We start from the raw sequence: 57,671 nt of genomic DNA on the forward strand, positions 1-57,671 counted from the left end.
TTCGCTTACCGTACCAAACGCAATTTCTTCCAGGTCTCTGATTTTATTGCTCCATTAATCCCGTTTGGCTTGGGCGCAGGCCGCCTTGGCAACTTTATCAACGGTGAACTGTGGGGCCGTGTTGATCCAAATCTACCGTGGGCAATGCTGTTCCCAGGCTCACGCAGCGAAGATATCGCTCTGACCGCAACCCATCCTGAATGGCAGTCGCTGTTGTCGACCTACGGGGTATTACCGCGCCATCCTTCGCAGCTCTACGAGCTGATCCTTGAAGGCATCGTGCTGTTTATCATCCTTAACGTATTTATTCGTAAATCTCGCCCGATGGGCGCGGTGTCCGGGCTGTTCCTGATTGGTTACGGCGCGTTTCGTATTATTGTTGAATTCTTCCGTCAGCCTGATCAGCAGCTTGGCCTGTTCGGCGGCATCAGTATGGGGCAGATCCTCTCTGTGCCGATGATTGTGGCTGGCGTGATTATGATGATTTGGGCATACCGTCGTCGCCCGCAGCCACAGCTTCGTGAGGAAAAATGAAACAGTATCTGGCGTTAATGCAGCACGTGCTCGAACAGGGCACACCGAAAAACGATCGTACCGGCACCGGCACGCTGTCGATTTTTGGTCATCAGATGCGTTTCAATCTGCAAGAGGGTTTCCCTCTGGTCACCACAAAAAAGTGCCATCTGCGTTCGATTATTCATGAGCTCCTGTGGTTCCTTAACGGTGATACCAACATCGCGTATTTGAAAGAAAATAAGGTGTCGATCTGGGACGAGTGGGCTGATGAAAACGGCGATCTCGGTCCGGTCTACGGTAAACAGTGGCGCAGCTGGGGTGCACCAAATGGCGAGCAGATCGACCAGCTGACAAAAGTGGTTGAGCAGTTGAAAAGCGATCCCGATTCGCGTCGCATTATTGTCTCCGCCTGGAACGTTGGTGAACTGGATCAGATGGCGCTGGCTCCATGCCATGCGTTTTTCCAGTTCTATGTGGCTGATGGTAAGCTCTCCTGCCAGTTGTATCAGCGCTCATGCGATATCTTCCTTGGTCTGCCATTCAATATCGCCAGTTACGCGCTGCTGGTGCATATGATGGCGCAGCAATGTGACCTCGAAGTCGGTGACTTTGTCTGGACGGGGGGCGATACCCATCTGTACAGCAACCACCTTGAGCAGACGCGTTTGCAGTTAACGCGTGAACCGCGTGCGCTGCCGAAGCTGGTGATCAAACGTAAACCTGCCTCCCTGTTTGACTACCGTTTCGACGATTTTGAAATTGAAGGCTACGATCCGCATCCGGCAATTAAAGCTCCGGTAGCGATCTAAAACGTTACGCCCTCCACCGGGGCGTAGCAGCTACATACCCGGGCAGCAGCGCATCGCTCGCTGCCTTTGGTAGACCACTATAACCTCCTCTCACTATTCCGCACCCTCCACTTCCCCCTTCTGGAACCTGCCTCCAGAGCTTAATGATCGCCGATGAAAATTAGCATTTACTCTGGAAGACGCCTCGCAAAAAGCTGATATGCGGCTGGCATGACTGGCAGAAAAAGGCAGACTGCCGGCATGAAAATTAAACACCCTGGCGGATTTACTCTGCTGGAAATGATGGTGGTGATCACTATTATCAGCCTGCTGAGTCTGGGCGGATGGAGCGGCTGGCAGCGCTGGCAGCGCTGGCAGCAGTACCAGCAGCTTGATGACAGCGCGCAGCAGATCCAGCGTCTGCTGCAGCGGCTGCGCAGCGATGCCAACTGGCACAATCGGGCGCACCTGCTGTGGCTGAAACCTGGCGACCGCTGGTGCCTGGGAGCGGGTGCAGCGGATGAGTGTCTGAGAGCCTCGCGCCATACGCTGCCGGCTCCTCATACTGGCGTAGTCGTGCGCGCACTGACCAGCGACTTAGGGTTTTACGGTAAAAAAAACACCGCTCATCCCGGCAGTATTCTTATTGCCAGCGCAGCCGGTGAGCGCCGCATTATTGTCTCATCCCGCGGCCGGGTTCGTATCTGTGCATCTTCAGAGGAAAACTGTCGGTGAAGGCGCAGGGTTTTACACTGCTTGAAATGTTAATAGCGCTGGCGATTGGCAGCCTGCTGCTGGTGGGCGCGGTGCGAACGTTGCCGCAGCTGCAAGCGCAGAACCTGCGCTTAATTATGCAGGCGCAGCTGCATGAGGATTTGCAGCAGATAATGCATACGCTTGAAAAGGCCGTGCGACGTGCGGGTTATTGCCACGGTAGCTGCCGTGATAGCACACAGCGCGGCATGCATATCGGGGCTGGGTGTCTGCTGGTGCGCTGGGATGAAAACAGTAACGGTCGCTGGGAAGCGGCGGGGCGTGATAACAGTGAAGTCTATGGTTACCGCCTGCGTGATAACAGTCTGGAAATGCAGCGTGGGGTGAGCGACTGTCGCGGAAGTGGCTGGGAGAGACTTAACGATCCGCGCCGGATCGGCATCAGAGCTTTTAAAGTGGAAAATAGCGGACGTCAGGTGAAGCTTTATCTCAGCGGTTATCTGCTGCGCTGGCCTGATATTGCACTCGATCTTGAACAGTGGCTGACGGCGGAGAACCTCTGATGCAATTGGCGTCACAGCGCGGCAGCGGCTCATTAATAATGGTGATTATGATTTTGCTGATGGGGACGCTGATGCTGAACGCCACCCGGCGGCAGCTGGAAGATTCAATGAGCCTGGTGGCAGATGAACGTCACTATTTTGAACAGCTTACAGCCGCAACATCATCCCTGCGTTGGGGGGAGCGTCTGCGCTGGCTAACGGCGGACGAATGGCAGTGCCAGCACCATGCTGAGTTTAACTGGCGAGCCTGTTTGCAGCCCGTACAACGGCTACTGCGTGCTGACAGCGGGCCGGATACCCTGACACTGTATCGCTGGGTAAACCTGCTGCCGCACGGCGCATTAAAACCTCAGCCTCATGGCTGGCTTGATTTTTGTCCGCTGAATGGAGGAGGCATCTGCGATGTTGAATAAGCGCGTACCACAGCAAGGGTTTAGCTTGGTGGAAATCTTGTTTTCCCTGCTGCTTTTCAGCCTGAGCTATACGGCATTGCTGCATTACCAGCAGGCGCTGGGGCAGGGGTTCCACTGGCAGTGGCAGCAGCGTGAAGCCTGGCGCCAGGCGTGGCAGCGCTTACAGGGGCAAGAGCGTTCAGGCTGGCAGGTTCAGCAGCGGGTACGCAGCGGCCCGATGGGCTGTAAGCTGGTCACGGCACAGGTTGTCAGCCCTGCCGCGCGGCGTGCTGAACTGACACAGCTGCAATGCCAGGTAAGCCCCTGATAGCGCGGTGACATTTTCACGCTGTGATAAACGGGTTACAGTAGTCGTCCGGCAGCGTGTGCCCGGCAGGCATAGCTGCAACATCAAGTATGACGAGTATAAGGACAGGGTATTTATGTTTACCGTTTACCACTCTAATCAGTTGGATTTGTTAAAAACACTGGCGTGCTGGCAGATAGAAAACCAGCCGCTGGGCGATCCGCTGCGTTCTGAAGTGGTGCTGGTGCAAAGCCCTGGGATGGCGCAGTGGCTACAAATGTCGCTGGCGGAGGAATTTGGTATTGCTGCGAATATCGACTTCCCGCTGCCAGCCAGCTTTATCTGGGACATGTTTGTCCGCGTGCTGCCTGAGATACCGAAGGAGAGTGCTTTTAATAAATCCAGCATGAGCTGGAAGCTGATGGCGCTTCTGCCCGGGATGCTGCCCGGCGAAGAGTTTGAGATGCTGCGCCATTATCTTAGCGATGACGATGACCGGCGTAAGCTGTTTCAGCTTTCCTCTCGCGTGGCGGATCTCTTCGACCAGTATCTGGTTTATCGTCCGCACTGGTTGAACAGCTGGGAAAAGGGACAGCTGATTGAAGACCTGGGCGACTCCCAGCGCTGGCAGGCACCGCTATGGGCCGCGCTGGTGGAATACACCCATCAACTTGGCCAGCCCGAGTGGCACCGTGCCAACCTTTATCAGCGCTTTATTCGCAGGCTGGAAAATAGCCGCGAATGCCCGGCTAACCTTCCTGATCGCGTGTTTATCTGCGGCATTTCAGCGCTGCCACCAGTCTATCTGCAAGCGCTACAGGCGCTGGGTAAACACATTGATATCCATCTGCTGTTTACCAATCCCTGCCGTCACTACTGGGGGGATATTCAGGATTATGCTTTTCTGGCAAAACTCCAAAGCCGCCATCGCCGCCATTATCAGGATAACCGTGAGATCCCGCAGTTCCGCGACAGCGATGCTGCCCCCGGCTTGTTTAACGACGGCGGAGAGCAGCAGCTAAGTAACCCGCTGCTCGCCTCATGGGGCAAGCTGGGGCGCGATAACCTCTATCTGCTGGCGCAAATGGAGCCGAATGAGGTCTTTGCTTTCGTCGATATTGAGCCAACAACGCTGCTGAATACCCTGAAACGTGATCTGCTTGAGCTGGAAGATCATGCGGCTATCGGTATGAAGCAGAGCGAATGGGAAAACAGCCGTAGCAAGCGAGTGCTGGCTCCGGATGACCGCTCGGTAGCGATCCACCTGTGCCATAGTCCGCAGCGAGAAGTTGAAGTGTTGCAGGATCGTCTGCTGGCGATGATGGCTGACGATCCGCAGCTGACCCCACGCGATATTATTGTGATGGTCGCAGACATTGACGCCTATACGCCGTTTATTCAGGCGGTGTTTGGTAATGCTCCGCCGGAGCGTGCGCTGCCTTTTGCCATTTCAGACCGCCGTGCCAGCCAGGCTCATCCGGCTTTACAGGCGTTTATTTCCCTGCTCAGTCTGCCGGAAAGCCGTTTCACCGCCGAGGACGTACTGGCGCTGCTGGAAGTGCCTGCGGTGGCCAGTCGCTTTGCGGTAGATGAAGAGGGGTTACGCCTGCTGCGCCACTGGGTTTCGGAGTCTGGCATTCGCTGGGGGCTGGATGATGACAGCGTACGTGAGTTGGATCTACCCGCTACGGGCCAGCATACCTGGCACTTTGGTTTAACCCGAATGCTGCTGGGCTATGCCATGAACAGTGAGGCCGGAGACTGGCAGGGGATTCTGCCTTACGATGAATCCAGCGGGCTGATTGCCGAGCTGGCAGGGAACCTTGCCGAACTGCTGATGCAGCTAAATCGCTGGCGGCAGTGGCTGAGTGAACCTCGTGAACTCAGCCAATGGCTGCCGTTGTGTCGTCAGATGCTCGATGATTTCTTTACCAGTGATTCGGAAACTGAAGCTGCACTGGTGCTGATTGAAGAGCAGTGGCAGCAGGCGATTAACTACGGTCTGGAGGCGGGTTATCAGCAAACGGTGCCGCTGACGCTACTGCGTGATGAGCTGTCGTCGCGCCTTGATCAACAGCGCATCAGCCAGCGCTTCCTCGCCGGGCCGGTCAACTTCTGTACTCTGATGCCGATGCGCTCCATTCCATTCAAGGTGGTCTGCCTGCTGGGCATGAATGACGGTGTGTATCCGCGTACGCTGCCGCCGCTGGGCTTTGACTTAATGAGCCAGCAACCACAAAAGGGTGACCGCAGCCGCCGTGATGATGACCGCTACCTGTTCCTTGAAGCGATGAACTCGGCGCAGCAGCAGCTCTATATCAGCTATATTGGCCGTTCGATTCAGGACAATACCGAGCGATATCCATCGGTGCTGGTCAGTGAGTTAGTAGAGTACATCAGCCAGAGTTTCTGTCTGGAGCAGGATCGGGAACTGGATGTCGACAGCAGTGCAAAAGCAGTGCTGGATCACCTGCATCATCTGCACAGCCGAATGCCGTTTGCAGCTGAAAACTTTAGCCCCGGGTCTGAGTTCCGCAGTTTTGCCGCTGAATGGCTGCCCGCCGCCAGCGCCCAGGGGACGGCACACCCACCGTTTATGCAGGCGCTGCCGGAGGAAGCCAGCGATACGCTCAGTTTCGACAAACTGGTGCGTTTCTGGCGTCACCCGGTGCGGGCCTTTTTCAGCCTGCGGCTGGGCGTCAGCTTCCATCTTGAAGAGACCGGGCTGCCCGATGCTGAACCCTTCTCCTTACAGGGACTGAGCCGTTATCAGGTTAACACGCAGCTGCTTAACAGCCTGATTGAAGGCAGTGAAAGCGAGCGTTTATATATCCGCCAGCGTGCCGCAGGTGCTCTGCCTTACGGTGCCTTTGGCGAACTGTTCTGGCAGGAGCAGGAGCAGGAGATGAGCGAACTGGCAGGACGCGTACGCGAGCAGCGGGCAGAAGCCGAGAGCTGGGAGATTGCGCTGGAGGCGGGCGGTATAGCACTGAGCGGCTGGCTGCCCCAGGTACAGGACAGCGGATTACTGCGCTGGCGTCCGGGGATTCTCAACTTTAATGACGGTCTGGCGCTGTGGCTGGAGCATCTGGTCTATTGCACCATGGGAGGTACTGGCAGCAGTACAATGCTGGGGCGCAAAGAGAGTGCCTGGTGTTTCCCACCGCTGGCCCCTGACGCAGCCAGACAGCAGCTTGCGCACTATGTTGACGGCTACCGTCAGGGAATGTGCGCGCCGTTGCTGCTGACGGCTTCCGGCGGTGCCTGGCTGAGGGTGTGCTTTGATGAGAAAGCAGGCGTGTTGTTGCGCGATGAGGCGACGCTGAAAAAAGCCCGTGGCAAACTGCTGTTGAGCTGGCAGGGGAATTATCAGGTTGAAGGTGAGGGCACGGATCCTTACCTGCAACGTTTGCTGCGTACGCTGGACAGCAACAGCGAACATGAAATGACCGTACAGGCAGAACGATGGTTGTTGCCGCTGCTGAAAGCCAACGTTCAGTAAACTGGAATAAGGAAAGAGAGCCAACGCTCCTGCAGCTTGAAGTATGACGGGTATAGTGTTTTTATTAGGTTAGCGTATGTAATGCTGAAATTTAAAAGCCAATAATGATCCGGCAGGATGCCGGAGAAAAACAGCCAGTTGAGGAGTTTGAATGCGTCGTTATGCAGTTTGGTTAGCTTGTTTTGTTTCCGTCATACTGTTTAGTCCACTGACATATGCTCAGGCAGGCTGGCAGCCTCTCACTGAAACTATCCGCAAAAGTGAGAAAGACCCACGTCAGTATCAGGCAATTAAGCTGGATAACGGTATGACCGTGCTGCTGGTGTCCGACGCACAGGCAACAAAATCACTGGCGGCGTTGACGCTTCCGGTTGGCTCGCTGGAAAACCCAACCGATCAGCTTGGCCTGGCGCACTATCTTGAACATATGGTGCTGATGGGATCAAAGCGCTATCCACAGCCTGATAACCTCGCTGAATATCTCAAAAAGCACGGGGGCAGCCATAATGCCAGCACTGCCTCTTATCGCACCGCGTTCTACCTGGAAGTGGAAAACGATGCGCTGCAACCTGCCGTCGATCGTATGGCTGACGCTATTGCAGAACCACTGCTCGATCCAATCAATGCCGATCGTGAACGCCATGCGGTGAATGCAGAGTTGACGATGGCGCGTTCGCGTGATGGCCTGCGAATGGCGCAGGTTGGCGCTGAAACGCTTAACCCGCAGCATCCGAGTTCACGCTTCTCTGGTGGTAATCTCGAAACCCTGCGTGATAAGCCGGGCAGTAAACTGCATGATGCTCTGAAGGCATTTTATCAGCGTTATTATTCAGCTAATTTAATGAAGGCGGTGATCTACGGTAATCAGCCGATGTCTGAGCTGGAAAAAATTGCCGCAGCTACCTTTGGGCGGATTGAAAATCGTAATGCCACGGTACCGGAGATTAACGTTCCGGTAGTTACCGATCAGCAAAAGGGCGTGATTATTCACTATGTGCCTGCCCAGCCGCGCAAACAGCTGAAAATCGAATTCCGTATCGACAATAACAGCGATAAATTCCGTAGTAAAACCGACACACTGATCGGCTATCTGATTGGTAACCGTAGTAAAAACACGCTGTCAGACTGGCTGCAAAATCAGGGGCTGGCAGACTCCATTAATGCTGGCGCTGACCCGATGATCGACCGTAACGGCGGGGTATTCTCGATTGCTATTTCGCTGACGGACAAAGGCCAGGCTAATCGGGATGAAGTGATCGCCGCGGTGTTCAGCTATCTGAAAACCCTGCGCACTCAGGGCATTGATAAGCGCTATTTCGATGAAGTATCGCACGTGCTGGATCTCGACTTCCGCTACCCTTCGATCACCCGCGATATGGACTACATTGAGTGGCTGGTGGACACGATGCTGCGTGTGCCGGTAGCGGATACGCTGGTTGCTCCTTATATTGCCGATCGGTTCGATCCTCAGGCGGTTAACGCCCGGCTGGATGGCATGACGCCGCAGAATGCACGCATCTGGTTTATCAGCCCGAAAGAGCCGCACAACAAAACCGCCTACTTTGTCGATGCACCTTACCAGGTGGATCGGATTACGAAACAGCGCTTTAACGACTGGCAGGCCGCCAGCGATAAAATCAGCCTGTCGCTGCCGGTACTGAACCCTTATATTCCGGATGATTTCAGCCTGATAAAGGCTGATAAAAAGTATCAGCGGCCTGAAGAACTTGTGAATCAGAAAGGGCTGCGGGTGTTCTATATGCCAAGCCAGTACTACGCCGATGAACCTAAAGCCAATATCACGCTGGCACTGCGTAATAAGGCATCAATGAGCACGGCGCAAAATCAGGTGCTGTTTGCGCTGAATGACTATCTGGCCGGTGTGGCACTGGATGAGCTAAGTTCACAGGCTTCTGTTGGCGGCATCAGTTTCTCTACCAGTGAAAATGACGGCGTTTCGTTTAGCGCCAGCGGTTTCACTCAGCGTCTGCCGAAGCTGATGGGCGAACTGCTGGACGGTTATGCCAGCTTTACACCAACCCAGCAGCAGCTGGAGCAGGCAAAATCCTGGTATCTTGAACGTCTGGACGCCGCCGAAAAAGGCAAAGCATTTGAAATGGCCATCCAGCCTGCGCAACTGTTGTCACAGCTGCCTTACACCCAGCGCAGTGAACGCCGTAAGCTCCTGCCCGGTATCACGCTGCAACAGTTACTCGACTACCGGAAAATGCTGCTGGAGCAATCCACTCCTGAGCTGTTAGTGGTCGGTAATATGACGCCGGATGCAGTACGTAAGCTGGCGGCTGACGTGAAGAGTCAGCTTAACTGCGAGGGCAGCGACTGGTGGCATAGCCAGCACGTGACGGTGGATAAAAAAGTGCTGGCTAATTTACAACAGCCTGGCAGCAGCACGGACTCCGCGCTGGCAGCGGTCTATATTCCGCTGGGGATCCCGGAATATCAGAGCATGGCCAGCAGTGCGATGTTGAGCCAGATTATTCAGCCATGGTTTTATAATCAGCTTCGTACAGAAGAGCAGCTCGGCTACGCGGTATTCTCCTTCCAGATGCCGGTTGGCCGTCAGTGGGGCATCGGTTTCCTGCTGCAAAGTAACGTGAAACAACCTGCCTATTTACTCAGCCGTTTTAACGCATTTTACCCAACGGCAGAAAAGCGCCTGCGTGAGATGAGCAAAGAGGATTTCGCCCAGTATCAGGCGGCGATGATCAACGAGCTGAAACAGCGCCCGCAAACGCTGGATGAAGAGGCCGGACGCTACAGTAAAGATTTTGACCGCGAAAATTATCATTTTGATACCCGCGAGAAGGTCATTACGCAGGTTCAGGCGCTGACGCCTGGCGCGCTGGCTGACTTCTTCCACCAGGCTGTTATTGCTCCGAGCGGGCTGGCGCTGCTGTCGCAGGTTTCTGGCAGCCATCACGGTAAGGCCGACTATGCTGCGCCGTCAGGCTGGAAAACCTGGAAAGATCTTTCCACCTTGCAGCAATCATTGCCGGTGAGCCAGGATCAGCCATGAACCAGCAGGCGCCTGAAAGGCTTGAGCCGTTAACTCTGCCGCTACACGGTGAGCGCCTGATTGAGGCGTCCGCCGGAACGGGAAAAACCTTTACCATCGGGCTACTTTATCTGCGCCTGCTGTTGGGGCTGGGCGGGGAGTCAGCATTCGGCCGCCCGCTATCGGTGGAAGAGATTCTGGTGGTGACGTTTACCGAGGCGGCGACGGCTGAGTTGCGAGGGCGTATCCGCGCCAATATTCATGAGCTGCGTATTGCCTGTATTCGTGGTGAAAGCCGTAATCCGATGCTGGCAGCCCTGATGGCTGAAGTGACTGATTTATCACATGCGGCCTCCATGCTGCTGGCTGCCGAACGGCAGATGGATGAAGCGGGTATTTTTACTATTCACGGTTTCTGTCAGCGCATGCTCAATCTCAACGCTTTTGAGTCGGGTATGCTGTTTGAACAGGATCTGATTGAGGATGAAACTCCGCTGCGCCGCCGGGCGACGGCGGATTTCTGGCGCCGTCACTGCTATCCGCTGCCGCTGCCGGTAGCTCGTGTGGTTCGTCAGCTGTGGGATGGCCCGGAGCAGCTGCTAAAAACGCTGTCGCCATGGCTGGGCGGTGAGGCACCAGCGCTGAAATCCGCTCCGGCAGCCGATGAAACGCTGGAACAGCGCCATGAGAAGATCATCGCGCAAATCAACCAGATTAAACAGGCATGGCTGGCGGCAGAGGATTTACAGTCGTTGGTGGAGTCCTCCGGAGTCGATAAGCGCAGTTACAGTAGTAAGCACTTACCTAACTGGCTGGATAAAATTACCCAGTGGGCACAGACAGAAACTCAGGACTATGAAGTTATCAAAGATCTTGAGCGGTTTGGGCAGCGCGTGCTGTCAGATAAAACAAAAAAGGGTGAGCCGCCGCGCCATCCATTATTTGACCAGATTGATGCTTTCCTCGCTGAGCCACTCTCGCTGCGCGATCTTGTAATTGCCAGGGCGTTGCATGAAGTGCGTTTTGTGACTCAGCAGGAGAAACGTCAGCATGCCCAGCTTGGCTTTGATGACCTGCTGGGGCGCTTTGATTTAGCGCTTCAGCAACCGGCTGGTGAAGCGCTGGCGGTGGCTATCCGTCAGCGTTATCCGGTGGCACTGATTGATGAGTTCCAGGATACCGATCCCCAGCAATACCGTATTTTTCATACACTCTACGCGCGCCAGTCTGAGAGCGCGCTATTGCTGATCGGTGACCCGAAACAGGCAATCTACGCCTTCCGCGGTGCGGATATCTTTACCTATATGAAAGCGCGGGCTGAAGTTAGCGCCCACTATACGCTTGAGACCAATTGGCGCTCATCACCGGCGATGATTGACGGCGTAAACCAGCTGTTTTTGCACCATACTAACCCCTTCTTATTCAGCGAAATTCCGTTTATCACCGTAAGCGCGGCTCAACCCAATGCAGAGCTGAGTTTTAGCATTGATGGTGAAGAGCAGCCGGCTTTGCAGTTCTGGCTTCAGCCAGGTGATGGCGTGGGAGTGAGTGATTACCAACAGTTTATGGCGCGCCAGTGTGCGGCGGAAATCCGCCGCTGGTTAAGCGCCGGGCAGCAGGGCACTGCACTGATTGGCAAGCCCGGCAAACAGCAGCCGGTACGCGCCTCGGATATAACTATTCTGGTGCGCAGCCGCAGCGAGGCTTCGGTAATGCGCGAGGCGCTAAACGGACTGGCGATCCCCTCAGTGTATCTTTCAAACCGCGACAGCGTATTTACCACTCCTGAAGCCCGCGAGATGCTGTGGCTGTTACAGGCGGTGCTTGCACCTGAGCAGGAGCGTGTTCTGCGCAGTGCACTGGCCAGCAGCCTGCTTGGCCTTGATGCCCGTGCGCTGGATACCCTTAACCAGGATGAGCGCGCATGGGATGCGCTGGTGGATGAGTTTACCGATTACCGTCAGCGCTGGTTAAAGCGCGGCGTGCTGCCGATGCTGCGTGAACTTATGGTAAAACGCCATATCGCGGAGAATTTGCTGGCATCTGACAGCGGTGAACGTCGCCTGACAGATCTGCTGCATCTGGGGGAGCTGTTGCAGGAGGCCGCCGCCTCTCTCGACAGCGAGCATGCGCTGGTACGCTGGCTTGCCCAACAGGTGGAACAGCCAGATGGTCAGGTGGCTAACCAGCAGCTGCGCCTGGAAAGCGATCGCCACCTTGTGCAGATCGTCACCATCCATAAATCAAAAGGTCTGCAATATCCGCTGGTGTGGCTGCCGTTTATTGCCAATTTCCGCGAGGCAGATGACGGCGTTTATCACGATCGTCAGACTTTTGAAGCGCTGCTTGATTTGCAGCAGGGAGAAGAGAGCGTGGCGCTGGCCGAGCAGGAGAGGCTGGCCGAGGATCTTCGCCTGCTCTACGTGGCGCTGACGCGTTCGGTTTATCACTGTAGTGTTGGCGTTGCGCCACTGATTAAGGGTACCCGAAAGAAAGAGGGTAACAGCGATCTGCACCGCAGCGCATTGGGCTATCTTATTCAGCGGGGGGAGCCGGCTGACGCGGGCGGACTGCAAACGGCATTACTGACGCTGCAAAGCAAGGGGACAGCGGTGACGCTGCCGCAGGAGCCGGACGATACCGTATGGCAGCCGCAGCGTGAAGATCCACAGGCGTTGAGCAGCCAGCAGTTACAGCGTTCACTGCGCGACGACTGGCGAGTGACCAGCTACTCAGGCCTGCAACAGCATGGCCATTCACCGGCGCTGGATCTGTTGCCAAGGCTGGATGTGGATGCCTCTGGTGAGGCCAGCGACGAACTGTTGCCGCAGCTTACACCACACAGTTTCCCACGGGGGGCTGCGCCAGGTACTTTCCTGCACGGGCTGTTTGAAACCCTCGAATTTACTGCTCCGCTGGATGATGAGTGGCTGGCGCTTCAGCTGAGTAGCCAGGGGCTGGACGAGGCCTGGCATCCGGTGATGCGCGACTGGATCGAGCGTATTCTGCATACGCCACTTAATGAGGATGGTGTGAGCCTGGATCAGCTGGCACCTGACGTCAGACGGGTTGAATTACAGTTTTATCTGCCAATTTCGCGTCTGCTGACCGCAGCAGCGCTTGACCAGGTAGTGCGCCAGGATCCACTCTCCGCCAGCTGTCCGCCCCTTGATTTCTATCAGGTTCAGGGGATGCTGAAGGGTTTTATCGACCTGGTATTTTGCTGGCAGGGAAAATATTACCTGCTGGACTATAAATCTAACTGGCTGGGCGAAGACAGCGCTGCCTATACCCGTCAGGCAATGGAGCAGGCGATGCAGTCGCATCGCTACGATTTGCAGTACCAGCTTTATACCCTGGCGCTGCATCGCTATCTGCGCCACCGTCTGGCCGACTATGACTATGAGCGCCATTTCGGTGGCGTGATTTATCTGTTCCTGCGTGGCCTGGACGGGGCAGAGGGCAGCAATGGTATTTACAGCACACGTCCGCAGGCAGATTTTGTCACCGCGCTTGATCGGTTGTTTGCCAACGACGCGGAGCATACAGCATGACGCTGACAGAAGGTTTACAGCAGGCGCAGCGTCTGCGGCTGCTGCGTCCGCTCGACGTTCAGTTTGCTCAGATGGTGGCGAGCGCGGAGCAACCCGCGCTGATGCTGGCTGCTGCGCTGGTGAGCCGCGACGCCGGGGAAGGTCACGTCTGCCTGCCTCTCGACCAGTTATATCCTGAGGCTTTTTTTGCCGGGCGACATACCGACCTGGCGCAGGCGTTATGGCAGGCTGCCGGGGCACCGCAGGACTGGGCTGATTATTTACTGGCGCAAAGTGCGGTCGGTGACGGAAAGTCAGCCACACCGCTGGTGCTGCATCAGCAGCGCCTCTATCTGCACCGGATGTGGCAGAGCGAAGGGGAAGTGGCGCAATTTGTTCAGCGTCAGCAGCACTCTGTGGCGCTGGATGAGGTGCAGATGCGTCAGACGCTGGATCGTTATTTCGGGCAGCAGCCGGACGATTGGCAGAAGATCGCCGCCGCAGTGGCGCTCACCCGCCAGGTTGCGGTGATTTCCGGCGGGCCGGGTACCGGCAAGACCACCACGGTGGCGAAACTGCTTGCCAGCCTGATTGAGCTGTCGGCGACGTCACCACGAATTGAGCTGGCGGCTCCAACCGGGAAAGCGGCGGCAAGACTGACGGAATCGCTGGGTAAAACGCTACAGGAACTGAAGCTGGATGACGCTATCCGCAACAGTTTTCCCGGTGAGGCAACGACGCTGCACCGCCTGTTGGGCGCGCTACCGGGCAGCCAGCGCATGCGTTATCACCGGGGGAATCCGCTGCATCTTGACGTGCTGGTGGTGGATGAAGCTTCAATGGTGGATCTGCCGATGCTGGCTAACCTGATCGCCGCGTTGCCTGCACAGGCGCGAGTCATCTTCCTTGGTGACCGCGATCAGCTCGCCTCGGTGGAAGCTGGTGCCGTACTGGGGGATATTTGCCGCTGTGCCGAATCCGGTTACAGCATGGAGCGTGCCGCTGAACTGACGCGCCTCACGGGCTGCGATGTATCCGGACGTGAGGATGCCAGCGCTTCGGAGGTTCGCGATATAATCTGCCTGCTGCGTAAAAGCTATCGATTCACCGAATCATCAGGAATTGGTCAGCTTGCACAGGCAGTCAACGCCGGAGAGGTGAAGCGGGTAGAGCAGGTATTCAGCGGTGGTTTTAGTGATATCCGTCGTCAGACTTTAAGCAGCAGCGAGGATTATCAGCAGCTGCTGGATGAGTGTGTGGCTGGTTATCGCGGCTATCTGCAACGCCTGTCATCAGGCGCGGAGCCTGCTGAGGTTCTGGCAGAGTTTGGCCGTTTCCAGCTGCTGTGTGCTCTGCGCGAAGGGCCGTTTGGCGTATCAGGGCTGAATGACCGTATTGAGCAGTCGCTGCGTCAGGCGGGGCTTATCCGTCGCAATATTGCCGTAAATGGCAAATGGTTTGTCGGGCGGCCAGTGATGATCGCCCGCAACGATCGTGCGTTGGGGCTGTTTAACGGCGATATCGGCATTGCGATGCTGGACGAAGAGCAGCAGCTCAAGGTGTTCTTCCCATTGCCTGATGGCAGCATCAAAGCTGTGCAGCCGAGCCGCCTGCCGCCGCATGATAGCGCCTGGGCGATGACGGTGCATAAGTCTCAGGGCTCTGAGTTTGATCATACGCTGATGGTGTTGCCAAATCAGGTGTTGCCGGTGCTGACGCGTGAACTGGTGTATACCGCCATCACCCGCGCTAAACGGCAGCTGACGTTATATGCAGATAAAGCAGTGTTTAACAGCGCCGTGAAGATGCGTACGCAGAGGCGTAGCGGCCTGGTGGATCGGTTAACGCAGGTGTAGAGGGGATCCCGGTTAACAAGGGGCAAGGTGTGTCTTGCCCCAACGATTAATCGTGTAACGTGCGATTAACTCTGGCGCGTTTGGGCGTTTGCTTCGCGCAGATCCACCATCAGCACTTTCGAGCGGCGCTGATAGTTATACATCTGTTTTTTGCTTTCCGGCAGCAGCTCGATATCCACCGGAACAAAACCGCGCTCCTGGAACCAGTGAATACTGCGGGTGGTCAGGACAAACAGCTTTTTCAGCCCCATCTGACGCGCCTGTAATGCCACGCGCTCCAGCAGTGCTTCACCGCGTGCTGAACTACGATAATCAGGATGTACCGCAACGCAGGCCATCTCACCGATCTGCTCTTCCGGGAAGGGATAGAGCGCCGCACAGCCGATGGTCAGGTTATCGCGTTCGACGATGGTAAATTTATCGATCTCCATCTCCAGCTGCTCTCGTGAGCGCCGCACCAGAATACCCTGCTGCTCCAGCGGGCGGATCAGCTCCAGAATACCGCCAATATCGTTAATGGTGGCGCGGCGGATCTGCTCGGCGCTCTCCATCACAATCTGCGTACCGATACCGTCGCGGGAGAACAGCTCCTGTAACAGAGCGCCATCTTCCTGATAGCTGATCAGGTGACTACGGCGGACGCCGCTGCGGCAGGCTTTTACTGCACCACGCAGAAAACGCACCGTGCCGGAGTGATAGTCATCGCTGCTTTCCAGCTCTTCTATCCGCTGCTGTGCTTCATTAGGGAACAGTTCGGAAATAATATTACCTTCGCTGTTGGTTACGCCCTGCTCAGAGCAGAAGCCGATCATTTTTTCGGCTTTCAGCTTGATGGCCAGCTGAGTGGCGACCTCTTCAGAGGTCAGATTAAAACTTTCCCCGGTGACAGAGACCGCTACCGGCCCCATCAGCACGATGGCACCGCTGTCCAGCTGGCGATGAATAGCTTCTTCGTCGATGCGGCGGATACGACCGCTGTGGCAGTAGTCCACGCCGTCATCCACGCCCAGCGGCTGGGCAATGATAAAGTTGCCGCTGACCACATTAATATGCGCGCCTTGTAACGGCGTGTTGTTAAGGCTCATCGACAGTCGGGCGGTAATATCCAGCTGCAAACGACCTGCCGCCTGCTTCACCAGCTCCAGCGATTGCGCATCGGTGACGCGGGTATGTTTATGGTAGAGAGGTTCCAGATGGCGTTCAGAGAGGCTTGCATCGATTTGTGGGCGTGCGCCGTACACCACCACCAGGCGGATACCGAGGCTGTGCAGCAGGCCAATATCATTGACGATGCTTGAGAAGTTCTCATGCTCGATGGCTTCACCACCCAGCATAATGACAAACGTTTTACCACGATGGGCATTGATATAGGGAACAGTATGGCGAAATCCCTGAACCAGCTCGGTACTACGTTCCTTCACGGCAAACCCTCTCTGCATTATTATTCGTTAAAAGTGTATTTTTATTCTTTTATCGGGTCGGGTGCAAGTGCATTTATCCTTACTTATCACCCGCTACGGAGTTTGACCAGGGCTAATGCCCTGAATTAAACGCTTTTTTGGGGTGACACTGTGGGGCAGATTCGTTAAAGTTTTTCCAAAAGACACTTTATATTTAAAGCAGTCACGCTGATTATTTTTTGTCTGTCTGTTTGTGTTTCTTTTTCTTACATTTTCTTTGTTTTTTTTGCTACAAAACAGCACCGGGAGCGGCATGACCGATTCAACATCACTTAACCGGCGGCGGTTATTACAAGGGGCAGGAGCTGCCTGGTTACTTAGTATCAGCCGTGTGGGTATGGCTGCCAGCAGCCATGTCGTGGCGATTCGCCTCTGGCCCTCATCGACCTATTCCCGTCTGACTATTGAGTCCAGCACGCCGCTTAAGTATAAGCAGTTTGCTTTGAGCAATCCCGAGCGTGTAGTGGTGGATATTGAAAATACCCGCCTTAATTCAACGCTGAACAGCGTCGGTAATCTGGTTCGCCGTGACGACCCCTATATAAAAAATGCCCGTGTTGGCCAGTTTGACCCAAATACCGTCCGCCTGGTGCTTGAGTTAAAGCAAAACGTCGCGCCGCGCATCTTCACCCTGGCCCCGGTTGCCGGGATCAAAAACCGTCTGGTGCTGGATCTCTATCCGGCCACTACCCAGCAGCACAATGATGATCCGCTACTGGCGTTGCTGGAAGATTACAACAAGGGCGATCTTGAACGTAGCCAGCCGGCGGCCGCGCCGCTGCCGGGTAAAGCAGGCCGGGATCGTCCGATTGTCATTATGATCGATCCCGGTCATGGCGGGGAAGATTCCGGCGCGGTGGGCAAGCATAAAACCCGAGAGAAAGACGTGGTGCTGAAGATTGGCCGCCGTCTGAAAGCCCTGATCGATAAGCAGCCGAATATGCGTGCTTACATGACGCGCAATGAAGATGTGTTTATTCCCCTGAAAGTACGGGTGGCAAAGGCGCGCAAGCAGCGGGCCGATCTGTTTATTTCGATTCATGCAGATGCATTCACCAGCCGTGCGGCGCGCGGTTCATCAGTATTTGCGCTGTCGACAAAAGGAGCGACCAGTACCGCTGCCCGCTTTCTGGCAAAGTCGCAGAATGAGTCAGATCTGATTGGTGGTGTAAGCAAGAGTGGCGACCGTTATCTCGATCACACCATGTTTGATATGGTGCAGAGCCTGACGATTAACGATAGTCTGAAATTTGGTAAAGAAGTGCTGTCGCGTATGGGAAAGATAAACCATCTTCATAAGCGTACGGTGGATCAGGCTGGTTTTGCGGTATTGAAAGCGCCGGATATTCCATCGATTCTGGTGGAGACTGCGTTTATCAGTAATATCGAAGAGGAGCGTAAGCTGCGCACCGCGCGTTTTCAGAATCAGGTGGCGGCTTCGATTCTGGCAGGAATTAAAGCGTATTTTGCCAGCGGTGCACCGATCGCGCCGCGTAAATAAGCAATCAGCGGAAAGGATTCTGCTGTGATTCAGGCTAAAAGGGAAAAAATGGAATTGAAATGGGCAGATGCCAGATACAAAAAAACACCCGAAAGGGTGTTCGATTGGTTGCGGGAGCCGGATTTGAACCGACGACCTTCGGGTTATGAGCCCGACGAGCTACCAGGCTGCTCCATCCCGCGTCCGATTGACGCTTTACTACTTTTACTTCCCACCCACGACGGAAAATTGGTTGCGGGAGCCGGATTTGAACCGACGACCTTCGGGTTATGAGCCCGACGAGCTACCAGGCTGCTCCATCCCGCGTCCGCGTGGTTTGCCGCTTCCATCACGACAACTATCTTTTTTACTGCTTAACTCAATCTTACAGACTTCAGTTAATTGGTTGCGGGAGCCGGATTTGAACCGACGACCTTCGGGTTATGAGCCCGACGAGCTACCAGGCTGCTCCATCCCGCGTCCGTGGATGCGCACTATACGCCTGATGGGTTTTGTTGCAACCCCTTTTTGCAGATAAGTGGTTAAAAACGTTGTTGTGATGCTTTTTTCTGCTCTGATGCTGAAATGTTGCACAAATGGCCCATCTCTTTTTCTACTGGCGCATTTAATTATGTCGGTGCCTTTGCTATCTTCGCGCAGGGTTTCCGTATAAAGGTAGAGAAAGGAATGAAAGCAGGTTGGGCAAAATATCTGGTAGCCGGCACGCTGCTGGCGCTGCTGGCGCTGCTGGCGCTGCTGGCGGGGTGTTCGTCTAAGCCCACCGATCGTGGGCAGCAATATAAGGATGGAAAACTGGATCAGCCGCTGGCGCTGGTAAATCAGCCTAATGCGAAAGGGCGTCCGGTCAACGGCAGAGACTTTGCCGATCAGGTTTCTCAAATCCGTTCTACTTCTTCAGCTATGTATTCGCGTCAGTCCGGCACCTACAGTGCGATTGAAAGCTGGCTGATGGCCGGTGGCGATACGCGTCAGCTGCGCCAGTTCGGTCTGGATGCATACCAGATGGAAGGTGCCGATAATTATGGCAACGTGCAGTTTACTGGCTACTACACGCCGGTTATTCAGGCACGCTATACCCGTCAGGGTGAGTTCCAGTATCCTTTATACCGGATGCCACCGCGCGCTAAGGGCCGTAAGCTGCCAAGCCGTGCAGAAATCTACAGCGGTGCGCTGGATGAGCGCTTTATTGCGGGCTACAGCAATTCGCTGATGGATAACTTTATTATGGATGTGCAGGGCAGCGGATATGTTGATTATGGCGACGGTCGTCCGCTGACGTTCTTTGGCTACGGTGGCAAGAATGGTCATGCGTATCGCAGCATTGGTAAAGTGCTGATCGATCGTGGTGAAGTGAAGCGCGAAGATATGTCGATGCAGGCTATCCGCCACTGGGGTGAGACTCACAGCCCGGCCGAAGTGCGTGAACTGCTGGAGCAGAATCCCTCTTTCGTCTTCTTTAAGCCAGAGAGTTTTGCACCGGTGCGTGGTGCCAGTGCCGTGCCGCTGGTGGCAAAAGCTTCCGTTGCCGCTGACCGGGCGTTAATCCCACCGGGCACCGCGCTACTGGCGGAGGTTCCACTGCTGGACAATAACGGCAAATTTACCGGAAAATATGAGATGCGTATGATGGTGTCGCTGGATGTTGGCGGTGCTATTAAAGGACAGCATTTCGATATCTACCAGGGCATAGGCCCGGATGCCGGACATATGGCAGGCTGGTTTAACCATTATGGTCGCGTCTGGGTGCTGAAAAATGCCCCTGGTGCGGGTGCGCCGATCTTCTCTTCTGCTCAGAATAATACGTCTCAGAGTGGTTTACTGGTCAGCCGGTAAGTCCCCGGCGGGCCGCATTGCCGGCCCGCTGTGTATATCGACGTTTTCGAGGAATAATAAATGATGGTTCTTTCAGACGCCTGGCGGCAACGCTTTGGCGGAACGGCGCGCCTTTACGGTCAGTCAGCGCTTCAGCTGTTTGCCGATGCGCATGTCTGCGTGGTGGGTATTGGCGGCGTCGGCTCGTGGGCGGCGGAAGCGCTGGTGCGAACCGGCATTGGCGCAATCACGCTAATTGATATGGATGATGTCTGTGTCACGAACACCAATCGTCAGGTTCACGCGCTGAAAGAGAATGTTGGCCGGGCAAAAACCGAGGTAATGGCGGAACGTCTGCTGGCGATCAATCCGGAGTGCCGGGTGACCTGCGTGGATGACTTTGTGACGCCGGAAAATACCGCCGAGCTGATTGGTAAGGATTTTAGCTATGTGATTGACGCGATCGATAGCGTACGGCCTAAAGCGGCGCTGCTGGCGTGGTGTCGGCGTAATAAAGTGCCGCTGGTAACGACCGGGGGAGCGGGCGGTCAGATTGATCCAACTCAGATCCAGGTGGCGGATCTGGCTAAGACTATTCAGGATCCGCTGGCGGCAAAACTGCGTGAGCGGCTAAAAGGCGATTTCAATATCGTTAAAAACAGCAAAGGGAAGCTGGGTATCGACTGCGTGTTTTCCACTGAAGCGCTGATGTATCCGCAGCCGGACGGATCGGTATGTGCATCGCGCAGCACCGCTGAAGGGCCGAAGCGTATGGACTGCGCAGCGGGTTTCGGCGCGGCGACGATGGTTACCGCAACGTTTGGTTTTGTCGCGGTCTCGCACGCACTGAAGAAAATGATGGCGAAAGCAGCGCGTCAGCAGTGATTGCGCTGATATCGCGGGTGGGGCTGACACTCACCCGTGACTGGCTGCGGCGCGCTTCACTGCATCGGCCATAGCCTGCAATCCGGCGCTGCGTGAGGCACTGAGCTGCTCTTTTAAGCCCAGTTGGGCAAATAACGCCAGTGGATCGTCCTGCTGTAACTGTAACGTTGTTTTGCCCTCCACCGTTGTCAGCAGCACCGCCAGCAACCCACGCACAATACGTCCTTCACTGTCACCATAGAAATGCAGCCGTCCGTCATCTGTTTTCTGCCAGCCCAGCCAGACGCGGTTCTCACATCCGGCCAGCTCAATGTCGCTACTTTTTAACTCATCAGGCAGGGCGGGTAGCTGCTTGCCCAACAGGATCAGCTGGCGATAACGCTCCTCCCACTGTCGGAAGCTGGAAAACTGCGTCAGCAGCGACTCCGGGGTAATCTTTGTCCCAAACGGGTGCGGGGCTATCAGGGTTAAACTCATGGTCAGTCTGCCAGTAACGTCAGTGCTGTGGTCATGGCCGCGACCAGCGCGTCCACATCTTCACGGGTGTTGTAGGGAGCGAAGGAGGCGCGCAACGTGCCGCTGACGCCCAGGGCTGCCAGCAGCGGCTGGGCGCAGTGCTGACCGGCGCGTACAGCAATGCCGCTTTCAGCCAGTAGCATCACTACATCGCTATGATGAATGCCTGCAATATCAAAGGCCAGCAGGCTGGAGTTGCTGGCACGATAGCTGCGAAAACCAGGCAGGGCTGACAGGCGCGCCTCCGCCTGGGTGGCAAGCTCACAGCTCCAGCGTTCAGCGGCAGCAATATCTATGTCGTTTAGCCAATCCAGTGCAGCGCTCAGACCGATTACACCGGCAACGTTGGGCGTTCCGGCTTCGAAACACCAGGGAACCGGCTGCGGAGTAAATCCGTCAAAGGTTACGCTGCTGATCATCTTGCCTCCGCCCTGCCAGGGCACCATTTCCGCCAGCAGACAGGCTTTGCCATACAGCGCGCCAATGCCCATCGGGCCGTAGAGTTTGTGAGCCGAAAAAGCATAGAAATCAATATCGAGCGTCTGCACATCCGGCGGGCAGTGAACCACACCCTGGGCACCATCAACCATCACCTTTGCGCCACAGCCATGCGCCAGGCTGATTACCTGTTGCAGGTCGGGGCAACCGCCGGTGACGTTGGACATCTGCCCTACGGCGACAAGGCGCGTGCGGGCATTTAATAGTGCAGGCAGTTGCCCGATATCCGGCAGGCGATCGTCGCCAACAGGCCACTTAACAACGCGTGCGCCGGTCTGTTCTGCCACCATCAGCCACGGCACCAGGTTTGCGTGGTGCTCCGCTTCACTGACGACAATCTCATCTCCCGCTTGCAGGCGCGGGCGCAGCCAGCTTTGTGCCACCAGGTTGATCGCTTCTGTGGTGCCTTTAGTCCAGACAATGCTGTGGCTGTCTGCGGCGTTAAGCAGCTGCGCTACCTGGCTGCGGGCCTGCTCGTAGCGCTCGGTCAGACGCTGTGCGGCGGCAAACTGGCTGCGGTGCACCGTTCCGGCACTCAGACGATAGAACTGCTCCGTCGCGCTGATAACCGCCAGCGGTTTTAGTGCAGTGGCGGCGCTATCGAGATAGCAGGTAGCATCATTAAGAGCGGGAAACTGCTGGCGAAACTGCTGCGGATTAAATGACGTCATACTTTATGCACTTTCCTCTGGGGGCGTGTCTTTTTAGGGCCAGTCTGAAATGATTGTCGTTTTATGGCAAAGCTGAAAAAGCGCGTTATGCTGGATTATGACTGTTTTTAGTGTTTACCCGCAAATAGAAGCGCTGTCATTGCAGGCAATTTAATCGTTTTTCGCCGTAATTTTGACAGCTCATCGGGTACTTTCTCTCTCAGACTGGAGATATAAAAATGAAAAAATTAGCTGCTGTAATTGCCGCCTGTGCCATGACGTTTACGCTGGCTGCCTGTTCAAGTAACTATGTGATGCATACCAATGATGGCCGGACTATCGTTGCCGACGGCAAGCCTATGGTAGACGATGAAACCGGGATGATCAGCTATAAAGATGCCAATGGCACCGAACAGCAGATTAACCGTTCTGATGTTAAAGAGATGGTTGAGTCAGGACAGTAAATCGCAGGTAAAAAAAAGCACCGCCTTTGGCGGTGCTATTAAAAATCAATATGGACAGACAGGGTAAATCTACAGGAATAAAAGGTAGCCAGGCTACCAGACCTGAAAATCGTCAGGTCAATTGCAAACACAACATCACGACACAAGCCAAAAGCCCCTCAAAATTCCGCGAGTTAACACCAAATTTTAAGACACTTTTCGTTCCGGCTCAGGAAGTGCCGCAACTATAGGTATTTGCTGGTAGTTCCTCAACGGACAATTTATAATGCCTCGGATAAAAAAAACTAATACGTAACTCTGTGTGACAGAGCGACGCCTTGCCGCGATGAAAAGTACCCATCAACCATGTCTAAACGTTTACCACCTTTGAATGCGCTGCGGGTTTTTGACGCTGCTGCTCGTCATCTCAGTTTTACCAAAGCCGCAGAAGAGCTGTTTGTGACTCAGGCTGCCGTCAGCCATCAAATCAAGTCACTGGAGGATTTTCTCGGCCTGAAGCTGTTTCGTCGCCGTAATCGATCGCTACTTTTGACCGAGGAGGGACAGAGCTATTATCTGGATATTAAAGAGATTTTTACCTCCCTGAATGATGCCACGCGCAAGTTGCAGGCGCGCAGTGCAAAAGGGGCACTGACTGTCAGTTTACTGCCGAGTTTTGCCATTCAGTGGCTGGTGCCAAGGCTGACCAGCTTTAACTCAGCTTATCCGGGAATCGATGTTCGCATCCAGGCTGTTGACCGTGATGAAGAGAAACTGGCCGATGATGTGGATGTGGCGATTTTCTACGGACGCGGCAACTGGCCGGGCTTGCGAGTGGAAAAGTTGTATGCGGAATATCTGCTGCCCGTTTGTTCGCCGCTGCTGCTAACCGGCGAACGTCCGCTGACGTCGCCTGCGGCTCTGGTGAACCATACCCTGCTGCATGATGCTTCACGCCGTGACTGGCAGGCTTATACTCGCCAGCTGGGGCTGAATAGCATCAATGTGCAGCAGGGGCCGATTTTCAGCCACAGTGCGATGGTGCTTCAGGCGGCCATTCACGGCCAGGGTGTTGCGCTGGCAAATAACGTGATGGCGCAGAGTGAGATCGAAGCTGGCAGGTTGGTTTGCCCGTTTAATGATGTATTAGTCAGTAAAAATGCTTTTTATCTGGTTTGTCATGACAGTCAGGCAGAACTGGGTAAAATAGCGGCCTTTCGTCAATGGATCCTGGCAAAAGCGGCCAGTGAACAAGAAAAATTTCGCTTTCGCTACGAGCATTGATCGAACCACACTCGCCGCCATGCGCGAGTATGAACTGGCGGCAGGGGCATAAACCCTGCCCGGATAGAGGATAGAGTCATGTCCAGTCGTGCAATGCTGATTTTCTCCGCCATCAGTGGATTTTTCTACGTGGTGCTGGGGGCATTTGGTGCCCACGTATTAAGCAAGACGCTGGGAAGCGCAGAGATAGCCTGGATGAAAACCGGGCTGGAGTACCAGGCGTTTCACACCCTGGCGATACTGGGTTTGGCGGCAGCGATGCTGCGCCGGGCCAATATCTGGTTTTACTGGAGCAGCGCATTTTTAGCGTTGGGAACCGTATTGTTCAGCGGCAGTCTTTATTGTCTGGCGCTGTCACACCTGAAACTCTGGGTGTATATCACTCCAATTGGCGGCACCTGCTTCCTGATTGGTTGGATTTTGATGTTGGTTGGCGCGCTGCGTCTGAAAAAAAGGGCAGAACGCCATGAATAAGATTTTACTGTATTGCCGTCAGGGTTTTGAAAAAGAGTGTGCGGCTGAAATTACCGCCAAAGCCGCAGAGCGTGAGGTGTATGGCTTCGCCAGGGTCAAAGATGACTCCGCGTATGTGCTGTTTGAGTGCTATCAGCAGGGTGAGGCGGAAAAGCTGCTAAATGAACTGCCTTTCAGCGAGCTGATTTTCTCCCGTCAGATGATTGTTGTTGGTGAGCTGCTGCGCGACCTGCCAACTGAAGACCGCATCTCGCCAGTGGCGGGTATGCTGACCGGAGTGGTTGAGAAGGGCGGCGATCTGCGGGTTGAAGTTCCAGATACTAATGCCAGTAAAGAGCTGCTGAAATTCTGCCGCAAGTTCACCGTGCCGCTGCGTGCCAGCCTGCGCAAAGCAGGTATTCTGCTTAATTATGAGAGCAATAAGCGCCCGGTGGTGCACGTGTTCTTTATTGCTTCCGGCTGCTGCTATGTTGGGTATTCCCTGCCGCATAATAACTCAGCGCTGTTTATGGGGATCCCGCGTCTTAAGTTTCCTTCTGATGCACCAAGCCGTTCCACGCTCAAGCTGGAGGAAGCTTTCCACGTGTTTATTCCTGCCGATGAGTGGGATGAGCGCCTGGCCAGCGGGATGTGGGCGGTGGATCTGGGTGCCTGCCCTGGCGGCTGGACTTACCAGCTGGTACAGCGCAGCATGATGGTCAACGCCGTCGATAACGGGCCAATGGCTCCGAGCCTGATGGATACCGGACAGGTATTCCACCAGCGTGAGGATGGTTTCAAATATCGCCCGACGCGCAGCAATAACTATTGGGTTGTTTGCGATATGGTAGAAAAACCGGTGCGTGTGGCAAATCTGATGGCCGACTGGCTGGTAAATGGCTGGTGCCGTGAAGCGATCTTTAACCTTAAGCTGCCGATGAAAAAGCGCTACGAAGAGGTGTCGCAGAACCTGGCGATGATCGATGAAAAGCTAAAAGAGAACGGTATTAATGCGCAGATTCAGGCGCGTCAGCTTTATCACGACCGCGAAGAGGTGACGGTGCATATTCGCCGTATCTGGAGTGCGGCTCCTGGCCGTCGCGACGAAAGATAATCTTTTGTAGGGGGCGGGTATGCCCGTCCCCTACGGTAAACGAAGATCCTTCAGATTTCCTTCCAGCACCAGATCCGTTTTAAGCGTTGCTACCTGTCGGCAAATTTCCGCTAACGGCTGATGTTCGGCCAGTTTTTTTCGCCATTTCTCCGGAACCTGATCCAGCTGCTGATAGAGCTGCTCCAGGCTGCCAAACTGCTGTAATAACTGACTTGCACTTTTCGCACCAATCCCCGGTACGCCCGGTATTTTGCTGCTGCTGATACCCGCCAGCCCCCAGTAATCGGTCAGCTGCGCCGGAGATACGCCAAATTCAGCGGCAATAAAGGGCACATCCAGCCAGCGTTTCTGAAAGTAATCACGAATCTGGATAGTTGGCGCCAGCAGCTGGCAGTAGCCTTTATCGGTGGACACAATCGTTGCCTGATAGCCTGCGGAAGCCACTTTGCAGGCTAATGTTGCCGCCAGATCGTCGGCTTCATCGCCTTTAGAGTGCCAGCTGGTTACGCCAATGCTGGCAAACGCCGCCCGCAGTAACGGCATCTCTTCGCGCAGATTATCCGGCATCGGTGAGCGCCCGGCCTTGTAATCCGGTAACAGCTGATGCCGCCAGCTCTCGCTGCGATCGTCATCATCAAATACGGCGACGGCGTGAGTCGGGCGGGTGTGTAGCAACAGCTGTTGCAGGGCATTCAGACAGGTTTCCTGACAGGGGGAACCCTGCACCGCGTGAATGCGCCGAATCAGATTCAGCGCATCGATAATTAACAGATGTATCATCAGATAACCCTGAGCGGCCCGCAGGCCGCTCTTTATTTAATGATTTCGTAGCAGGGGATATATGCACTGCCCGGCAGTTTCATACGATGCTGCGCAACAAATCCTTGCAGCAGTTCATCCATGCGACGCATGATTTCCGGATCGCCGTTCAACTTGTACGGCCCTTTCTCTTTGATAGCCTGGATGCCAATATCTTTTACGTTACCGGCAACAATACCGGAGAACGCCCGACGCAGTGCAGCGGCCAGCTGTTCAGCCGGCTGGTCAGGGGAAAGATTGAGATTGGCCATATTCTCGTGGCTTGGCATAAATGGCATTTGCAGATCGGGAGCAATGCGCAGCGCCCAGTTGAAGCTGTAGGCATCGCCTATTTCGCGACGGTACTCTTTCACTTTCGGCATTGCCTGCTTCATCAGACGCGCCACTTCGGCAGCATCATCAATAATGATGCTGTAGTGTTTACGCGCTTCGTCACCCAGGGTGCTGACGATAAACTCATCCAGTACGCGGAAGTAATCGGCGCTCTCTTTTGGCCCGGTCAGAATCAGCGGCAGCACCTGATCATGGTTTTGCGGGTTCATCAAAATACCCAGCAGGTAGAGCAGCTCTTCTGCGGTGCCAACGCCGCCCGGGAAGATGATAATGCCGTGAGCGATACGCACAAATGCTTCCAGGCGTTTTTCGATATCCGGCATGATGATCAGTTCATTTACCAGCGGGTTCGGCGGCTCGGCGGCAATGATCGACGGTTCAGTCAGACCGATAAAACGGCTGTCTCTGTAACGCTGCTGCGCATGGCCTACCGCAGCGCCTTTCATAGGTGCTTCCATGACGCCCGGCCCGCAGCCGGTACAGATATTCAACTCACGCAGGCCCAGCTGTGCACCCACGCTGCGGCAGTATTGATATTCAATGGCGTTAATCGAGTGACCACCCCAGCACACCACGGTATTGGGCACTTCGCCCACGTGCAGCGCGCGCGCATTGCGCAGAATGGAGAAAACCAGGTTGGTAATATGCACCGGGTCTTCCGCTTTTAACTGCAGGGATCGCCCGGCGTTATCGATCTTACCGTTCAGGAACAGGATGTCGCGCAGAACTGCAAACAGGTTAGCCTGTAGGGCGCGAATAAGTCGGCCATCAACAAACGCCTCTTCAGGCGGGTTGATCAGTTCCAGTTTTACGCCGCGCTCACGGCGCAGTACGTTAATATCGAAACTTTCGAAGCGGGCAAGCAATTCGTGGCTGCTGTCAGTCTGGCTGCCGGAATTAAGGACGGCGAGTGAGCAGTTACGAAAAAGCTGATAGAGGTCGCTGCTGGCGGTGCGCTTAAGCATATCGACTTCAAGCTGGGAAAGCAGATCCATTGAGCCGAGTGGGCTAATTTGTGTAATCAAGTGAACTCCTTTACACCCACCTGGGTGTGCAGTAACTCAGTGACAGGACGATCACCAGAGTAAAATTTCCCTGGGCAATATCGTAACGTTGCCCATCGTCAGAGTAGCCTTTTCCTTTGATATTTAACAACTGCTTAACGCACACAAAGCCTGTTTTATTGACGAGCCAGCCTTGAGCGCGTAGCGATAAACTTGTCGTTGGTACGCCACGGGTTGATATCCAGCCCGCCACGTCGTGTATAACGGGCATAAACGCTCAGACTTTCCGGCTGGCAGTAACGCATAATATCGCTGAAGATACGCTCGACGCACTGCTCATGGAACTCATTGTGATGACGGAAAGAGACCAGATAACGCAGCAATGCCTCACGCTGAATTCGTGGGCCACAATAGCTGATCTGCACTGAACCCCAGTCCGGCTGGTTAGTGATCAGGCAGTTTGACTTCAGCAGGTGGCTGACCAGCTGCTCTTCCACCCGTTCTTCGCTGGTGGCATCTTGCAGATAATCGGCACTGAACTGGTAATTATCAATAACAATGTCTTGTTCATCAATACATTCGCCACTGAAGCGGCCAACAGGCTGCCCTTCAATTTCTTGCAATCGGAACAGCGCGACAGTGACCTTACCCTGAGCGCAGGCGCTGAGATCGCGCTCTAACGTATGGCGTACATCGCCCCAGTTGGCAAATTGCGTCTGATTGAAACTGTTCAGGTAGAGTTTAAAGCTTTTGGACTCGATAAGATTAACGCTGTCAGCGTCCAGTGTGACTTCACCGATTGCTACCTGCGGTAATCCTTTACTGTTCAGCCATGAGAGTTCGTAAAGCGTCCATATATCAGCACCGGTAAAGGGCAGACTGTCAGGATAGAGGCCCAGCGGCTCACGGTTCAGGCTACGTGGTACGGCCTGTAACAGCTCAGGTTGATAGCTGTCGTGGTATTCTGTGGGTTTCCCCAGAGTCAGGCCTTCCAGTGCCTGATGATGGTCGTATGAAGACATGGTGTTACCTTGTGTTACCTTAGGATGCCCGCAGCGGCAGGCAGCTTGATAAGTGTTATGCAAAGACGTGTACATCAGGCTGTCAGTGTAACCCAGCCAGCAAAGAGTGAAAAAATAATGATCGAAGAAACCTCCCAGGCATTACGCGATTTTAGCCAGCGCTACTGCGATCTCTGGCAGCAAACGTACGGCCACGCGCCAGCCAGTGCCGCTTTGCACGGTATCCCCTCGTCCTGTGTGCTGGAAAGCCATGAGGATGAAATATGGTGGCAACCGCAGCCGTTTACGCTGGCGAAAAACCTTGATGCCGTTGAACGTGCGCTGGATATCAGCCTGCAACCTTCGGTAACCGGGTTCTATACCGCACAATTTGCGGGCGATATGGCGGGAACTTATCAAGGAAAAAGGGTGTCTCTGGTTCAGGTGTGGAGTGAAGACGACTTTGTGCGCGTGCAGGAAAATCTGATCGGGCATCTGGTGATGAAGCGTCGTCTGAAACATTCTCCTACGTTATTCATCGCAACCACCGACTCTGAACTTGAGGTGGTTTCGGTGTGTAATCTCAGCGGAGAGGTGATCATTGAGCAGTTAGGCACCCAAAAGCGCGAAGTGATCGCACCTTCTGTTCAGAACTTTCTTATTCAGTTACAACCCCTTAGCGAACCCTCATAAGAGTTTGCCTATCCCGCGTGTGCGAGATGTCTTACAAAGCGTGTGAGATATCGCTTCTAAGTGCGCAGAGTTAACTATCGTGTAAATTGTAATAATAATGTAGATCATGATGTTAGGGATCCTTCTATTAATCCTTGCTTTTACGGCGATTAAAAAAACGTCAGGGGTGGCTTGTTTGCCCGTGCTAATCAGGCAAAATGGCACTCATCGGCAAAGGATGCTTTGAGCAAGGATGAACATCAGGACGATGTAAGGTACTCACGGAAAGAGTATTTTCTGTCAGGATGACATATCAGGGAGAGGCTTCAGGATGAAGCAAGGAAACCTCAGGAAGAGGTAATGGACACCTCCAGGACGGAGAAAGTGTACCGAAAAGGATTGTCGGTGGTCAGGGAAGCAGATGGAATAGCATCGGGATGGTGCGGCTATGGAGAGCGTCAGGAATAGTTTTCAAGGATGAGCAGGGAGCATAAAAGTAGCCGGATTGCTGCGAACGAACCAGGGGCACTGTTTATACAGTGCCCCTTTTTTTGTCGAAATTTTTACCCGCATGCAGTGTGAATGCTATGATTTGCGCCCTTTATCCCCCCGACACTTTATCAGGAGGTTGCTCATGAGCCGTGAACAACAGGTTCAGGAACGGTTGCTGGCTATTGAAGTTCAGCTTAAACAGGCTGGATTATGGCAGGCTGTCGCCCCAAATAGTGAGGCGTTTGCCAGCACAGAACCTTTCTGCGTCGACACGATGACGCCATTACAATGGCTGCAATGGATATTTCTGCCGCGTATGCAGGCCCTGCTGGATGCCGGCGCGCCGTTGCCAGCCACGCTGGCAATTGCTCCCTATTATGAAGTCTGGCTTGAGGGTGAGATCCCGCAGCGGGCGCTGCTGCTGCGCTGTTTAAACAGTTTTGACCAGTTGTTTGAGTCGGAAAACTGATGCTGGAGATTATTTATCAGGATCAGTGGCTGGTGGCAGTGAATAAACCCTCCGGCTGGCTGGTACATCGCAGCTGGCTGGATCGCCATGAAACTCGTTTTGTTATGCAGACGGTACGTGACCAGATTGGGCAGCATGTCTTTACCGTACATCGCCTCGACCGTCCAACATCCGGCGTGTTGCTGATGGCGTTATCGAGTGAGGTGGCGCGTTTACTGTCAGCTCAGTTTGAGCAGCATCAGTTACAGAAAACCTATCACGCAGTAGTCCGCGGCTGGCTGGAAGGCGAAGAGACGCTGGATTACGCGCTGACTGAAGAGCTGGATAAAATTGCGGATAAGTTCAGCCAGCCGGAAAAGGCTCCGCAGGAAGCGGTCACCCACTGGCGCGGGCTGGTGACAGCTGAACTGCCGGTTCCGGTCGGGCCTTACCAAACCTCGCGTTATTCGCTGGTTGAGATGAAGCCGGAAACCGGACGTAAGCACCAGCTGCGCCGCCATATGACCCATCTGCGACATCCGATTATTGGCGACAGCGCCCATGGCGATCTCAAGCAGAATCGCAGCGCTGCGGCGAATTTTGGTATGAATCGCCTGATGCTGCACGCCAGCGAACTGACTCTGACGCATCCGGTCACCGCAGAGCCGCTGGTGTTGCGTGCCGGGCTTGATGCGGTCTGGCAAACGGCGATGACGCAGTTCAGCTGGCAGCACTGTCTCCCTGATATTCCACGGGTTGAGTTCACGACGGAAACCCCGCAGGATAGTGAATAATATTAAGCATCCATAAATGGAGAAGAGCATGGCTGAGGTAGGGATTTTTGTTGGTACCGTTTACGGTAATGCCCTGTTGGTGGCGGAAGAGGCTGAACCGCTGCTGGCTGCTGCCGGTCATCAGGTGAAGATTTTTGAGGATCCTACGCTGGATGAGTGGCAGCACTATGCGCAGCATGTCGCACTGGTGATCACGTCAACTACCGGGCAGGGCGATTTGCCAGACAGCATCGCTTCGCTGTTCAACGGCATCAAAGATAAACTGGGTTACCAGCCCACCCTGCGCTACGGCATTATTGCGCTGGGTGACAGCAGCTATGATGAGTTCTGTGGCGCTGGTAAAAAGTTTGCTGAACTGTTGCAGGATCAAAGCGCTATCCGCGTGGGCGAGATGCTGATGGTCGATGCCACAGAGAACCCGGAGCCGGAAGAGGTTACCTCGCCCTGGGTTGAGCAGTGGGCCAGGCTGATTGGATAATTAAACGGTGGATCTGCTGAACAGATCCACCGTTTGCCTGCCCTATAGTTTTAGTCGCTCTTTCGCCAGCCGTGCGACGTTTTGCATCTCATCAAGCAGTTCGAACAACTCGGGTTCTGCCTGAGAAATATCCTCGTTTTTACGCAGACTCTTTTCCAGCTCCAGGCAGAGTTTTTTCATGCGCGGCACACCGCTGTAACTGGCGCTGCCGTGCAGTTTGTGGATGATATCGCGCAGGTCGGTGCAGTTGTTTTCTGCCATATATTGCTCAATCAGCTGCTGCACTTCCGGTAAAAAATCCACCAACATCTGCAACAGATCGCGCGCCAGATCGGGTTTATTCGCCGCCTGACGCAGCGCCAGCGCCCAGTCGAGGGAGTCGGGTACCTCATTGACCAGCGGCGGCAAGCGTTTGCCCCCAGGCGTGTAACGTGCCAGCAGCCGGCTAAGTTTCATCTCATCAATGGGTTTGGCGAGATAATCATTCATCCCGGCTTTAGTTAACTGCTCCCGCTCACCGTCCAGCGCGTGTGCCGTCACTGCCACAATCGGCGTATTGGCGTGCTGCGGCAGGGCGCGGATCGCTTCACTGGCACGTATACCGTCGATCTCCGGCATCTGAATATCCATCAAAATGATATCCAGATGCTGCTGACGTGCCTGTTTAATAGCCGCCTCACCGCTGTCACACAGCACCATATGTGCTACCTGTTCTTCCAGCAACGCGCCAATCAGTTTCAGGTTGGCAGGGTTATCATCCACCGCCATTACGCGCAGCGGCAGAAGCGGCCGCTCGGTAGGTACCGGAACGTCTCGGTAGTGATGGTCGACCAGAACCGGGATAAGGCGTGTCATGGAGATGGGTTTAATCAGGCAGGCGGTAACGCCACGTGCTTTAAGCTGTTCCGCATAGACCTGCATCTGGAATGGCAGAGCCATGATAACGCTGTCAGCGCGTTGCAGAATCGGCGTCAGCTGCTCTCCGGTGATCTCAAGATTTTGCGGGTCGGCCACCGGCACTCCCATCAGCAGCACATCGTAGTGAGCTTCCGGCAGTTCATTAAGCGACGGGCTGTAGCTGATTTTCATCGGCGTCGCCGTCAGCATTTCCATCAGCGCTTTAGCAGCCGTGGCATTAGGCTCTACATAGGCCATATGATGACCTTCGATGCAATCCATCACCCGGGGATCGCTGGCGGCGTTCGGATTAAGAGCCAGATTGATGTGGAACCAGAAAGTTGAACCATGGTTCAGCCGGCTGTGGAAAGAGATTTCGCCGCCCATTTCATTCACCAGCTTCTGGGTGATCACCAGACCAAGTCCGGTACCGCCGTGGCGACGCGAAATGCTGGCATCCGCCTGACGGAATGCCTGGAATAGCTGCGACTGCTGCTTCTCTGAGATGCCGATACCGCTATCGTGGATCTGAACTTCCAGCTCCATACGGTTATTGCTGAGTGAACGTTTCTCTACGCGGATATCGATATTGCCGTGCTCGGTAAACTTGATCGCGTTACCCAGCAGATTGACGATAATTTGCTGCATCCGCAGCGGATCGCCGATGGCGTTATCCGGTACGTCACTCTGAATATTGAGCGTCAGCTCCAGCCCTTTCTCGTGCGCAGACTGCGCCAGCAGAACCACCACTTCATCCAGCGTGGCACGCAGCGGGAAGGGGATGGTTTCCAGAATGAGTTTTCCGGCTTCCAGTTTTGAGAAGTCGAGAACGTCATTAATAATGCTCAACAGATTATTGGCCGAACGTTCAATGGTATGAAGATAGTCGCGCTGGGTAGAGTTCAGCGTGGTTTTAAGCGTCTGACGGGTAAAGCCGATAACGCCATTTAATGGCGTGCGCAGCTCGTGGGACATATTCGCAAGGAATTCTGATTTGATACGCGCGGCTTCCTGAGCGCGTTTTTTTGCCAGATCCAATTCGACATTCTGTATCTCCATCTGCTCCAGCGTTTCGCGCAGATCGGAGGTTGCCTGGTCGATATTTTGCTGCATCTCCTCGTGATAGGCGGTAAGCGACATTGCCATCGAGTTAATGCCATTTTTCAGCACGTCCAGCTCGCCCAGCATATGCCCCTCCACCCGGCTGTCGAGCTGACCACGACGAATACGGTCGACGGTGCTGACCATATTACGGATCGGCCCCGTAACATCGCGCATCAGGCGATAGGCAAACAGCATAGCGGTACATAAGCACAGCAGAAGAAGCAGGGTGGAGATAAACACCTCTTTATACTGCTGAAGCCTCACTGATTGCAGATCCAGCTCAATGGCGACATAGCCGAGGGGGTTACCGTTGGGTTTAGCATCCTGCCCTGGGGATTCATCCGGATAGTAGCTTTCTGAAAGAATAGGCGTACGCAGGATCACTGAGTTGCCGTGGCGCTCTTTCATATATTTTGAAGTTAACGGCGTATTGTCCGGCAGGCGCAGCAGATCAGGTGCAAGATGGTAGTTAGAGGTAACAAACAGCTGGTTATGGTCGTCGAAAACTGAAATCGATCGCACTATATCTGAGTGGCGGCGATGCAGCAGGCTGACCAGCTGGCGCACGGACTCTTTGCTATGAAAGGTCATGCCATATTCGCTGGATACCGCCAGCGGCTCAATAATATTGATGCCCGCGTCGGTAAGCTGGCTCTGCAATTCGTTATAACGATTCACGACGAAAAACGTGGAGAGCATCAGCCCAATCATCAGCGTCGGTGCCAGAATCAAAATCATCATTCGAGCCCGCAGGCTGTATTTGGTCATAATATTCCCTGTGCGCGACGTTTCGCTCTGTGCCGTCCAAATGGCATCGTGTTCCGGAAGGGGTGATTGCTTACCCTTTCAGAGGCAGGCCAAACCCGATTTTTACTTGCGATAATCATGACGTGCGAACGGTAAAGAAACAATGCTGAAATTCTACCCTTAAAAACAGACCGTTGCCCCATATTGAAGCCCGAACATAATGCGTTATTTTAATGCAGTGCTGCGGTTATTAGGCTATTTTTTGCTGTGCTTATTGAGGGCAAGGGCCGACGGGCCGCTGGTTGCATCCATTGTAACCCGGAGATGCAACTGGTTAGCTGCTTTTTACTCTAAAAGTGGAACAGTTTTCGCATAAGCCTAAGCTATAACCTTTAATGTATTTGAAGGAGCCTCAGATGTGTCCATGATGTATCTGTAAGGTTTAGGAAGCTTTCTGCTATGTAGGGTAAAAGCGCCTGAAAATGTCGCAGGTGTGGAAGGCGTTGCAGCATTAGTCGTGAAGGCTGCGTATAATGCAGCATAAATTAATCTTAAGACGGCGGCGTTCCGGTGTCAGTAGGGATCTGTCGGAGTAAGCAGTGCGGGCGGCAAAGATCCATGGTGCTGTTTAGCCGAAAATAAGCTTCTGAACAGAGGCTATGCCAGGAGAGGATATGGTTGCGGTAAGAAGTGCACATCTGAATACAGCTGGCGAGTTTGCGCTCGACCAATGGATCACCAGCCTGGGGATCTCCAACCAGCAGTCATGTGAGCGACTGGCCGATACCTGGCGATATTGCGAGACCGCGACTAAAAATCATCCTGATGCGGCACTGTTACTGTGGCGTGGCGTTGAGATGGTGGAAATCCTCTCAATGCTCAGTATGGACAACGAGACGCTGTGTGCTGCGCTGCTGTTCCCGCTGGCAGACGCTAATGTGGTGAGCGAAGAGGTGCTGGAAGAACAGCATGGCAAAGCCATTGTCTCGCTGGTTCACGGCGTACGCGATATGGACGCCATCCGTCAGTTAAAAGCCACCCACAATGATTCGATGGCCTCTGAGCAGGTCGATAACGTGCGCCGTATGCTGCTGGCGATGGTGGAAGATTTCCGCTGCGTGGTGATCAAGCTGGCTGAACGTATCGCTCATCTGCGCGAAGTGAAAGATGCGCCGGAAGATGAGCGCGTGCTGGCGGCTAAAGAGTGCACCAATATCTATGCGCCGCTGGCAAACCGTTTAGGTATCGGTCAGCTGAAATGGGAGCTGGAAGACTTCTGCTTCCGCTATCTGCATCCCGATGAATACAAACGCATTGCTAAACTGTTGCATGAACGCCGCATCGACCGCGAAGAATATATTGATACCTTCGTGCAGTCGCTGCGCACCGAAATTGTGAAAGAGGGTGTAAAAGCTGAAGTTTATGGCCGCCCGAAACATATCTACAGCATCTGGCGTAAGATGCAGAAAAAGTCGCTGGCGTTTGACGAGCTGTTTGATGTGCGAGCGGTGCGCATCGTCGCGGAGCGCTTACAGGATTGTTACGGTGCGCTGGGTATCGTCCACACCCTTTACCGCCATCTGCCCAGTGAGTTTGACGACTACGTCGCTAACCCGAAGCCAAACGGCTATCAGTCCATTCATACCGTGGTGCTGGGGCCAAAAGGTAAAACCGTTGAGATCCAGATCCGTACCCGCCAGATGCATGAAGATGCTGAACTGGGCGTGGCGGCGCACTGGAAATACAAAGAGGGAGCGGCGAGCGGCAGCGCCCGAGGTGCTTCCGGCCATGAGGAGCGCATTGCCTGGCTGCGTAAGCTGATTACCTGGCAGGAGGAGATGGCCGACTCCGGCGAGCTGCTCGACGAAGTACGCAGCCAGGTGTTCGACGACCGGGTGTATGTCTTTACTCCGAAAGGGGATGTGGTGGATCTGCCTGCTGGCTCCACGCCGCTCGATTTTGCCTACCATATTCACAGCGATATTGGTCACCGCTGCATCGGCGCGAAGATTGGCGGGCGCATTGTGCCGTTCACCTATCAGCTGCAAATGGGTGACCAGATCGACATCATCACTCAGAAACAGCCCAACCCAAGCCGCGACTGGCTGAACCCAAACCTGGGCTATGTCACTACCAGTCGCGGTCGCTCGAAAATTCATGCCTGGTTCCGTAAGCAGGATCGTGACAAGAACATTATTGCCGGGCGTCAGATCCTCGACAGCGAGCTGGATCATCTGGATATCAGTCTGAAGGATGCCGAGAAGCTGCTGCTGCCGCGCTATAACTTTAATACTCTCGACGAACTGCTGGCAGCGATTGGCGGTGGAGATATACGTCTTAACCAGATGAGTAACTTCCTTCAGTCGAAGCTGAATAAGCCAAGCGCTGAAGAGGAAGATCGTGAGGCGCTGCAAAAACTGACGCAGAAAACCTCCAACAGCGTACCGCGCAGTAAAGAGAGCGGCCGCGTAGTGGTGGAGGGTGTTGGTAATCTGATGCACCATATTGCGCGCTGCTGCCAGCCGATTCCCGGCGACGATATCACCGGGTTTATCACCCAGGGGCGCGGGATCTCGATTCACCGCGCCGACTGCGATCAGCTGGCAGATCTGATGTCGCATGCGCCGGAACGTATTGTCGATGCGGTGTGGGGAGAGACTTATTCCAGCGGTTATTCCTTAGTTGTACGCGTTACCGCCAACGACCGCAGCGGGCTGCTGCGCGATATCACCACTATTCTGGCTAATGAAAAGGTCAACGTGCTGGGAGTTTCCAGCCATAGCGACACCAGGAAACAGCTGGCAACTATTGATATGGATATTGAGATTTATAATCAGCAGGTGTTGAGCCGGGTGATTGCACGGCTTAACCAGGTTCCGGACATCATCGACGCCAAGAGATTGCATTGATCTTTATGGTGGCGACTTTGCTTGCCATTTTGTCCCCCGGCAGTGCTCACCCCTGGTCACATACTCATGTATGTGACCAGGGGATTGTGCGCTGGCGGTGAACAAACTGCCTGTGCCAGTAACGCCACGGCTTTGCCTGTATTAAATTCAAAAACAACTTTGATGGATAACACTATGACTTCTCTCGATCGCCTGCTGGGCATCATGAAAACCCTGCGCGATCCGGAACACGGCTGTCCGTGGGATCGTCAGCAGACCTTTGCCTCCATTGCCCCTTATACCCTTGAAGAAACCTATGAAGTGATCGACGCCATCAACCGTGCCGACTTCGATGATCTGCGTGGTGAACTGGGCGATCTGCTGTTCCAGGTGGTGTTTTACGCCCAGATGGCGCAGGAAGAGGGGCGCTTTAACTTCGATGATATCTGTAACGCCATCAGCGACAAGCTGGAGCGCCGCCATCCGCATATCTTTGCCGGGGCGCAGGTCAGCAACAGTGATGAAGTGCTGGTGAACTGGGAAAAAATCAAAAGTGATGAGCGCGCCGGGAAAGCCCAGCACTCAGCGCTGGATGATATCCCGCAGGCATTACCGGCGCTGATGCGCGCCTATAAAATCCAGAAACGCTGTAGCAACGTGGGCTTTGACTGGAACACCATCGGCCCGGTACTGGACAAAGTGCATGAAGAGATTGATGAAGTCATGCATGAAGCGCAGCAGGCAGTTATCGACCAGGATAAGCTGGAAGAGGAGATTGGCGATCTGCTGTTTGCCACCGTCAATCTGTCGCGCCATCTGGGCAGTAAAGCCGAGACTGCATTGCAGAAAGCCAATACTAAGTTTGAACGCCGGTTCCGCCAGGTAGAAGAGATTATCGCCGCGCAGGGCCTGGAAATGCAGCAGGCGACTCTTGAGCAGATGGAAGCCGCATGGCAAATAGTCAAATCCCAGGAATAATTGGCTGACACGATTCAACAAAAGTGTGACGTAAGTCAACCTCCTGAAACGCGTATTCAGGTAATCTCATGGCGGTAAATGCGGTGGCTAGCACACAACCGGAAACGATCAATTGTCGCACCGGGGTGTTTCGGGTATACTATTTTCCCGTCTTGGTTATTCATTCCATCGTCTTTAAACCTACATTCTCAGGTTCAGCATGACAACGAACTATATATTTGTGACCGGCGGGGTCGTTTCCTCTCTGGGTAAAGGCATTGCCGCAGCTTCCCTGGCCGCTATCCTTGAAGCGCGTGGTCTTAACGTGACCATCATGAAGCTGGACCCGTACATCAACGTGGATCCCGGCACCATGAGTCCAACCCAACACGGTGAGGTGTATGTCACCGATGATGGCGCGGAAACCGATCTGGATCTCGGTCACTACGAGCGTTTCATCCGTACTAAGATGAGCCGCCGTAATAACTTCACCACAGGCCGTATTTATTCAGAAGTCCTGCGCAAAGAGCGTCGTGGCGACTATCTGGGTGCGACCATTCAGGTGATCCCGCACATCACTAATGCCATCAAAGAACGCATCATTGAAGGTGGCGAAGGCCATGATGTCGTGCTGGTGGAAATTGGTGGCACCGTGGGTGACATCGAATCACTGCCGTTCCTTGAAGCGATCCGCCAGATGGCGGTTGACGTTGGCCGTGAGCACACCATGTATATGCACCTGACTCTGGTGCCGTATATGGCTGCTGCGGGTGAAGTGAAAACTAAGCCTACTCAGCATTCAGTGAAAGAGCTGCTGTCTATCGGTATTCAGCCGGATGTGCTGATCTGCCGTTCTGACCGCGCGGTTCCGGCAAACGAACGCGCTAAAATTGCGCTGTTCTGTAATGTGCCGGAAAAAGCCGTTATCTCACTGAAAGATGTCGACTCAATCTACAAAATTCCGGGCATGTTGAAATCGCAGGGCCTGGATGACTTTATCTGCAAACGCTTTAACCTGAATGCCCCGGAAGCCGATCTCGGCGAGTGGGAGCAGGTGATCTATCAGGAAGCGAATCCGGGTGGCGAAGTCACCATCGGCATGGTCGGCAAATATGTCGAACTGCCGGATGCCTATAAGTCTGTGATCGAAGCCCTGAAGCACGGTGGTCTGAAAAACCGTGTAACGGTGAATATCAAGCTGATCGATTCGCAGGACGTTGAAACCCGTGGTGTTGAAGTGCTGAAGAATCTGGATGCTATCCTTATTCCTGGTGGTTTCGGCTATCGTGGCGTTGAAGGCAAACTGATGACGGCGCAGTACGCCCGTGAAAACAATATCCCATATCTGGGCATCTGCCTGGGTATGCAGGTAGCGTTGATGGAATTTGCCCGTAACGTGGCGCATATGGAAGGGGCGAACTCAACTGAATTCGTACCTGACTGTAAGTATCCGGTTGTGGCGCTGATTACCGAATGGCGTGATGAAGAAGGCAACGTTGAGCAGCGTACTGAGCAGAGCGATTTGGGCGGCACCATGCGCCTGGGCAGCCAGCAGTGCCAGCTGACCGATAACAGCCTGGTGCGTAAGCTGTATGGTTCTGACACTATCGTTGAGCGCCACCGTCATCGTTATGAAGTCAACAATATGCTATTGAAGCAGATTGAAGCAGCAGGTTTACGTGTTGCAGGCCGCTCCGGGGATGACCAGCTGGTTGAGATTATTGAGCTTCCTGACCATCCATGGTTTGTTGCGTGTCAATTCCATCCGGAATTCACCTCAACACCTCGGGACGGGCACCCGCTGTTCAGTGGCTTTGTGAAAGCTGCCAGCGAGTACCAGAAGCGTTTGGCGAAATAAGTGTTTTCATAACCTCTTGAAATATTATGGTTTCAAGAGGTGCGTCTAAGTTTAAGCTAACTTGTACTGAGGAAAAACTAATGTCCAAAATCGTAAAAGTCATCGGTCGTGAAATCATCGACTCTCGTGGAAACCCGACCGTTGAAGCAGAAGTTCATCTGGAAGGCGGCTTTGTAGGTCTGGCAGCAGCGCCATCAGGTGCTTCTACAGGTTCTCGCGAAGCGCTGGAACTGCGTGACGGTGACAAATCTCGTTTCCTGGGTAAAGGCGTAACTAAAGCTGTTGCTGCTGTTAACGGCCCAATCGCTGACGCGGTAACCGGTAAAGATGCAAAAGACCAGGCCAATATCGATAAAATCATGATCGATCTGGACGGTACTGAGAACAAATCACAGTTTGGTGCTAACGCCATCCTGGCTGTTTCTCTGGCTGCTGCTAAAGCGGCTGCTGCTGCTAAAGGCATGCCACTGTACGAGCATATCGCTGAACTGAACGGCACCCCAGGCAAATTCTCTATGCCACTGCCAATGATGAACATCATCAACGGCGGCGAGCACGCAGACAACAACGTCGACATCCAGGAATTCATGATCCAGCCTGTTGGCGCGAAAACGCTGAAAGAAGCGGTTCGTATGGGTTCTGAAGTATTCCACACCCTGGCAAAAGTGCTGAAGTCTAAAGGTATGGGTACTGCTGTTGGTGACGAAGGTGGCTATGCGCCAAACCTGGGTTCTAACGCAGAAGCTCTGGCTGTTATCGCTGAAGCGGTAAAAGAAGCGGGCTACGTTCTGGGTAAAGACATCACCCTGGCGATGGACTGTGCAGCATCTGAATTCTACAAAGACGGTAAATATGTGCTGGCTGGCGAAGGCAACAAAGCCTTCACTTCTGAAGAGTTTACTCACTTCCTGGAAGACCTGACCAAACAGTACCCAATCGTTTCTATCGAAGACGGTCTGGACGAATCTGACTGGGCTGGCTTCAAATACCAGACCGAAGTGCTGGGCGACAAAATCCAGCTGGTGGGCGACGACCTGTTCGTTACTAACACCAAGATCCTGAAAGAAGGTATCGATAAAGGCATCGCTAACTCCATCCTGATCAAATTCAACCAGATCGGTTCTCTGACCGAAACTCTGGCTGCGATCAAAATGGCAAAAGACGCGGGCTACACTGCGGTGATCTCTCACCGTTCAGGTGAAACTGAAGATGCAACTATCGCTGACCTGGCGGTAGGTACTGCGGCTGGCCAGATCAAAACCGGTTCTATGAGCCGTTCTGACCGTGTTGCTAAGTACAACCAGCTGATCCGTATTGAAGAAGCGCTGGGCAACCGTGCGCCATTCAACGGCCTGAAAGAAGTTAAAGGTCAGTAAGCTGCTGATATTCTGAGCCGTTTATCTGGCTGAGGATTATCTGAAAAGCCCCGTCTCCGGACGGGGTTTTTTTTTGCTATTTTTTTAATTTTCAATAAGTTAATGAGCTATCCGCTTAATACGGAAAAATCCTGGTTCATGGGTTACGGGGCGTTTTTATCCGTCAAATTGTGTAAATTTCCAGGACTATTTGTAATCAGGATCAGGAAATATGAAATACCGTGCTGATGTTGACGGGCTGCGCGCACTTGCCGTACTGCCCGTTATCGCGTACCACATGGGAATAGGGGGGATACCTGGCGGCTTTACCGGGGTAGATATCTTCTTTGTTATTTCCGGCTATCTGATCTGCGGCATCATCTATAACAGTGCCATGAGCGGCAACTTCTCCTATCTCGATTTCTATAAACGTCGCTGCCTGCGCATTCTGCCGCCGCTGTTTGTGGTACTACTGGCTGTGATGATTTTTGGTTATTACCATCTGCTCCCGGCACAGTTTACCGATCTCAGCAATAGCGCACTGGCGGCGCTGCTGTCGGTATCGAATATCTTCTTCTGGAAAACTACCGGCTACTTTGATGGCCCGGCTGACCTGAAACCGCTGCTGCATACATGGTCACTGGCGGTAGAAGAGCAGTTCTATATTATCTTCCCCATCATTCTGCTGTTGGTGATCCGCCTGTTCCGCAGCCGCACCACTCAGGTAATGCTGCTGGTGATCGTTGGCTCTCTGCTGCTGAGTATCTATGGGGTGACGCGCAAGCCCACCTTCACCTTCTATATGCTGCCGACCCGCGCCTGGGAGATGGCTCTCGGCGGTATCATTGCTATTGCCGGGCTGGAGGCCAAAACTGCACATTACAGCGCCAGCTTAAAACACGCGATGAGCCTCTCCGGGCTGGCCTTGATTCTGTTTGGCTTCCTCTGGCTGGACACCACCATGCCTTTCCCGGCCTGGAATGCGCTCTATCCCTGCCTTGGTAGCTTCCTGATTATTCTGGCGGGCCAGCAGTCGGTGGTTTCGCGCCTGCTGGCACTGAAACCGGTGGTGTATATCGGTATGATTTCCTACTGCCTCTATCTGTGGCACTGGCCGATTATCGTTTACTCTCGCATGTTCTTTAACTTCGAGCCGGGCGTGCGTGAAGCTGTCATTCTGGCGCTGACGTTTGGTCTGGCGGTGGCATCGCGCTACCTGATTGAAATTCCGTTCCGCTATAAGCTCTCTTACGTCACCCCTGGCAGAATTGTTACAGCGTCGGTGATCGGGCTGGCGGTAATGGCCAGCGGTACGTTATACAAAGGCCATATCAGCAACAGCTCCGGGCAGTTTTCACCGGCCGCATTAGCGCTGGCGCAGTATTCTGAATACAGCAAAATGCCGGAGTTCGACTATCAGTACCGGCGCGGGCAGTGCTTCGTGGATGGCAAGAGTGAGGAAGATAAACCGTTTGATCGTGAGTTCTGCCTCAAAACCTCCGCCACCGCGAAGAACTACGTGATGATAGGTGACAGCCACGCAGCGCATCTGTGGCGCGCTATCAGCCTGGCGGCAGGTGATCAGGTGAATGTGATTCAGGCGACGTCAGCGGGCTGTAAACCGCTCTATCAGCAGTCATTGCGTAATCCATGTACCCGACTGGTGGATTATGTCTATGACCAGTGGATTACCGAGCATCACATTGACGGCATCATCATCTCTGCACGCTGGGCACCGGAAGATATTGCGCCGCTGCGGGCCACGCTGGAGCACCTGAAATCACGCTCTGACAATATCATTGTTATGGGGCCGACGGTGGAATACACCGAAGCGCTGCCGGATCTGCTGGCTTACCAGACTGACGGTCGTAAAGACCTGGTGGCTTCATCGATTAAGAAAGAGGTACGTGGCACCGATGCGCAGATGAGTGCAGCGATGGCGCAGCAGGGGACGCGCTATATTTCGGTCTACTCGATTGTCTGTCCTGGAAATATTTGTAAGGGGCTGGCATCTGACGGCCATCCGACATCGAATGACTACGGCCACTTTACCCTGAGCGGGGCAAAAGATGTGGCGAAGCAGGCGATGGTGCAGATGCGCGAGCAGAAGTTTATGTAATTGAAACGGGGCCGGCGTAAACGCTGCCCTTACCTCGCTCCCCGGCGCTCGCCGGGGGCTTTTGTAAGTAATTAAAGTAAACGCCACTTGGTACCGATATTAGCAATTACCGGGCTAACCCCAATCACCGAGTGCGCACCATGCTTAAAAATATAAAAGTTGTCACCAGCATCGTCATTATGTTGATCATCTTTAGCGCGCTGTTGTTAGTGTCCAGCGCTCTTTCGTTTAATGCTATCAGCCAGGATAAAGCCAACTTCAACCGTGCAAACATTTTGACTGAGCAGCAGGGGCAGTTAAGCGATGCCTGGCAAACGCTGGTCAAAACACGCGTTACCATTAACCGGGTAGCTATTCGCATCCTGAAAAAACAGACCGATCCGGCGTCTGTGGCGGCAATTGGAAAACTGCTCGGCCAGGCCACTGAAACGCTGGATGATGCCGCACACCATTTTGCCCGCTATAAAAGTTTTCCGCAGGTAGCGGGGCAGGATAACGCTCTGAATGACGCTATTGTCAGCAGCTTCCAGCTGATGCATGACACCATGAAGCAGTCTATCCAGTTCCTGGGAGCCAATAACTACGAGGCCTACGGCAACCTTGAAGCGCAAAAAGCGCAGGATGATCTGGAAAAAAATTACGATCGCTGGCGTGAGCAGAACAGCAATATGCTGGCGGTGGGCGTGACGGATAACCACCAGGCCTTCAGCCATATGGTCTGGACACTGGGCGCGGTGATTCTGGTTATGCTGCTGCTGGTGGTTTCGGCCTGGGTGGTGATTAAACGTGTTTTGCTGACGCCGCTGAAACAGCTGTTGGTACATATTCAACGTATCGCGGCGGGTGATCTTTCCGAAAAGCTGGTGGTTGATGGCCGCAGTGAAATGGGGCTGCTGGCCAGCAATCTGACGCAGATGCAGCAGTCGCTGATCAGTACCGTAGGCAATGTGCGCGACAGTTCAAATGCCATCTACACCGGCGCGAGCGAAATTTCGCAAGGCAACAACGATCTCTCATCCCGTACTGAGCAGCAGGCGGCCTCGCTGGAGCAAACAGCAGCCAGCATGGAGGAGTTAACGGCTACCGTGAAGCAGAACGCTGAGAATGCGCGCCAGGCGTCACAGCTGGCGAAGAATGCCTCAGAAACCGCAGCGAAAGGGGGCCGCGTGGTTGAAGGCGTGGTGAAAACCATGAATGAGATCGCCGGAAGTTCTAAAAAGATTGCGGATATTACCAGCGTCATCGATGGTATCGCTTTCCAGACCAATATCCTGGCGCTGAATGCGGCGGTTGAGGCGGCACGTGCCGGGGAGCAGGGACGTGGTTTTGCCGTGGTGGCGGGTGAGGTGCGTAATCTTGCGCAGCGTAGCGCTCAGGCCGCGAAAGAGATTAAAACCCTGATTGAGGATTCGGTTAATCGTGTCGATGCGGGTTCCCGGCAGGTGACCACGGCGGGTGAGACCATGACGGATATCGTCAGTGCGGTAGTACGCGTGACCGATATTATGGGAGAAATCTCCTCTGCTTCCGATGAGCAGAGCCGCGGCATCGACCAGATTGGCCTGGCGGTAACCGAGATGGATCGGGTGACGCAGCAGAACGCCGCTTTGGTGCAGGAGTCTGCCGCCGCATCTGCGTCGCTGGAAGAGCAGGCCAGCCTGTTATCGCAGGCAGTTGCGGTATTTAAAATCGGGTCGCAGCAGGCGGCAGTTGCCATCGGGGTTCACTCTCAGGCACTCAAAACGCCACGACTCTCCGCCCCGCGTAAAGCCGCAGTCACCGATGAAGGCAGCTGGGAGAAGTTTTAATCCTGCTCTCCGGCCCGGCGTTGACCGTCTTTATTCAAGGGGGCGGTCAACGCTACTGCAATGAGTGGCACGCTTTGTTTGGTCTTATTCTGTCAATCTGCCATAATCTGCGGCCGTTATTTAGCCACCAGTCGAGATGTAGATGCAGTACCCGATAAATGAAATGTTCCAGACGTTGCAGGGCGAAGGTCTTTATACCGGCGTACCGGCAATTTTTATCCGCTTGCAGGGATGCCCGGTGGGCTGCAGTTGGTGCGATACCAAACATACCTGGGATAAACTGGCCGATCGGGAGACCTCCCTCGGGGATATTCTGCTGAAAACCGTCGAAACCGATGCCTGGGGCGCGGCGGATGCCGACGCATTGATTAAGGTGATCCGCCAGCATGGCTGGACGGCGAAACACATTGTTATTACCGGCGGTGAGCCGTGCATTCACGATCTGACGCCGCTGACCGCTGCACTTCAGCAGCAGGGCTTTGGCTGCCAGATAGAAACCAGCGGTACGCATGAAGTACGTTGTACGCCTGAAACCTGGGTGACGGTATCGCCTAAAGTGAATATGCGCGGCGGTTATGACGTGCTGGATCAGGCACTGGTGCGCGCCGATGAGGTGAAGCACCCGGTAGCGCGTCAGCGCGATGTGGATGCACTAGATGCGCTGCTGGCAACCCTTGGCGATAACAAAGCGCGGATTATTGCGTTGCAGCCGATAAGCCAGAAAGATGATGCGACGAAATTGTGCATTGAGACCTGCATTGCGCGTAACTGGCGGCTGTCGATGCAGACGCATAAGTATTTGAATATCGCCTGACCCGGATCGACATGGCCGTCTGGGCGAGGCGTGCCTCGCCCCTACGGTTTCAGGCCCCGCGGTCTACTGTGGCCACTTCATCTCGCCTTTCAGCACTTTCGCGCTCAACTCCAGACTCGATACATCCTTCAGCGCCGGGTACTTCATCTGCATCACCGCCGTATAGCTGGCGGCATCTTTACTTCCGGCCAGCACGGTTTCAGCCGTTTTCAGATACTGCTGAGTAAACTTAACCGATGCTATCGTCTGTGCTGCGCCCGGCAGGAAATGTCCCGGCACCACGCGCTCGGGTTTCAATGCATTAATCGCTTCCAGCTTCTGTTGCCAGACCTGGCGTTCATCTGCCGTCTGCGCATCAGCCATCCACACGTGAATATTATTGCCGTACACCACCACGCCCCCCATCACTGTTTTTAGCGACGGAACCCACAGATAAGTGTTCTGCGGCTGCGGATCATTCACGCTTTTCACCTCAATGGTTTCCCCATCGACCTGAAAAGTATTGCCTGGCAACACCTCTGGCACAATCAGCGACTGTGGGGCATTAGCACCCATCTTCGGTCCCCAAAACGCCAGTTTGCCGTCTTTGCTTTGTTTGATCAGCTCAACCGTAGCGGCGGTGGCGACAATTTTCGCCTGCGGGAATGCGCGCTTAATGGTGTCCAGACCGAAGTAGAAATCCGGATCCGACTGGCTGATAAAGACCGTTGTCAGTCGCTTACCGGTGTCTTTAATGCGCTTCACCAGCGCTTCAGCATCATTACGCTGGAACTGGGCATCGATCAGCACCACTTCATGCGCACCGGAGATGATCTCGCTGGAAACGGCAAACATACTGGCTTCGCCCGGATTGTAGACCTCCAGCTTCAGAGGTTCGGCGGCATACAACGGGGCGCTGGCGGTGAGAGCCAGCAGTAAAGTCAGACGGGTTTTCATGATGAGTTACCTGATAACGGGAAAGATGACAGTGTAGGTTGCAAAATCCATCAGATAAACCGACTATCAGGCAACAGATTGTTGCATAAAACGGACATATTATGGATCGCGTCACGGCAGCGACGGTTTTTAACACCATTGTTCAGCGCGGCAGCCTGTCGGCGGCGGCAGAAACGCTGGATATGTCACGGGCGATGGTCACCCGCTATCTGAATCAGATGGAAAGCTGGGCCGGAGCGCGCTTGCTGCACCGCAGTACCCGCCGCCTGAGCCTGACGCCCGCTGGCGAACATGCGCTGGCACGCTGTCAGCAGATGATGCTGCTGGCGGCTGAGATTGAGCACAGTAACCAGCCAGAAGGCGAGGCTTTATCCGGGCTGCTGCGTGTTTCCTGCTCGCTGTCGCTGGGTCAGAGCGTGCTGATGGTGGCGCTTACCGTCTTTCAACAGCGCTATCCAAGGGTGCGTATCGACCTGCACATCAGTAATGAACGGGTTAACCTGGTGGAAGAACGCATCGATCTGGCGCTGCGCATTACCGCTCAGTTGGAACCGAATCTGATTGCCCGCCCGCTGCATACCTGCCAGTCGGTGATCTGCGCAGCGCCGGAGTATCTGGCACGCAGAGGAACGCCGCTGCTCCCGCAGGATCTCGCCCGCCATAACTGCCTGACCTATTCGCATTTCGGCAAGAGCCTGTGGCATTTTACCCAAGGGGAAGAGAAAGAAGCGGTGGCGGTGAGCGGTAATCTGAGCGGCAATGATTCGGTGATGCTGCTGGCAGCCACGACGGCCGGAGCGGGTATTTCGATGCAGCCGATCTACAGCGCACAGCCGTTGCTGGCCAGTGGTCAGCTGGTGGCGCTGCTGCCGACGTATCAGCTGGATGAACTGGGTCTGTATGCGATTTATACCTCGCGCCAGTACCAGTCGCCGCGGCTGCGCGCACTGCTGGATTTTCTCGTCGAATGGTTTGGCGGGGAAGACGCTGCGCGGCTGCTTAATACCGGGATTTGAATCAGCCGCGCTGGCCTTATGGCGTTTTACTTAGAGACGTCAGCAGCAAAATAGTGCTGAGAGATACGCTGATACGTTCCGTCGCTGTTAATTTCGTTCAGGGCTTTATCAATGGCGGCTTTCAGCTCCGGGTTACCTTTACGGATCAGGACGCCAGATTGTTCGGCATTGTTCTGGGTGGCGACGATTTTCACCTTCGCGTCCGGCTTATGCTTTTTGAAATCGAGGTAGGAGAGATTATCGTTGATCGTCGCATCGGCGCGGCCGCTGGCCACCAGGTCAACTGACTGATTAAAACCGTCAGTGCCGACCACTTCAGCACCGTAGCTGCGTGCCAGCTGCGCGTAGTTACTGGTCAACGTATGCGCTGATTTTTTACCTTTCAAATCGTCGAAGGACTTGATGCTGGTGTTATCGCTGCGAACAATCAGCACGCCTTTCGAGGTGATATACGGCACGGAGAAATCATATTTCTGCTGGCGTTCCGGGGTGATGGAGACCTGATTAATCACCGCGTCGTAGCGTTTTGCATCCAGGCCGGCGATCAGACCATCCCATTTGCTTTCAACAAATTCTGCTTTAACGTTAAGACGTTTGGCTACTTCGCGGCCAATCTCCACATCAAAACCGGTTAATGCGCCTGAAGCATCGTGAAAGGTAAACGGCGGATAGGTGCCTTCGGTACCGATTTTAAGCACGCCTGCCGACTGGATTTTGGCAAGCTCTGTTTCTGCCAGCGCCGCAGAGGAAAAACCAAGCTGCACAACGCCTGCGAATAATAACGTAGCGATCGTTTTCATGTTAAAACTCCTGAATGCTGTCTGTGATGTGGTCTTAATTATATTTCCCATGAATCGGGCAGGGTGTCGGTCAGGGTGGAGATAAAAGCTTTAGTTCTCGGCTTCTCAGCGCGGGTAAACAGATCGCGGGAGGTGCCTGTTTCCACGATCTCCCCCGCTTCCAGAAACACTACGTGATTAGCAATATTGGCGGCCAGGCGCAGGTCGTGAGTGGCCATCAGCATCGTCATCCCTTCCTTTGCCAGATCCTTCAGTACCGCCACCACTTCAAGTGATAACTCCGGGTCGAGTGCGGACGTTGGCTCATCGCACAGCAATACTTTCGGCGAGGGAGCCAGCGCACGGGCAATGGCGACTCGCTGCTGCTGCCCGCCGGAAAGGGTGGCCGGCCAGGCATCGCGTTTATGAATCATACCCACTTTTTTAAGCAGCTCTTCAGCACGTTCACGGGCCTGAGCCGGGCGCTGTTTATGCACGGTCACCAGCCCTTCCATAATGTTTTCAATCACCGTGAGATGAGGGAACAGCTGAAAATTTTGGAAGACCATCCCGGTTTGCTGACAGATACGGCGGATATCTTTGCGGCTGACGCGCTGGCTGCCGGAAAACGAGAGATGCTCGTTGCCAATAGTTAACTCGCCTGCCTGCGGTATTTCCAGCAGATTGATACAGCGCAGTAAGGTACTTTTCCCGCTGCCGGAAGGGCCGATAAGGGCCGTTACGCTGCCTTCATTAATCGTCAGGTTAATATTTTTCAGAACCGGGTTGCCATCAAACTGTTTTTCAATGCTGGATAATTTGATCATTATCTCTGTCCTTTACCGTGCTGTTTTTGGTTAACTTATTTTCCAGTCGGGTCTGTAGCGCCGATAAAACAGAGCTGATTAATAAATAGATTATAGCGGCTTCGGTATACAGTATTAATGGCTGGTAGGTCACGGCTGCGATACGCTGCGCGGCAAGAAACATTTCGGGAACGGTAATCACCGATGCCAGCGACGTATCTTTCACCAGTGAGATAAAGGTATTGGATAACGGCGGAACGGCAATACGTGCCGCCTGAGGAATAATGATACGCCGCAGCGCCTGGATCCAGCTCATACTGATGGAGTGTGCTGCTTCCCACTGTCCCTTAGGCACAGAAAGCAGCGTGGCGCGGATCACTTCTGAGGTGTAGGCACCAATATTCAGCGTAAAGCCAATTACCGCCGCCGGGAACGCATCGAGCGTAATACCTACGCCGGGCAGCGCATAGAAAATAAGGAATAACTGTACCAGCAGCGGTGTACCGCGAATCAGCCAGACATAAAAGCGCACAATATATTGTAACGGCTTCGGTCCATATAACCGTGCAAGGGCAACAATAAAGCCCAGCGATAAACCCAGTACAAAAGAGATAAGAGTTAATGGAATCGTAAATGTCACGCCGGCATACAACATCGGCCAGAATGAATCAATTGCTAACGTCAACCATGCTGGCATATTTCACCTGTATACCCGTCATATTTCGAGCCGCAAACGCGTTGGCTGCTCCCGTTCATCCGCATCACTTATTTAAGTAAGCTCTTCAGGGTGAGGAGATTCGAATTATTTTGAGTCTGATTTTGTTCTATTTTCTTCGATGGCGAGAGAATATCACGGAGGATGAAAACACGCTTATATCATGAAATGATATAATATATTCGATAAGAATATATATTTAATTCATAAGCATTGCTGAAAAACGCATAAAGAAATTCAGGCCTGGCTAACGGATGTTAACCGGGCCTGTCTGGCAATCAACCGCGATAGACGCAGCCAGCGGTGCAGGTCTCTTTCACCAGTACGGCGCTTAACAGCGGCAGTACGGGTTTCATCTGCTGCCAAATCCACTCTGCCAGCACTTCACTGGTAGGATTTTCGAGGCCTGGAATATCATTGAGATAATAGTGATCCAGGCGGTCATAGACGGGTTTGAACGCCGCCTTAATCTCGGAAAAATCCATTACCCAGCCTGTATGTGCATCCACCTCGCCAGTAATTTCCAGACGAACCATAAAGGAGTGCCCGTGCAGGCGGCCGCATTTGTGCCCGGCAGGCACATTGGGTAACAGGTGCGCGGCTTCGAATTGAAAATCTTTAAATAGCGTAGTAGCCATAGTGACAGTCTCAGTCTTTATCAATAAAACCGCCGAAGGATACCGGAAAACAGGTTTTTTCGCACCCGTTTCCCGGCTGTACGCGATAAACAGAAACACCCCAAAAGAGTGTGGATTGTAAGTTACTGAATTTAAATAAAATAATCAACCTGTTTTGCCGTTAAGGCTTACCCGAAAAACCGCTTAGTCGTTTTGGTTATTAATTATTTCCAACCCTTATTTAAGGGTTATTATGCTAGCCCTTACCCTATTGTTTATAGACCTTTGACTGTGGAATTTTCAACGCAATGACGACTCAGGCACCTTTGAACATGCTTCCGTTAAATCCGGATCAGCTGGCCCGCTTGCAGGCAGCCACCGGTGATTACTCACCCACCCAGCTGGCGTGGCTTTCTGGCTATTTCTGGGGCATGGTCAATCAGACGCCGGGCGTGGCGGTGGCCAGTGCGCCAGCTGCGGTTGAGGTGCCAACGATCACTATCCTCTCTGCATCGCAAACCGGAAATGCGCGTCGTCTGGCTGAACAGCTGCGCGATGACCTGCTGGCTGCAAAACTGAACGTGAACCTGGTGAACGCCGGCGACTACAAGTTTAAGCAGATTGGTCAGGAAAAACTGCTGGTGGTGGTGACCTCAACGCAGGGCGAGGGCGAGCCGCCGGAAGAGGCTGTTGCGCTGCATAAATTCCTGATGTCGAAGAAAGCGCCGAAGATGGACGGCAACGCCTTTGCGGTGTTTGGTCTGGGCGATACTTCTTACGAATTCTTTAGCCAGGCGGGTAAAGATTTCGACAGCAAACTGGCAGAGCTGGGTGGTGAGCGACTGCTGGATCGTGTTGATGCTGATGTGGAGTACGCAGCGCAGGCAGAGGCCTGGCGTAAACAGGTGGTGGAAATCCTTAAGGCCCGGGTGCCTGATGCCAGCGCCGGTCAGGTTGCTGCGGCAACCTCGGGCAGCGTCAATGAGATTCACAGCAGCCCGTATACCAAAGAAGCGCCGCTGACCGCCAGTTTTGCACTTAACCAGAAGATCACCGGCCGCGACTCTGATAAAGATGTACGCCATATTGAAATTGATCTCGGAGACTCCGGCCTGCGCTATCAGCCAGGCGATGCCCTCGGCGTATGGTTTGAGAACGATCCGCTGCTGGTAAAAGAGCTGCTGGAGCTGCTGTGGCTGAAAGGCGATGAGCCGGTCACCGTTGACGGCACCACGCTGCCGCTGGCAGAAGCGCTGCAAAAGCATTATGAACTGACGGTGAACACTCCGCAGATCGTCGAGCAGTATGCGCGGCTTTCCCGTAATGAAGCGCTGCTGGAGAAGGTCGAAGATAAAGCTACGCTGCAACATTACGCGCAGAATACGCCGATTGTTGATATGGCGCGCTATGCGCCGACAGAGCTTAATGTCGAGCAGCTGACCGGCTTGCTGCGCCCGCTGACGCCGCGCCTCTACTCAATTGCCTCTTCACAGGCTGAAAACGAAACCGAAGTGCATATTACCGTCGGTGCCGTACGCTTTGAGATTGAAGGGCGCGCACGTGCGGGCGGTGCCTCCAGCTATCTGGCGGATCGTCTGGAGGAAGATGCAGAGATCCGCGTCTTCATTGAGCATAACGATAATTTCCGCCTGCCTGCAAACCCTGACGCGCCAGTGATCATGATTGGCCCTGGCACCGGGATCGCCCCGTTCCGCGCCTTTATGCAGCAGCGCGACGCTGATGGCGCAGGTGGGAAAAACTGGCTGTTCTTCGGTAATCCGCACTTCACCGAAGATTTCCTTTATCAGGTGGAGTGGCAGCGCTACGTCAAAGATGGCCTGCTGACGAATATCGATTTGGCCTGGTCACGCGACCAGCAGCACAAAGTGTACGTACAGGATAAAATTCGCGCCAAAGGGGCAGAGCTGTGGCGCTGGATCGAAGAGGGTGCACATATTTACGTCTGTGGTGATGCGAATCGTATGGCGAAAGACGTTGAGCAGGCATTACTGGAAGTGGTGGCCGAGTTCGGTGCAATGGATATCGAAACGGCAGATGAATTTTTAAGTGAGCTGCGCATTGAGCGCCGTTATCAGCGAGATGTGTACTAATGAGCAATGAAAAATATCCTGGGCCGCTGGTGGTAGAAGGCAAACTGGTCGATGCCGAGCGCCTGAAAAAAGAGAGTAACTACCTGCGCGGCGGCATTGCCGAAGACCTGAACGATGGGCTGACCGGCGGTTTCAACGGCGACAACTTCCTGCTGATCCGTTTCCACGGTATGTACCAGCAGGATGACCGTGATATCCGTGCTGAACGCGCCGAGCAGAAGCTGGACGCACGCCATGCCATGATGCTGCGCTGCCGTCTGCCTGGCGGCATCATGACGCCAAAACAGTGGCTGGCGATCGATAAGTTCGCCAGCGATAACACCATTTATGGCAGCATTCGTCTGACCAACCGTCAGACTTTCCAGTTCCACGGCATTCTGAAAGGCAACGTTAAACCTGCGCATCAGATGCTGCATGAAGTCGGACTGGATGCGCTGGCTACCGCCAACGACGTGAACCGTAACGTGCTGTGTAGCTCAAACCCGATTGAGTCTGAACTGCATCAGGAAGCGTACGAATGGGCGAAAAAACTGTCTGAGCACCTGCTGCCACAGACTCGCGCCTACGCGGAGATCTGGCTGGATCAGGAAAAAGTGGCGACCACCGACGTTGAGCCGATTCTTGGTGAAACCTATCTGCCGCGTAAGTTTAAAACGACCGTGGTGGTGCCGCCGCATAATGACGTCGATCTGCACGCCAACGATATGAACTTTATTGCCATTGCCGAGAACGGCAAGCTGATTGGCTTTAACCTGCTGGTGGGCGGTGGCCTCTCTATCGACCATGGCAACAAAGCCACTTATGCGCGTACTGCCAGCGAGTTTGGCTATCTGCCGCTGAATAAAATTCTCGACGTGGCGGAGGCCGTGGTCACCACTCAGCGCGACTGGGGTAACCGCACCGATCGTAAAAATGCTAAAACCAAATACACCCTCGAACGCGTAGGCCCGGATGTGTTTAAAGCCGAAGTGGAGCGCCGCGCCGGGATTACCTTTGAACCGACGCGTCCTTACGAGTTTACTACCCGTGGCGATCGCTTTGGCTGGGTGAAAGGCATTGATAATAAATGGCATCTGACGCTGTTTATCGAAAACGGCCGCTTGCTGGACTACCCTGGCCGTCCGCTGAAAACGGGTCTGGCGGAAATTGCCAAAATCCATCAGGGTGACTTCCGCTTAACGGCGAACCAGAACCTGATCGTGGCCGGGGTACCGGAGTCTGAGAAAGATAAGATCGAACAGCTGGCGCTGTCGCACAGCCTGATGGAAAACGTCAGCCATCAGCGAGAAAACTCGATGGCCTGCGTGGCCTTCCCGACCTGCCCGCTGGCGATGGCGGAAGCCGAGCGTTTCCTGCCGGAGTTTGTTACCCGCGTTGAAGGCATCATGAATGCGCACGGCGTTGGTGATGATCATATCGTGCTGCGCGTCACCGGCTGTCCGAACGGCTGTGGTCGTGCGCTGCTGGCTGAAGTAGGGCTGGTGGGCAAGGCGCCGGGGCGTTACAACCTGCATCTTGGCGGTAACCGCATCGGCACGCGCATTCCGCGCATGTACAGCGAAAACATCAATGAAGAGCAGATCCTGGCTACCCTTGATGAACTGATTGGCCGTTGGGCGAAAGAGCGTGAAGCTGATGAAGGCTTTGGTGATTTCACTATTCGTGCCGGGATCGTCCGGCCGGTGCTCGATCCGGCCCGTGATTTTTGGGAATGATGGAGGCGTGATATGGCAGTTCTCGATCTAACCGCACTGAACGAATTACCCAAGGTGGAGCGCGTAATGGCGCTCGCCGAAATCAATAACACGCTGGATAAACTCTCTGCTGAAGAGCGGGTGATCTGGGGGCTGGAAAATCTGCCGGGTGAGGCGGTGCTGACCTCGAGCTTTGGTATCCAGGCGGCGGTCAGTCTGCATCTGGTGGCGCGTCAGAAGCCGGATATTCCGGTGATCCTCACCGATACTGGTTATCTGTTCCCGGAAACCTATCAGTTTATCGATCAGCTGACGGAAAAACTGAACCTGAATTTACAGGTATTCCGCGCAGAGCACAGCCCGGCATGGCAGGAGGCGCGCTATGGCAAGCTGTGGGAGCAGGGCGTTGAGGGCATTGAGCGTTACAACCAGATCAACAAGGTTGAGCCGATGAACCGTGCGCTGGAGACGCTCAACGCCGGGACATGGTTTGCCGGTCTGCGCCGCGATCAGTCAGGCAGTCGGGCGCACCTGCCGGTGCTGGCTATCAAGAAGGGCGTGTTTAAACTATTGCCGATTATCGACTGGGATAACCGTCAGGTGTACCAGTATCTGCAACAGCACGGCCTGAGCTACCATCCGCTGTGGGAGCAGGGCTATCTCTCCGTGGGGGACACCCATACCACGCGTAAGTGGGAACCAGGAATGGCAGAGGAAGAGACGCGCTTCTTTGGCCTGAAACGCGAGTGCGGGCTGCACGAGTGATTTTGTAGGAGGGCATGATCCCGGGCGGATCATGCCCTCTACGCAAGAGAAATCTGTCCCCAGGATCCGGTTCAGATCACCCATTCCAAAAATGGGGGCAGGCTGTTCTGACGCTCTCTTAAATCCCGGTCAGCGCGGCAAATTTATTGGCTGAACGGGTGATATTCACTTTTGTTACTTCATAGCTGGCGACCTGCTGGAATGGATCTTCCGCCAGGATAATATCAAGCTGCTTCCTGTCCATCTCCTTCACCATGATCATGCCACCCGTACGTGGATCTTTGCGCCCGGCGCTGATAAAGGCTCCGGCGGTAAAGTAGCGGTTGAGCCATGCCACGTGCGGCTCCAGCAGCGCTTCAACTTCTTCCATCGGGCGGGTGTAGGTCAGAAAGACGATATACATTCATAACTCCTGAAATTAAGGATTGGCCAGTTCGTGGATCAGCGGGAGCAGTATCGTCACTGCATCATGCGTACGCCGGGTGATACGCCCTGGTAGCCAGCGATCAATATAGGCAAGATTATCACGCTGCGCCTGATGACGCAGGTCTGGCGGAAAATGGAGGGCCATGCTGCGTGACAGCCTGCCGGATGGAGCATCGCTGGCTCTGACCGACAGCAGCGGTAAACCCGCGTGGTCAAATGGGTTTTCGTCGCTGGTCACCTGCGTTGTAGCCCTGATGCCATAATGCCGGGCAAGAGTAATGGCACGGTCGCGGGTCTGTCGCGCCACGGCTTGCGGCGTTTTACTGCCGCTAATAAACGTCAGCTGCCCGCCAATAACCAGACTGTCGAGGTTTATCACCAGCAGCGTATTGTGTTTCTCCGCAGGCGTCATACGCGAAAGATAATCTTCACTGCCCCGGTGACCGATCTCTTCGCCGCTGAGGGCAACAAATCGCAGGCTGTAATGCAGTGGCTGTTTACTCAGACGCTGTGCCAGCTCCAGCATCACGCCCAGGCCGGACGCATTATCGTCCACCCCCTGGTTAGTCAGGCCACCGAGGTTATGCTGAGTTTCAGTGTCATTGTGCGGCGTCCAGCTGTCGCTGTGCGCCATAATTACAATCTGCTGCGGAACTTTGCCTTCACGGGCGGCGATGACCGAGGTTGCATTAACCGTGCGCCATGTCTGTTCGCCGTTCTGATGCTGATAGGCATAACGGGTGCTAAAGCGACGCTGGTCGCTATGATAGCCGAGCTGAGTTAACTGTTGTTGCAGATAGTCGGCAGTCAGCATGTCCGCCGGACTGCCCGCCATTCTGCCGGGGAAATAGGTGGCAATATGACGCAGCTGCTGCTCGGCAATGCTGCCTGTCTTCATACTGGCGGCACTCGCGGTTAAACTAACCCCGCAAATGAGTAATGCGGCTAACGTCCCCTGGCGCAGAAGGGTTAACATTGATGGTTCCTTAGTTCGTCATCCAGTGACGGGACATGCGAAAATTTTTTTCACAGATAGTATGAAATTGTGACGGCCGTTAGACAATTTCAATCTCTCTTAAAGATGCGAAATATCATCCGTTAAGCACATTTTGTTCTCAGCTTTACCAGGTCGTTATTCCATTCAGTAACTACTCATTCCAATTAGTAATTTCATAAGCTTCAAGGGCGGGACGTATAGTCCCCTTAACACATAGTGATATAGACAGGATTCTCGTGGATTATCTTCCTCTTTTTGCTGATATCAGACACAAGGCGGTGCTGGTGGTTGGCGGTGGCGATGTGGCTGCACGCAAAATCGAACTGCTACGCCGTGCCGGTGCACGTGTGCAGGTCGTGTCACACCATCTTTGTGAAGAACTGGCTGCGCTGCATGACAGCGGCAGCATCGAATGGCT

Annotated in this window: 47 protein-coding genes and 3 tRNA genes (2 of these 50 running past the window's edge); 33 read left to right on the plus strand and 17 right to left on the minus strand. The window is 54.1% G+C overall.

Annotation, left to right across the window (positions count from 1 at the left end):
* From lgt to recD, 10 genes are all read left to right on the plus strand, one after another.
* Positions 1-534, plus strand: partial view of a prolipoprotein diacylglyceryl transferase gene (gene lgt, locus GN242_RS04025; RefSeq protein WP_154753575.1) — the 3' portion only. Its footprint begins 345 nt before the window's first position; 534 of the gene's 879 nt are visible here — the last part of the coding sequence; its start codon lies off the left edge, out of view; the stop codon is at positions 532-534.
* Complete coding sequence (thyA, locus tag GN242_RS04030) at positions 531-1,325, plus strand: thymidylate synthase (protein ID WP_154753576.1); 795 nt, start codon at positions 531-533, stop codon at positions 1,323-1,325. The genes lgt and thyA overlap by 4 nt, the downstream gene beginning before the upstream one ends.
* Positions 1,326-1,565: 240 nt before the next feature.
* Positions 1,566-2,039, plus strand: a complete 474-nt coding sequence (locus tag GN242_RS04035) for a prepilin peptidase-dependent protein (protein WP_156286953.1) — start codon at positions 1,566-1,568, stop codon at positions 2,037-2,039.
* Complete coding sequence (locus tag GN242_RS04040; protein ID WP_156286954.1) at positions 2,030-2,581, plus strand: prepilin peptidase-dependent protein; 552 nt, start codon at positions 2,030-2,032, stop codon at positions 2,579-2,581. The genes GN242_RS04035 and GN242_RS04040 overlap by 10 nt, the downstream gene beginning before the upstream one ends.
* Positions 2,581-2,994, plus strand: coding sequence for a DUF2509 family protein (locus GN242_RS04045; protein ID WP_156286955.1), 414 nt, complete (start codon positions 2,581-2,583; stop codon positions 2,992-2,994). Before GN242_RS04040 ends, GN242_RS04045 begins: the two co-directional genes overlap by 1 nt.
* Entirely contained in the window at positions 2,984-3,301 is a 318-nt protein-coding gene (locus GN242_RS04050) for a prepilin-type N-terminal cleavage/methylation domain-containing protein (RefSeq protein ID WP_154753580.1), read from the plus strand. Before GN242_RS04045 ends, GN242_RS04050 begins: the two co-directional genes overlap by 11 nt.
* A gap of 115 nt (positions 3,302-3,416) precedes the next feature.
* Complete coding sequence (recC, locus tag GN242_RS04055; RefSeq protein ID WP_156286956.1) at positions 3,417-6,782, plus strand: exodeoxyribonuclease V subunit gamma; 3,366 nt, start codon at positions 3,417-3,419, stop codon at positions 6,780-6,782.
* Between the two features lie 151 nt (positions 6,783-6,933).
* Complete coding sequence (ptrA, locus tag GN242_RS04060) at positions 6,934-9,819, plus strand: pitrilysin (RefSeq protein WP_156286957.1); 2,886 nt, start codon at positions 6,934-6,936, stop codon at positions 9,817-9,819.
* On the plus strand, positions 9,816-13,352 hold the full coding sequence (gene recB, locus GN242_RS04065; protein ID WP_156286958.1) for an exodeoxyribonuclease V subunit beta: 3,537 nt from the start codon (positions 9,816-9,818) through the stop codon (positions 13,350-13,352). Before ptrA ends, recB begins: the two co-directional genes overlap by 4 nt.
* On the plus strand, positions 13,349-15,187 hold the full coding sequence (gene recD / locus GN242_RS04070; RefSeq protein ID WP_156286959.1) for an exodeoxyribonuclease V subunit alpha: 1,839 nt from the start codon (positions 13,349-13,351) through the stop codon (positions 15,185-15,187). Before recB ends, recD begins: the two co-directional genes overlap by 4 nt.
* A 65-nt stretch (positions 15,188-15,252) precedes the next feature.
* Here the strand turns inward: recD and argA are convergent, their stop codons facing one another.
* A complete protein-coding gene (gene argA / locus GN242_RS04075; protein WP_154753585.1) occupies positions 15,253-16,626 on the minus strand; it encodes an amino-acid N-acetyltransferase in 1,374 nt (457 codons plus the stop codon).
* Between the two features lie 274 nt (positions 16,627-16,900).
* Here argA and amiC point away from each other — a divergent pair, with 274 nt between their 5' ends.
* Entirely contained in the window at positions 16,901-18,148 is a 1,248-nt protein-coding gene (amiC, locus tag GN242_RS04080) for an N-acetylmuramoyl-L-alanine amidase AmiC (protein ID WP_156286961.1), read from the plus strand.
* A 105-nt stretch (positions 18,149-18,253) separates the two neighbouring features.
* On the opposite strand, the gene GN242_RS04085 is transcribed toward amiC, so the two are convergent.
* The 3 genes from GN242_RS04085 to GN242_RS04095 all read right to left on the minus strand — a co-directional run bounded on the left by GN242_RS04085 (position 18,254) and on the right by GN242_RS04095 (position 18,607).
* Positions 18,254-18,330, minus strand: a tRNA-Met gene (locus GN242_RS04085).
* A 47-nt stretch (positions 18,331-18,377) separates the two neighbouring features.
* Positions 18,378-18,454: transfer RNA gene (locus GN242_RS04090), tRNA-Met, on the minus strand.
* 76 nt (positions 18,455-18,530) lie between these two features.
* Positions 18,531-18,607 (minus strand) — tRNA-Met (locus GN242_RS04095).
* A gap of 207 nt (positions 18,608-18,814) precedes the next feature.
* Here GN242_RS04095 and mltA point away from each other — a divergent pair.
* Both mltA and tcdA read left to right on the plus strand, forming a co-directional pair.
* Positions 18,815-19,981, plus strand: coding sequence for a murein transglycosylase A (mltA, locus tag GN242_RS04100; RefSeq protein WP_156286962.1), 1,167 nt, complete (start codon positions 18,815-18,817; stop codon positions 19,979-19,981).
* 63 nt (positions 19,982-20,044) lie between these two features.
* Positions 20,045-20,845, plus strand: coding sequence for a tRNA cyclic N6-threonylcarbamoyladenosine(37) synthase TcdA (gene tcdA, locus GN242_RS04105; RefSeq protein ID WP_195918386.1), 801 nt, complete (start codon positions 20,045-20,047; stop codon positions 20,843-20,845).
* Positions 20,846-20,875: 30 nt separating this feature from the next.
* On the opposite strand, the gene csdE is transcribed toward tcdA, so the two are convergent.
* Together csdE and csdA are read right to left on the minus strand one after the other, a co-directional pair.
* Positions 20,876-21,322, minus strand: a complete 447-nt coding sequence (csdE, locus tag GN242_RS04110; protein ID WP_154753589.1) for a cysteine desulfurase sulfur acceptor subunit CsdE — start codon at positions 21,320-21,322, stop codon at positions 20,876-20,878.
* Positions 21,323-21,324: 2 nt separating this feature from the next.
* Entirely contained in the window at positions 21,325-22,530 is a 1,206-nt protein-coding gene (csdA, locus tag GN242_RS04115) for a cysteine desulfurase CsdA (protein ID WP_156286963.1), read from the minus strand.
* A 218-nt stretch (positions 22,531-22,748) separates the two neighbouring features.
* Here csdA and GN242_RS04120 point away from each other — a divergent pair, with 218 nt between their 5' ends.
* The 4 genes from GN242_RS04120 (at position 22,749) to rlmM (ending at position 25,803) form a co-directional block, all read left to right on the plus strand.
* Entirely contained in the window at positions 22,749-22,973 is a 225-nt protein-coding gene (locus GN242_RS04120) for a YgdI/YgdR family lipoprotein (protein ID WP_154753591.1), read from the plus strand.
* A 345-nt stretch (positions 22,974-23,318) separates the two neighbouring features.
* The gene (locus GN242_RS04125; protein ID WP_154753592.1) at positions 23,319-24,236 is read left to right on the plus strand and encodes a transcriptional regulator GcvA; all 918 of its coding nucleotides are present in this window, start codon (positions 23,319-23,321) and stop codon (positions 24,234-24,236) included.
* A 78-nt stretch (positions 24,237-24,314) separates the two neighbouring features.
* On the plus strand, positions 24,315-24,710 hold the full coding sequence (locus tag GN242_RS04130) for a DUF423 domain-containing protein (protein ID WP_154753593.1): 396 nt from the start codon (positions 24,315-24,317) through the stop codon (positions 24,708-24,710).
* On the plus strand, positions 24,703-25,803 hold the full coding sequence (gene rlmM / locus GN242_RS04135; RefSeq protein WP_154753594.1) for a 23S rRNA (cytidine(2498)-2'-O)-methyltransferase RlmM: 1,101 nt from the start codon (positions 24,703-24,705) through the stop codon (positions 25,801-25,803). Before GN242_RS04130 ends, rlmM begins: the two co-directional genes overlap by 8 nt.
* Before the next feature lie 30 nt (positions 25,804-25,833).
* Here rlmM and xni read toward each other — a convergent pair whose 3' ends face one another.
* From xni to queF, 3 genes are all read right to left on the minus strand, one after another.
* Positions 25,834-26,583, minus strand: coding sequence for a flap endonuclease Xni (xni, locus tag GN242_RS04140; RefSeq protein ID WP_154753595.1), 750 nt, complete (start codon positions 26,581-26,583; stop codon positions 25,834-25,836).
* A 32-nt stretch (positions 26,584-26,615) separates the two neighbouring features.
* Entirely contained in the window at positions 26,616-27,980 is a 1,365-nt protein-coding gene (gene ppnN / locus GN242_RS04145) for a nucleotide 5'-monophosphate nucleosidase PpnN (protein ID WP_154753596.1), read from the minus strand.
* A 155-nt stretch (positions 27,981-28,135) separates the two neighbouring features.
* On the minus strand, positions 28,136-28,981 hold the full coding sequence (gene queF / locus GN242_RS04150; protein WP_154753597.1) for an NADPH-dependent 7-cyano-7-deazaguanine reductase QueF: 846 nt from the start codon (positions 28,979-28,981) through the stop codon (positions 28,136-28,138).
* A gap of 117 nt (positions 28,982-29,098) precedes the next feature.
* On the opposite strand from queF, the gene syd reads away from it, so the two are divergent.
* The 4 genes from syd (at position 29,099) to GN242_RS04170 (ending at position 31,844) form a co-directional block, all read left to right on the plus strand.
* Positions 29,099-29,653 carry a SecY-interacting protein gene (gene syd, locus GN242_RS04155; protein ID WP_230320734.1) on the plus strand — a complete coding sequence of 185 codons (555 nt, stop codon included), beginning with the start codon at positions 29,099-29,101 and terminating at the stop codon, positions 29,651-29,653.
* A 613-nt stretch (positions 29,654-30,266) separates the two neighbouring features.
* Entirely contained in the window at positions 30,267-30,593 is a 327-nt protein-coding gene (locus GN242_RS04160; protein WP_154753598.1) for a YqcC family protein, read from the plus strand.
* Positions 30,593-31,366: a tRNA pseudouridine(65) synthase TruC gene (truC, locus tag GN242_RS04165; RefSeq protein ID WP_154753599.1), complete on the plus strand. Its 774-nt coding sequence runs from the start codon at positions 30,593-30,595 to the stop codon at positions 31,364-31,366. The genes GN242_RS04160 and truC overlap by 1 nt, the downstream gene beginning before the upstream one ends.
* Before the next feature lie 28 nt (positions 31,367-31,394).
* Positions 31,395-31,844, plus strand: coding sequence for a flavodoxin (locus tag GN242_RS04170; protein ID WP_154753600.1), 450 nt, complete (start codon positions 31,395-31,397; stop codon positions 31,842-31,844).
* A 42-nt stretch (positions 31,845-31,886) separates the two neighbouring features.
* Here GN242_RS04170 and barA read toward each other — a convergent pair whose 3' ends face one another.
* Positions 31,887-34,613 (minus strand): two-component sensor histidine kinase BarA, encoded by a 2,727-nt coding sequence (gene barA, locus GN242_RS04175; RefSeq protein ID WP_154753601.1) that lies wholly within the window; start codon positions 34,611-34,613, stop codon positions 31,887-31,889.
* A gap of 653 nt (positions 34,614-35,266) precedes the next feature.
* Here barA and relA point away from each other — a divergent pair.
* From relA to queE, 7 genes are all read left to right on the plus strand, one after another.
* Complete coding sequence (gene relA, locus GN242_RS04180) at positions 35,267-37,501, plus strand: GTP diphosphokinase (protein ID WP_154753602.1); 2,235 nt, start codon at positions 35,267-35,269, stop codon at positions 37,499-37,501.
* Positions 37,502-37,675: 174 nt separating this feature from the next.
* The gene (mazG, locus tag GN242_RS04185; RefSeq protein ID WP_195918380.1) at positions 37,676-38,458 is read left to right on the plus strand and encodes a nucleoside triphosphate pyrophosphohydrolase; all 783 of its coding nucleotides are present in this window, start codon (positions 37,676-37,678) and stop codon (positions 38,456-38,458) included.
* Positions 38,459-38,657: 199 nt separating this feature from the next.
* Positions 38,658-40,295, plus strand: coding sequence for a glutamine hydrolyzing CTP synthase (pyrG, locus tag GN242_RS04190; RefSeq protein WP_154753604.1), 1,638 nt, complete (start codon positions 38,658-38,660; stop codon positions 40,293-40,295).
* 80 nt (positions 40,296-40,375) lie between these two features.
* Entirely contained in the window at positions 40,376-41,671 is a 1,296-nt protein-coding gene (gene eno, locus GN242_RS04195) for a phosphopyruvate hydratase (protein ID WP_062744221.1), read from the plus strand.
* 211 nt (positions 41,672-41,882) lie between these two features.
* Complete coding sequence (locus GN242_RS04200) at positions 41,883-43,769, plus strand: acyltransferase family protein (protein ID WP_154753605.1); 1,887 nt, start codon at positions 41,883-41,885, stop codon at positions 43,767-43,769.
* Positions 43,770-43,909: 140 nt separating this feature from the next.
* Positions 43,910-45,577, plus strand: coding sequence for a methyl-accepting chemotaxis protein (locus GN242_RS04205; RefSeq protein WP_156286964.1), 1,668 nt, complete (start codon positions 43,910-43,912; stop codon positions 45,575-45,577).
* Between the two features lie 142 nt (positions 45,578-45,719).
* Positions 45,720-46,391 (plus strand): 7-carboxy-7-deazaguanine synthase QueE, encoded by a 672-nt coding sequence (gene queE, locus GN242_RS04210; protein ID WP_154753607.1) that lies wholly within the window; start codon positions 45,720-45,722, stop codon positions 46,389-46,391.
* 63 nt (positions 46,392-46,454) lie between these two features.
* On the opposite strand, the gene GN242_RS04215 is transcribed toward queE, so the two are convergent.
* Positions 46,455-47,327 (minus strand): MBL fold metallo-hydrolase, encoded by an 873-nt coding sequence (locus tag GN242_RS04215; protein WP_156286965.1) that lies wholly within the window; start codon positions 47,325-47,327, stop codon positions 46,455-46,457.
* Positions 47,328-47,428: 101 nt separating this feature from the next.
* On the opposite strand from GN242_RS04215, the gene GN242_RS04220 reads away from it, so the two are divergent.
* A complete protein-coding gene (locus GN242_RS04220; RefSeq protein WP_156286966.1) occupies positions 47,429-48,343 on the plus strand; it encodes a LysR family transcriptional regulator in 915 nt (304 codons plus the stop codon).
* Positions 48,344-48,369: 26 nt separating this feature from the next.
* On the opposite strand, the gene GN242_RS04225 is transcribed toward GN242_RS04220, so the two are convergent.
* From GN242_RS04225 to queD, 4 genes are all read right to left on the minus strand, one after another.
* Positions 48,370-49,143 (minus strand): amino acid ABC transporter substrate-binding protein, encoded by a 774-nt coding sequence (locus tag GN242_RS04225; protein ID WP_154753610.1) that lies wholly within the window; start codon positions 49,141-49,143, stop codon positions 48,370-48,372.
* Between the two features lie 38 nt (positions 49,144-49,181).
* Positions 49,182-49,949, minus strand: coding sequence for an amino acid ABC transporter ATP-binding protein (locus GN242_RS04230; protein ID WP_154753611.1), 768 nt, complete (start codon positions 49,947-49,949; stop codon positions 49,182-49,184).
* The gene (locus GN242_RS04235; protein ID WP_154753612.1) at positions 49,927-50,625 is read right to left on the minus strand and encodes an amino acid ABC transporter permease; all 699 of its coding nucleotides are present in this window, start codon (positions 50,623-50,625) and stop codon (positions 49,927-49,929) included. The genes GN242_RS04230 and GN242_RS04235 overlap by 23 nt, the downstream gene beginning before the upstream one ends.
* Positions 50,626-50,921: 296 nt before the next feature.
* Positions 50,922-51,281 carry a 6-carboxytetrahydropterin synthase QueD gene (queD, locus tag GN242_RS04240; protein ID WP_154753613.1) on the minus strand — a complete coding sequence of 120 codons (360 nt, stop codon included), beginning with the start codon at positions 51,279-51,281 and terminating at the stop codon, positions 50,922-50,924.
* Between the two features lie 287 nt (positions 51,282-51,568).
* Here queD and cysJ point away from each other — a divergent pair, with 287 nt between their 5' ends.
* Genes cysJ through GN242_RS04255 form a run of 3 tightly spaced genes read left to right on the plus strand, consistent with a single transcriptional unit; the run spans position 51,569 to position 55,830 of the window.
* A complete protein-coding gene (cysJ, locus tag GN242_RS04245; protein WP_156286967.1) occupies positions 51,569-53,371 on the plus strand; it encodes an NADPH-dependent assimilatory sulfite reductase flavoprotein subunit in 1,803 nt (600 codons plus the stop codon).
* Positions 53,371-55,086 (plus strand): assimilatory sulfite reductase (NADPH) hemoprotein subunit, encoded by a 1,716-nt coding sequence (cysI, locus tag GN242_RS04250; protein WP_154753615.1) that lies wholly within the window; start codon positions 53,371-53,373, stop codon positions 55,084-55,086. Before cysJ ends, cysI begins: the two co-directional genes overlap by 1 nt.
* Before the next feature lie 12 nt (positions 55,087-55,098).
* Positions 55,099-55,830, plus strand: a complete 732-nt coding sequence (locus GN242_RS04255) for a phosphoadenylyl-sulfate reductase (RefSeq protein ID WP_154753616.1) — start codon at positions 55,099-55,101, stop codon at positions 55,828-55,830.
* A 118-nt stretch (positions 55,831-55,948) separates the two neighbouring features.
* Here the strand turns inward: GN242_RS04255 and GN242_RS04260 are convergent, their stop codons facing one another.
* Both GN242_RS04260 and GN242_RS04265 read right to left on the minus strand, forming a co-directional pair.
* The gene (locus GN242_RS04260; protein ID WP_154753617.1) at positions 55,949-56,233 is read right to left on the minus strand and encodes a YciI family protein; all 285 of its coding nucleotides are present in this window, start codon (positions 56,231-56,233) and stop codon (positions 55,949-55,951) included.
* Between the two features lie 15 nt (positions 56,234-56,248).
* The gene (locus GN242_RS04265; RefSeq protein WP_154753618.1) at positions 56,249-57,232 is read right to left on the minus strand and encodes an aminopeptidase; all 984 of its coding nucleotides are present in this window, start codon (positions 57,230-57,232) and stop codon (positions 56,249-56,251) included.
* A 257-nt stretch (positions 57,233-57,489) separates the two neighbouring features.
* Here GN242_RS04265 and cysG point away from each other — a divergent pair, with 257 nt between their 5' ends.
* Positions 57,490-57,671, plus strand: partial view of a siroheme synthase CysG gene (gene cysG, locus GN242_RS04270; protein WP_156286968.1) — the 5' portion only. Its footprint extends 1,234 nt past the window's final position; only the first 182 of its 1,416 coding nucleotides appear in the window; it begins with the start codon at positions 57,490-57,492; its stop codon lies off the right edge, out of view.

The sequence above is a fragment of the Erwinia sorbitola genome (assembly GCF_009738185.1).
Classification (GTDB): domain Bacteria; phylum Pseudomonadota; class Gammaproteobacteria; order Enterobacterales; family Enterobacteriaceae; genus Erwinia; species Erwinia sorbitola.

What these genes read in the sequence shown, in the direction of transcription:
- thyA (WP_154753576.1), top strand. Translation starts at nt 531, where the DNA reads ATGAAACAGTATCTGGCGTTAATGCAGCACGTGCTCGAACAGGGCACA.
- GN242_RS04035 (WP_156286953.1), top strand. Translation starts at nt 1,566, where the DNA reads ATGAAAATTAAACACCCTGGCGGATTTACTCTGCTGGAAATGATGGTG.
- GN242_RS04045 (WP_156286955.1), top strand. Translation starts at nt 2,581, where the DNA reads ATGCAATTGGCGTCACAGCGCGGCAGCGGCTCATTAATAATGGTGATT.
- GN242_RS04050 (WP_154753580.1), top strand. Translation starts at nt 2,984, where the DNA reads ATGTTGAATAAGCGCGTACCACAGCAAGGGTTTAGCTTGGTGGAAATC.
- recC (WP_156286956.1), top strand. Translation starts at nt 3,417, where the DNA reads ATGTTTACCGTTTACCACTCTAATCAGTTGGATTTGTTAAAAACACTG.
- ptrA (WP_156286957.1), top strand. Translation starts at nt 6,934, where the DNA reads ATGCGTCGTTATGCAGTTTGGTTAGCTTGTTTTGTTTCCGTCATACTG.
- recB (WP_156286958.1), top strand. Translation starts at nt 9,816, where the DNA reads ATGAACCAGCAGGCGCCTGAAAGGCTTGAGCCGTTAACTCTGCCGCTA.
- recD (WP_156286959.1), top strand. Translation starts at nt 13,349, where the DNA reads ATGACGCTGACAGAAGGTTTACAGCAGGCGCAGCGTCTGCGGCTGCTG.
- argA (WP_154753585.1), bottom strand. Translation starts at nt 16,626, where the DNA reads ATGCAGAGAGGGTTTGCCGTGAAGGAACGTAGTACCGAGCTGGTTCAG.
- amiC (WP_156286961.1), top strand. Translation starts at nt 16,901, where the DNA reads ATGACCGATTCAACATCACTTAACCGGCGGCGGTTATTACAAGGGGCA.
- mltA (WP_156286962.1), top strand. Translation starts at nt 18,815, where the DNA reads ATGAAAGCAGGTTGGGCAAAATATCTGGTAGCCGGCACGCTGCTGGCG.
- tcdA (WP_195918386.1), top strand. Translation starts at nt 20,045, where the DNA reads ATGGTTCTTTCAGACGCCTGGCGGCAACGCTTTGGCGGAACGGCGCGC.
- csdE (WP_154753589.1), bottom strand. Translation starts at nt 21,322, where the DNA reads ATGAGTTTAACCCTGATAGCCCCGCACCCGTTTGGGACAAAGATTACC.
- csdA (WP_156286963.1), bottom strand. Translation starts at nt 22,530, where the DNA reads ATGACGTCATTTAATCCGCAGCAGTTTCGCCAGCAGTTTCCCGCTCTT.
- GN242_RS04120 (WP_154753591.1), top strand. Translation starts at nt 22,749, where the DNA reads ATGAAAAAATTAGCTGCTGTAATTGCCGCCTGTGCCATGACGTTTACG.
- GN242_RS04125 (WP_154753592.1), top strand. Translation starts at nt 23,319, where the DNA reads ATGTCTAAACGTTTACCACCTTTGAATGCGCTGCGGGTTTTTGACGCT.
- GN242_RS04130 (WP_154753593.1), top strand. Translation starts at nt 24,315, where the DNA reads ATGTCCAGTCGTGCAATGCTGATTTTCTCCGCCATCAGTGGATTTTTC.
- rlmM (WP_154753594.1), top strand. Translation starts at nt 24,703, where the DNA reads ATGAATAAGATTTTACTGTATTGCCGTCAGGGTTTTGAAAAAGAGTGT.
- xni (WP_154753595.1), bottom strand. Translation starts at nt 26,583, where the DNA reads ATGATACATCTGTTAATTATCGATGCGCTGAATCTGATTCGGCGCATT.
- queF (WP_154753597.1), bottom strand. Translation starts at nt 28,981, where the DNA reads ATGTCTTCATACGACCATCATCAGGCACTGGAAGGCCTGACTCTGGGG.
- syd (WP_230320734.1), top strand. Translation starts at nt 29,099, where the DNA reads ATGATCGAAGAAACCTCCCAGGCATTACGCGATTTTAGCCAGCGCTAC.
- GN242_RS04160 (WP_154753598.1), top strand. Translation starts at nt 30,267, where the DNA reads ATGAGCCGTGAACAACAGGTTCAGGAACGGTTGCTGGCTATTGAAGTT.
- truC (WP_154753599.1), top strand. Translation starts at nt 30,593, where the DNA reads ATGCTGGAGATTATTTATCAGGATCAGTGGCTGGTGGCAGTGAATAAA.
- GN242_RS04170 (WP_154753600.1), top strand. Translation starts at nt 31,395, where the DNA reads ATGGCTGAGGTAGGGATTTTTGTTGGTACCGTTTACGGTAATGCCCTG.
- barA (WP_154753601.1), bottom strand. Translation starts at nt 34,613, where the DNA reads ATGACCAAATACAGCCTGCGGGCTCGAATGATGATTTTGATTCTGGCA.
- relA (WP_154753602.1), top strand. Translation starts at nt 35,267, where the DNA reads ATGGTTGCGGTAAGAAGTGCACATCTGAATACAGCTGGCGAGTTTGCG.
- mazG (WP_195918380.1), top strand. Translation starts at nt 37,676, where the DNA reads ATGACTTCTCTCGATCGCCTGCTGGGCATCATGAAAACCCTGCGCGAT.
- pyrG (WP_154753604.1), top strand. Translation starts at nt 38,658, where the DNA reads ATGACAACGAACTATATATTTGTGACCGGCGGGGTCGTTTCCTCTCTG.
- eno (WP_062744221.1), top strand. Translation starts at nt 40,376, where the DNA reads ATGTCCAAAATCGTAAAAGTCATCGGTCGTGAAATCATCGACTCTCGT.
- GN242_RS04200 (WP_154753605.1), top strand. Translation starts at nt 41,883, where the DNA reads ATGAAATACCGTGCTGATGTTGACGGGCTGCGCGCACTTGCCGTACTG.
- GN242_RS04205 (WP_156286964.1), top strand. Translation starts at nt 43,910, where the DNA reads ATGCTTAAAAATATAAAAGTTGTCACCAGCATCGTCATTATGTTGATC.
- queE (WP_154753607.1), top strand. Translation starts at nt 45,720, where the DNA reads ATGCAGTACCCGATAAATGAAATGTTCCAGACGTTGCAGGGCGAAGGT.
- GN242_RS04215 (WP_156286965.1), bottom strand. Translation starts at nt 47,327, where the DNA reads ATGAAAACCCGTCTGACTTTACTGCTGGCTCTCACCGCCAGCGCCCCG.
- GN242_RS04220 (WP_156286966.1), top strand. Translation starts at nt 47,429, where the DNA reads ATGGATCGCGTCACGGCAGCGACGGTTTTTAACACCATTGTTCAGCGC.
- GN242_RS04225 (WP_154753610.1), bottom strand. Translation starts at nt 49,143, where the DNA reads ATGAAAACGATCGCTACGTTATTATTCGCAGGCGTTGTGCAGCTTGGT.
- GN242_RS04230 (WP_154753611.1), bottom strand. Translation starts at nt 49,949, where the DNA reads ATGATCAAATTATCCAGCATTGAAAAACAGTTTGATGGCAACCCGGTT.
- GN242_RS04235 (WP_154753612.1), bottom strand. Translation starts at nt 50,625, where the DNA reads ATGCCAGCATGGTTGACGTTAGCAATTGATTCATTCTGGCCGATGTTG.
- queD (WP_154753613.1), bottom strand. Translation starts at nt 51,281, where the DNA reads ATGGCTACTACGCTATTTAAAGATTTTCAATTCGAAGCCGCGCACCTG.
- cysJ (WP_156286967.1), top strand. Translation starts at nt 51,569, where the DNA reads ATGACGACTCAGGCACCTTTGAACATGCTTCCGTTAAATCCGGATCAG.
- cysI (WP_154753615.1), top strand. Translation starts at nt 53,371, where the DNA reads ATGAGCAATGAAAAATATCCTGGGCCGCTGGTGGTAGAAGGCAAACTG.
- GN242_RS04255 (WP_154753616.1), top strand. Translation starts at nt 55,099, where the DNA reads ATGGCAGTTCTCGATCTAACCGCACTGAACGAATTACCCAAGGTGGAG.
- GN242_RS04260 (WP_154753617.1), bottom strand. Translation starts at nt 56,233, where the DNA reads ATGTATATCGTCTTTCTGACCTACACCCGCCCGATGGAAGAAGTTGAA.
- GN242_RS04265 (WP_154753618.1), bottom strand. Translation starts at nt 57,232, where the DNA reads ATGTTAACCCTTCTGCGCCAGGGGACGTTAGCCGCATTACTCATTTGC.